This is a genomic window from Pseudomonas parafulva NBRC 16636 = DSM 17004 (genome assembly GCF_000730645.1).
Taxonomy (GTDB): domain Bacteria; phylum Pseudomonadota; class Gammaproteobacteria; order Pseudomonadales; family Pseudomonadaceae; genus Aquipseudomonas; species Aquipseudomonas parafulva.
Genome location: NZ_BBIU01000043.1, coordinates 1 through 49,483, shown reverse-complemented (window position 1 = coordinate 49,483; position 49,483 = coordinate 1). Strand labels below are relative to the sequence as shown.

Genomic DNA, 49,483 nt, shown 5'->3' with positions numbered 1-49,483 from the left:
TAATTTTGAGATTTTTGAGATTGTTGTGGAAGACAGTTGCTCCCACAAGGTGGACTGCGCCAGCGTTCAGGTTTTGTGAAAACAGTTGCTCCCACAATGATTGCGACAGCTGTCAGATTTGTGCAGACCAGTGGCTCCCAGGTTATCCATGGGCTGGGCCGTTTCTCAGGCTTCCCTATCACAGGCAATCAACTGCCTGACCAGCCCCTGCGCCAACGGCGATAACCCATACCCCACCCGGCTCACTACCCCATAACGGGTATGGCAGGCCTCACGCTGCTCTTGCGTCAGGTCGGCCAGTTCCAGCTTCACCAGGCTCTCTTCATGTTGATAGGGCAGCAAATTGGCATTGCAGGCGATGCCGATGGTGTCCGAGTGCATCACCACGTTCAGCAATGCGTACCCATGCTCGCACTCCACCGACGGCAGAAAGTCTTGCCGGCCGCTGAGATCGCTGAGGATCTTGCGGATATTCGGCGGGCGAAAGGTGGTGGCCATCGGGTAATCGAACAGGTCCCGCGCCTGCACACGCTGTTGCCTGGCCAGCGGGTGCCCGGCGCGGCAGCAGAAATGCCAGCGCTGGGGTGCCAGCCTGTGCACCTGGTAATCCGGGTCTGATTCGAACTGGCGGGTGTCGGCCACGAAGAACTCGATTTCCTCGGCGACCAGCTTGCGGTTCAGTGCCTGCCAGTTATCCACCTGAAAGCACGTGCGCGCGGCAGGGTAATCGGCCACGAACCGTGCCACCGCCCGCGGCACCAGGCCCCCTGCCGGCGCAGGCCCCGAGCCGAAGCGCACCACGCCGGTCGTGGCGCCGTTGAACTGTTGAATTTCATTGACCAGGTTGTGCGCGCCATGCACCAGCCGGCGCGAGTGTTCCAGCACCAGCAGCCCCTGGCGCGTAGGGGGCAAGTCCTTGCTGGCGCGGTCCACAAGGCGGCAACCCACATTGTGCTCCAGCGTCTGGATGCTGCGGCTGAAGGCTGACTGCGACAGGTTCACTGCCGCAGCCGCCGCCACGAAACTGCGGTGTTCAACCAAGGCGATGAAGTGGCGTAGCTGACGCAGATCGATATGCATTTTCTACATTGAAACCTTCGGCCGAATGCAATTGATGACAAGGGTCTGTCCCCTTATAAAGGGACTCTCTTATTCCACATAATATGTTTTAACAATATTTATATCTCTTAAAAGAATATAAGCCCCCATTCCCGCGATTCGGTTCCGCCAACGGAAATGCTCGCCCAGGGCCAAGCCTCAAGGAGCATCTGCATGTCCGGACACACCCGAAAGCCATCGCGCGCCTCACGTTTCACCCTGCAGCCGCTTGCGGCCGGTGTTCTGCTGGCGGCCTCCGTGCCCAGCTTCGCCGAAGAAGTAGGGCCTGTTGCCCCTGCTGTGGAGCAGGAAGCCAAGCTGGGCACCGTCACGGTCAACGCCCGGCGGCGTGAAGAAACCGCGCAGAGCGTGCCTACGCCCATCAGCGTGCTGGGCAGTGAAGCCCTGGAAACCCAACGTGTTTATCGCGTGCAGGATCTGCAACAACTGGTACCCAGTACCAACGTGGCGTACGTGCATGCCCGCCAGTCGAGCATTTCCATACGCGGGCTTGGCAACAACCCCGCCAGCGACGGCCTGGAGGGCAGCGTTGGCATCTACCTGGACAACGTCTACCTGGGCCGCCCGGGCATGGCGGTGTTCGACCTGCTGGACGTGGAGCAACTTGAGGTGCTGCGGGGCCCGCAAGGCACGCTTTTCGGCAAGAACACCACCGCCGGTGTGCTCAACGTGACCACCCGCAAACCTACCTTCCACCGTGAAGGCAGTATCCAGCAGTCCATTGGTGAAGACGGATATCGGCAGACCCAGGGCAGTTTCTCGGGCCCGCTCAGTGACACCCTGGCCGGGCGCATCAGTGCTTATCGCACCGAAGACGACGGCTACGTGAAAAACGTGCACAACGGCGACACGCTCAATGGCGGCAAACGCCAGGGCTTTCGCACGCAGCTGTTGTTCAAGCCCAGTGATAATTTCAACCTGCGCTGGATCGGGGAGTACAACGAAGAGGATTCCGACAACGGCATCCTGAGCCTCTACAGCACCGGGCCGACCATCAACGGCATCAACCGCTACCAGAGCCTGGCTGCCCAGGCTGGCGCGACGTTGGTATCGGGCAAGGACCGCAAGGTCAACTTCGATGCCGACCAACAAGTCACCGTGTTCCAGGGAGGGACCTCGGTGGAAGCCAACTGGACCCTGCCCAACGACTTCACCCTGACCTCCATCACCGCCTACCGCTGGTGGGATTTTACCCCGCGCAACGATGACGGCCTGAATGTGCCGGTGTTCTACAGTGCCGGTGTAGCGGTGCGCGACAAGCAGTACTCGCAGGAAATCCGCCTGGCATCCCCGACCGGCGGCGCTTTCGATTATGTACTGGGCGCTTACTACTTCAAGCAGGACTTGGACAACAAGTCGTTCACCTATTACGGCCCACAGGCTGATATCTGGAACCAGACCCCAACAGGTGCGCTGGCCAACGTCGACACCCTGGGTAACGGCCACATCGATACCGACAGCTACGCGCTGTTCGCCCAAGGCACCTGGCATGTCACCGACCGCCTGGACTTCACCGCCGGCGTACGCGGCACCTATGAAGAAAAGAGTGCCTGGGTTACCCGCAATGCGCCCAGTGGCGGCGCTGTGGTCAGCGGCGCTGCCGCAGCTGCGCGTCAGGGCCGCGCAGGTGCGTACGATTCGGGCGACCTCAACCAGTACAGCTTCAGCCCCTCTGGCCTCCTAGGCCTCAGCTATCGCTTCAACGAGCAGTTGCTGGGTTACGCCACCCTTACCCACGGCGAGAAGTCGGGCGGGGTCAACCTCACCGTCGGCGCGGCCCCCCGCTTGGGTACTGGCTCGCTGCTGGTGGGCACCGAGCGGGTCAACAATGCCGAGTTGGGCCTGAAAAGCAGCTTGTTCGACAACCGCCTGCAGCTCAATACCAACCTGTTCTGGGCCGAAGTGCATGGCTACCAGGCCAACGTCTACGACCAGGTCAACCGCGTGCAGTACCTGGCCAATGCCGGGCGCGTGCGCTCGCGCGGGCTCGAATTCGAGGCCACGGCGTTGCCGGTGCGGGGGCTAACGGTCAACTTCAACGGTTCGTGGAACGACGTGCGCTACACCGAGTACAAGGACGCACCGTGCCCGCCGGAGGTCAGCCTGGCCAGTGCCAATGCCACCTGCGACCTGTCTGGCCATCAGGTGGTCGGCGCCTCCAAGTACATCGCCAACCTCAATGCCCAATACAAATGGCAGGCCACCGAACGGGTCGAGCCTTACGTCACCGCCAGCTACGCCTTCCGCTCGAAGGCCGTGGGCACCATCGACGACTCTGATTTTGGCCAGATCCCCAGCTATGCACTGGTCAACCTGTCTGCCGGCGTGCGCTTGGACCAGGGCGATGGCGTGGTCGACCTGTCGCTTTGGGTAAAGAACGCTGGCGACAAGACCTACTTCACCAGCCTCTGGAACTCCGCCAACGGCGGTTATGCCGGTGCGCTCGGTACCCCGCGTACCTTCGGCGCCACTGCCCGTTACGACTTCTGAGCACAAGGAGCTTTGCCATGAACGCCAAGACAGAAACACCCGTATTGCCTGAAGGCGCGTGCCTGACCGCGAAAGTGCCACAGCCCGACGAAGCGTTGCTGGGCGATGTGGTGGTCAACCCTTACCGGCTGGCGCCGCTCACCGCGATCATCCGTGACGGCGGCCGCAGCCTCGGTGCTGCCCATGTACGTGTGCTGGGCCGGGGTGAGCGCGGGGTGGACATCGCCTATGAGGTGTCCGACCGTTCGTTGTGGACCTACGGGGGGATTCCGGTTTTCGGGTTGTACCCCGACCATGTCAACCAGGTGGAAGTGACCTACAAGCTCGATGGCCAGCGCATGCGTGAGCAGTACCAGATCTACGCGCCGGCTGTGCGCCTGCCGGTGGTTGCCAGGCAGACGGCCGCCTTGCCGGAGGTGGAACCGGTGCAGGTGGCGCCCGGGTTTGAGAAACGCCTGTACCTGTTCAACCACTTGCTCGGGGACATCCCGGGCGGGCGTGCTTTCAAGTGGAATGGCCTGGGCGGCGCCGCCGAATGGGACCAGGTGGGCAACAACTGGATCGCCGATACCAACGGCGACGTGCGCTGGTACCTGGACATCGAGCAGATTCACGACTCCAACCGTCGCGATGGCCTGGGGGGCACCATGGGCTTCCAGCAAACCCGCGATGGCAAGCTGATTTGGGGGCAGGGGCAAACCTACTCCAAGTACGACTTGCTGGGGCGGCGGATCTGGCAGCGCAGCCTGCCCGACAAGTTCGCAGACTTCTCCCATGAAATCCGCGAGACCAGCAACGGGACCTACCTGCTGCGCGTAGGCACCAGCGACTACCGTCGCCCGGACGGCAAGCGTGTACGCTCCATTCGCGACCACATCATCGAAGTGAACGAGGCCGGCGATGTGCTGGAGTTCTGGGACCTCAACCAGATCCTCGACCCGTACCGTGGCGACCTGCTGGAAACACTGGGCAAAGCGGCCATCCAGTTGCCCCCGGGCGTCAGCCGGCAGGGCGACCGGCTGGCGAACGAGCTGGCGGAAGGGGATCTGCCGTTTGGCGATACCCCGGGGGTGGGCACCGGGCGTAACTGGGCGCACGTCAATGCCATCGATTACGATGCCGATGACGACAGCATCATCGTTTCAGCCCGTCACCAGGGGGTGGTGAAGATTGGCCGTGACAAGCAGGTGAAGTGGATCCTCGCCTCGCCACAGGGCTGGCCCGAGCGCCTGCGGCACAAGGTGCTCACGCCGGTGCACAGCGACAGCTTCGACTGGTCATGGACCCAGCACACAGCCTGGCTGACCGGCAAAGGCACGCTGACCGTGTTCGACAACGGCTGGGGCCGGGGCTTTGCACCCACTCGGTTGACCGGGAACTACAGCCGCGCGGTGGAATACCGCATCGACGAGGCCAAAGGCCTGGTGGAGCAAGTGTGGGAGTACGGCAAGGCGCGCGGCGACGAGTGGTACAGCCCGGTGACCTCCGTGGTGGCTTATAGAGCGGACACCGACACCCAGTTCATCTATTCGGCGTCGGTGAACTTCCTGACACCGCAAAAGCTGACCACAACCGTGCTCAACGAGGTCCGGCGGGGCACCCAGGAGGTGCTGGTTGAGCTGAAGGTGCACAGCAGGCAGCCCGGCAGCGTTGGCTACCGGGCGCTGGTGATCGACCTCGACAAGGCATTCTGATTTTCTGCCTGTACCGGCCCTGTGAGGGCCGGCTTGCCTGCCGCAGGGCCATCTGCCCCAGCCCACATTCATGAAACATCCACTCGGGTGTTCAACCACTCGTTCTTTTTTTCGAACAGCCTATTGTCCAACACCCCAGCAGACGCTTAGCATTCGTTTGAGATTTCAAACGCTCGATGCCCTGCGTTGGGCGCTTTCAACAATCAACAATTCGGGAAGCCGACATGCAGCTCAAAGACGCTCAGTTGTTCCGCCAGCAAGCCTTCATCAACGGTGAGTGGCTGGATGCGGACAGCGGCCAGACCATCAATGTGACCAACCCGGCCACAGGTGAAGTCATCGGTACCGTGCCGAAGATGGGCACTGCGGAAACCCGCCGCGCCATCGAAGCCGCCGACAAGGCCCTGCCGGCCTGGCGTGCACTGACCGCCAAGGAGCGCTCGGCCAAGCTGCGTCGCTGGTTCGAACTGATGATCGAGAACCAGGACGACCTGGCTCGCCTGATGACCACCGAGCAAGGCAAACCCCTGGCCGAAGCCAAGGGCGAAATTGCCTACGCCGCATCGTTCATCGAATGGTTCGCCGAAGAAGCCAAGCGCGTCTATGGCGACACCATCCCGGGCCACCAGCCAGACAAGCGCCTGATCGTCATCAAGCAGCCAATCGGCGTTACCGCCGCCATCACCCCGTGGAACTTCCCGGCTGCCATGATCACCCGTAAAGCCGGCCCGGCCCTGGCTGCTGGCTGCACCATGGTGCTCAAGCCTGCCTCGCAGACCCCTTACTCGGCACTGGCCCTGGTCGAGCTGGCCAACCGTGCCGGCATCCCGGCTGGCGTGCTCAGCGTCGTTACCGGCAGCGCCGGTGAAGTGGGCGGCGAGCTGACCGGCAACTCCCTGGTGCGCAAGCTCTCCTTCACCGGCTCGACCGAAATCGGTCGCCAGTTGATGGAAGAGTGCGCCAAGGACATCAAGAAGGTTTCCCTGGAGCTGGGTGGCAACGCCCCGTTCATCGTGTTCGACGACGCCGACCTGGACAAGGCGGTCGAGGGCGCGATCATCTCCAAGTACCGCAACAACGGCCAGACCTGCGTCTGCGCCAACCGCATCTATGTGCAAGAAGGCGTGTACGACGCGTTCGCCCAGAAGCTGGCCGCAGCAGTTGCCAAGCTGAAGATCGGTAACGGCCTGGAAGAAGGCACCACCACCGGCCCGCTGATCGATGGCAAGGCCGTGGCCAAGGTTCAGGAACACATCGAAGACGCCGTAGGCAAAGGCGCCAAGGTGTTGTCCGGTGGCAAGCTGATCGAAGGCAACTTCTTCGAGCCGACCATCCTGGTGGATGTGCCGAAAAATGCGGCCGTGGCCAAGGAAGAAACCTTCGGCCCGCTGGCCCCGCTGTTCCGCTTCAAGGACGAGGCCGAAGTCATCGCCATGTCCAACGACACCGAGTTCGGCCTGGCGTCGTACTTCTATGCCCGTGACATGAGCCGTGTGTTCCGTGTCGCCGAAGCGCTGGAGTACGGCATGGTGGGTATCAACACCGGCCTGATCTCCAACGAAGTGGCGCCATTCGGCGGCATCAAGGCTTCGGGCCTGGGCCGCGAAGGCTCCAAGTACGGTATCGAGGACTACCTCGAAATCAAGTACCTGTGCATCAGCATCTGATCGCACGCTAAAGGCTTTACCTCTGCCAGCGGGGCGCGAGAGCGACGTCTCGCTGGCCTTTTTTACAGCGCAGTACCTGGTGGCCAGGGCGTTCGCGGCGGTCGATCAACGAATACTGACCGTGGGCACTCCCAGCCACCCCCGAATAAAAGCGCCATTCCAGACCGGCGCAATGAGGGCATTATGAGCAAGACCAACGAATCCTTGATGCAACGTCGTGTCGCCGCTGTTCCACGTGGTGTCGGCCAGATTCACCCGATCTTCGTTGAATCGGCAAAGAACTCCACCGTTATCGACGTTGAAGGCCGCGAACTGATCGACTTCGCTGGCGGCATCGCCGTACTGAACACCGGCCACCTGCACCCCAAAGTGGTTGCGGCCGTGCAAGAGCAGCTGACCAAGGTCAGCCACACCTGCTTCCAGGTGCTGGCGTACGAACCCTACGTGGAGTTGTGCGAGAAGATCAACAAGCTGGTACCGGGTGACTTCGACAAGAAGACCCTGCTGGTTTCCACCGGCTCCGAGGCCGTTGAAAACGCCGTCAAGATCGCCCGTGCAGCCACCGGCCGTGCTGGCGTCATCGCCTTCACCGGCGGCTACCACGGCCGTACCATGATGACCCTGGGCCTGACCGGCAAGGTCGTACCGTACTCCGCAGGCATGGGCCTGATGCCAGGCGGCGTGTTCCGTGCGCTGTTCCCGAGCGAACTGCACGGTGTCAGCGTTGACGACGCCATTGCTTCGGTCGAGCGCATCTTCAAGAACGATGCCGAGCCACGCGATATCGCGGCCATCATCCTTGAGCCAGTACAAGGTGAAGGCGGCTTCCTGCCAGCGCCTAAAGAGCTGATGAAGCGTCTGCGTGCCCTGTGCGACCAGCACGGCATTCTGCTGATCGCTGACGAAGTGCAGACTGGCGCCGGCCGTACCGGTACCTTCTTCGCCATGGAGCAAATGGGCGTTGCGCCTGACCTGACCACCTTCGCCAAATCCATCGCTGGCGGCTTCCCGCTGGCAGGTGTGTGCGGCAAGGCCGAGTACATGGATGCAATTGCCCCCGGTGGCCTGGGTGGCACCTACGCCGGCTCGCCGATCGCCTGTGCCGCTGCACTGGCCGTTATCGACGTGTTCGAAGAAGAAAAACTGCTGGACCGCAGCAAAGCCGTTGGCGAGCGCCTCACTGCCGGCCTGCGTGAAATCCAGCAGAAGCACCCGATCATCGGTGACGTACGTGGCCTGGGTTCGATGATTGCTGTGGAAGTGTTCGAGAAGGGTACCCACACCCCGAACGCCGCTGCCGTTGCCCAGGTTGTGGCCAAGGCCCGTGACAAGGGCCTGATCCTGCTGTCGTGCGGCACCTACGGCAACGTCCTGCGTATCCTGGTTCCGCTGACCGCCGAAGACGCACTGCTGGACAAAGGCCTGGCCATCATCGAAGAGTGCTTCGCCGAACTGGCGTGATCTTACGCTGATAGTGGGGCCGCTCTGCGGCCCATCGGCGGCGAGCCGCTCCTGTGGAACTGCATATAACCTGTTGAGTTAGCAGTCACCTGTGGGAGCGGCTTCAGCCGCGAACACCGGCGAAGCCGGTGCCCTGCACCGCGCTGTCTGCTTCGCGGGTAAACCCGCTCCCACAGTGATTGGGCCAACTCTCAGATTTTGTGCGTGACAGTCCCCTCCACAGGGACGGCTCGGCGGCCCCTGCTATTCACGCGACGCTTACCCGTGGACGATCTGGTTCTTGCCCTGGCGCTTGGCCTGGTACATCGCGGCATCTGCCCGTGCGTACAGGCTGTCGAGGGTGTCGTCTTCGGCAGTCAAACCGGTCAGGCCCTGGCTGATGGTTACGCCGTACGGGCGCTCTGACTGGCCGAAATTCAGCCGCTGTATCTCCCGCTGAAGCCGTTCGGCAATCTGCTCCGCCACCTTGGCCGTACAGCCAGGGAACACCGCCGCAAATTCCTCGCCACCAATCCGCCCGAACAGGTCGCCCCTGCGCAGCACCGCCTTGCCGCTGTCGGCGATGCGTTGCAGCACCTGGTCTCCCTCCTGGTGGCCGTAGCTGTCGTTGATCGCCTTGAAGTCGTCGATATCCAGCAACAGGAAGGTCAGCGGCGCCTCGTCCTCACGGGCCTTGTCGAAGGCCTGTTTGGCGCACTCGAAGAAGTGCCGGCGGTTGCTGCTTTGGGTGAGTACGTCGGTGGTGGCCAGGCGCTGCAGTTCGCCTTCCAGGCGCTTCTTTTCGGTGATGTCCTCGGCGATACCCACGATGATCACCCGGTCACTGTCGCGCTGCTGATTGACGTAGCACTTGTCGCTAAGCCAGCGCACCTCACCTTCGGCGTTCAGAATGCGGTACTCCCGGTCTTCCACCGAGCCTTTGAGCAACACCTGGGCAAGGCTGCGTTCGGCGAACTCCAGGTCGTCAGGGTAGATGCTGTCCCGCCATTCATTGAAGTCGGCCATTACCAGGCTAACCGGGCGGCCAAAGATGCGCTCGTAGGCAGGGCTGACGTACAGCACCTGGCGGGTCTCCCAGTCGAATGCCCACAACACTGCGTTCACGCTGTTGAGCAGCGTACTGAACAGCTGCTCGCGCTCGCTCAGGCGCGCGACTTCGCCTTGGGCGTGGAGCAGAGCCAGCAATGTCTTGGCGGCGTCAGGGGGAGGGGTACCGGGCAGAATCGTGGGTATGTTCTTGGCCATGGGCACGGAGCGCGTCTCGACGGGTAAAGGTGCGGCCACCTTCCGGCCGATGTGGGCAGTTCGAGTCGAAACAGGCGGGCTAAGTTCCTGAACGGCACGCCCCAAAAAGGGGCGCGCCGATCAACGGAACATCAGGCGGCAGTAGGCCGCAGGGAGTAGGTCTTCAGTTGCGCGGCGAACTCGCGCAGGGCATGGATGCCGCTGGTTTCCGCTTCGTGCACCCAGTCTTTCATGGCTGCCAGCATGTCATGGCCATTGGCGCTGGTGCGGGCCCATATCTGCTGAAGCGCCAGGCGCTTTTCATAGATGGTCTTGAGCGCCTGACTGTGGGCCAGCATGGACTCGATGCGCACGTGATGGCGGTCTTCCAGCAAGCTGGTTTCCCGCGACAGCAGGCGTTTGGCACGGCGGAAGTGGTGGCTGACGGACGCATCCACGCGCGCCAGTTCCTGCTTCACCAGGGGGCCGATGACCAGCTTGCGATACTGGGCCATGATCTGGAAGCGGTTGTTGAGGATGGCCATGGCAGTGTCCATGTCCAGGCTGGCTTTGCCCGCCACCCGGTGGGCGATGGGTGCCACCCGCTGGACCTTGGCCAGGCGCAGCAGGCAGAACAGGCGAATCCATGCCCAGCCCATGTCGAACTCCCAGCGCCGCACCGACAGCTTGGCCGAGTTGGGGTAGGTGTGGTGGTTGTTGTGCAGCTCTTCGCCGCCGATCACGATGCCCCAGGGCACCAGGTTGGTGGCGGCGTCGCGGCATTCGAAATTGCGATAGCCCACTGCATGGCCAAGGCCGTTGACCACGCCGGCGGCCCAGAAGGGGATCCACATCATCTGCACCGCCCAGATGGTGATACCCGCCGTGCCGAACAGCAGCAGGTCGATCACCGCCATCAGCGCGATGCCACCGAGTTTGTAGCGCGAATAGACGTTGCGCTCCAGCCAGTCATCCGGGCAGTTCTTGCCGTAGATGCGCAAGGTGTCGGGGTTGCGCGCCTCTTCACGGTAAAGCTCGGCGCCCTTGCGCAGTACCGTCCCCAAACCCTTGTACACCGGGCTGTGCGGGTCGTCCGGGGTTTCGCACTTGGCGTGGTGCTTGCGGTGGACGGCGGTCCATTCGCGGGTGTTCTGCGCCGTGGTCAGCCACAGCCAGAAACGGAAGAAATGCTTGAGCCCGGCGTTGAGCTCCAGTGCCCGGTGCGCCGAGTAGCGATGCAGGTAGACCGTGACGCTGACAATGGTCACATGGGTCATCAACAAAGTGATGCCGACCAGTTGCCAGGCCGACAAGTCGAGCAGGCCGTTGTACCACATAAATGCAAATACCCTCGAAATGCAGGGGGAAGGGCCGATTATCCCTTGGCGGGGAAATAAAACCAGTCGCAGCTGACCACGTGATGTTTCAGGCGATCTTTGCGCGGCGCGCCGTGCAGCGGTCGCACAGCGCAGCAGAACCTTTATAATCCCCCATCCTTTTGCATGGGCAATTCCACCCGACATGTCTGTTTCCGTTCGCGACGCCTTGCGCATGGCTGCGCTGTATGTGGTGCTCTCGATCCTCTGGCTGGTACTGGCCGAGGTGATGCTGCACGGCATGACTGACGACCCCCTGGCCCGTACCGTAGGGCGGCAGATCAACCTGGTGGTCTGGGTACTGCTCAGTGCGTTGCTGATCTATGTGTCACGCGTAAGGTTGCTGAACTTCATCGGCGTCGGTGCGCGCTTGCGCGGCGAGGACCGGGAACGCCTGCGCATGGCCGCCGCCGTGTTCGACAGCACGCTCGAAGGGGTATTGGTCACCGACCGCAAAGGCCTGATCGTGCACGTCAACCGCGCCTTCATGCGTATCACCGGTTACCGGCAGGACGAGGTGATCGGCCAGCGCCCGAGCAAGTTCAAGTCGGGGCGCCATGGCCCGGACTTCTACAAGCACATCTATGCCACCCTCTCCGAGAAGGGCGAGTGGAGCGGCGAGATCTGGAACCGGCGCAAGAGCGGCGAAATCTACCCGCAGTGGCAGACCATCTGCGCGATCCGCGACGACGACGGCGAGCTCAGCCATTACGTCGCGGTGTTCAGCGACATCAGCGCGATCAAGCATTCCGAGCAGGAGCTGGCCTACCTGGCCCACCACGACCCGCTCACCGACCTGCCCAACCGCCTGCTGTTCACCGACCGCGTGCAGCAGGCGCTGGTGGCGGCGCAAGCAAAAAAGCGCGGCTGTGCACTGTTGCTGCTGGACCTCGACCACTTCCAGAGCATCAATGATGGCCTGGGCCATACCATCGGCGATCAGTTGCTGAAGCTGGTGGGTGATCGCCTGGGCGAGGTGGTGGTGAGCGGCGTGACCCTGGCGCGCCTGGGCGGTGACGAATTCGGCGTGCTGGCCGAGCATTGCCAGGACCTGGGCCAGGCCGGCAAGCTGGCCCAGGGCATCATCGACCGCATGCGTGAGCCATTCGTGTTCGAGGGCCACCGGCTGTTCATCAGCGTCAGTGCCGGCATCAGCCTGTTCCCCAGTGACGCCCTGAGTGCCGAGCAGTTGCTGCGCAACGCCGACTCGGCCCTGTACAAGGCCAAGAGCAATGGCCGAGCCTGTTATGCGCTGTACACCGAGGAACTGACCGCCCACGCCCAGCAGCGGGTGGAAACGGCAGGGGAGCTGCGGCGGGCGCTGGAGCACGATGAACTGCGGGTGTACTACCAGCCCGTGCACGACCTGGCGACCGGTAGCCAGGTGGGTGTAGAAGCCCTGGTGCGTTGGGAGCACCCGCAACGGGGGCTGGTACCACCGGTAGAATTCATCCCCATCGCCGAACGCACCGGGCTGATTGCCGAGATAGATGCCTGGGTACTGCGCAATGCCTGCCGGCAGATGGTGCGCTGGCAGCAGGAAGGCCGCCCGCTGGCCTTCGTGGCAGTGAATATCTCAAGCCGCCTGTTTGGCCAGCGTGAGCTGTACCGGCAGGTAGCCGACGTGTTGCACGACACGGGCCTTTCGCCTGCACTGCTGGAGCTGGAAGTCACCGAAAGCGCCGTGATGGAAGACCCCGAAGTGGCGCTGGAGCAATTGCATCGCCTGCGTGAGCTGGGGGTGGCACTGGCCATCGATGACTTCGGCACCGGCTACTCGTCGCTGCTGCGGCTCAAGCGGATGCCGGTACAGAAACTCAAGATCGACCAGGGCTTTGTCGCAGGCTTGCCGTTCGACGAGGACGATGTGGCCATCGTGCGGGTGATCATTGCCCTGGCGCGCAGCATGGGCATGCAGGTGCATGCCGAAGGCATCGAGCAGCCGGAGCAGGCCAGCCTGCTGCTGCAGGAGCAATGTCAGTTAGGCCAGGGTTACTGGTTCGGGCGGCCAGTCGCGGCGCAGGATTTGCGCTGGGGCTGAGTGTGCCGGGTTGGCCCGGCACCTTTTCAACGCTTGTTCAGCCCGCGCGCCAGCCGGTCCCCGCCCAGCTGGATCAACGCCACCAGCGCCACCAGCATGGCGATCACGGTCAGCATGATCTGGCTGTCGAAGCGCTGGTAGCCATACCGGTAGGCGATGTCCCCCAGCCCTCCGGCGCCGATGGCACCCGCCATGGCCGATGAGTTGATCAGGGTAACCAGGGTGATGGTGAAGCCCCCCACGATGCCCGGCAGCGCTTCGGGCAACAGTACGTGCCAGACGATGTGCCAACGTCGGCAACCCATGGCCTGCGCCGCTTCTACTAGGCCGTGGTCCACTTCCCGCAGGCTCACCTCGGCAATGCGTGCAAAAAACGGCGTGGCGGCGATGGTCAGTGGCACTACTGCGGCCCATACGCCATAGGTGGTACCAACCACCATACGGGTGAAGGGAATAAGCGCGACCATCAGGATCAGGAACGGGATGGACCGGAACAGGTTGACGAACGCCCCCAGCACGCGGTTCAGCGTGGGGGCCGCGAAGATGCCGCCTTTGTCGCTGGTGACCAGCAATACTGCCATCGGCACACCGGCCAGCAGGGCGATCAGCGATGACACACCCACCATCAACAAGGTATCGAGCAAGCCCTGCAGCAAGCGATCAAACCACATAACCCAGCACCTCCACATCTTCGGCCCAGCGACGGGCGCGTTCCAGTAACGGGCCAGTCGCGTGCGGCGAATGCTGCACCGACACGATCAACTGCCCCAGGGCATGCTCACCGATGGCTTGTACCCCGCCTTGCAGCAACCGCACGCTGCCGCCCAACGTGTTGAACAATGCAGTCAGGTCCGGTTCGCCCGGCACCGTCAGCTTCAGCACCACGGCGCTGTCCCGGCTCGCCGGGCTGGCTTGCAGGCGGCCCGTCAACGCGTCTGGCAACCTGGGTTGCAACGGTGCCAGCAACGTACGCGTCACGGCATGGCGTGCCGCACCGAACACCCGCCAGACTTCGCCCTGTTCCACCACCTGGCCGCGGTCCAGCACCACGACCTGGTGGCAGATGTCGCGGATCACCGCCATTTCATGGGTGATCAGGACGATGGTCAGGCCCAGGCGCCGGTTGATGTCGCGCAGCAGCTCAAGAATGGATGCGGTGGTTTCCGGGTCCAGTGCGGAAGTGGCTTCATCGCACAGCAATATGCGTGGGTCGTGCACCAGTGCCCGGGCGATACCTACCCGTTGCTTCTGGCCCCCCGACAGCTGCGCCGGGTACACCTGGTGCTTTTCCTCAAGGCCTACCAGTTGCAACAGGGCGCGCACCTTGCGCTGGCGCTCGGCCTTGGCCACGCCGGCCACCTTCAGCGGCAACTCCACGTTCTGCCACACCGTCTTGGCCGACATCAGGTTGAAGTGTTGGAAGATCATGCCAATGCTGCGGCGCAGGTTCACCAGTTGGTCCTCGTCGAACCCGCCAATGTCCACCTGGTCCACCAGCACCCGGCCATGGCTGGGCTGCTCAAGGCGGTTGATGGTGCGCAGCAGCGAGGACTTGCCGGCACCGCTGCGGCCAATGATGCCGAAGATTTCACCACGGCGGATGTTCAGGTCGATGCCTTGCAGGGCGGGCTGCGCCTGGCCCGGGTAGGTCTTGCCCAGGCCTATGAAGCGCACGTGGGCGTCATTCACGTTCGGGCGGAGGGTCAGCGGCTCGGCCTGCAGCGGCAGGGGCGCCGCACCTGGCACCTTCAGTGCGCTGGTCTGGCTCATGTCACCCCTCCCAACCTGCCTGGTACAGCGTGCCGTGGGCCTTGTCCAACGCTGCCCGCACCACCGGCGAATGCTGGTAGATGTCGACGAACTTGGCCAGGCGCGGGTCGCCCTTGCTCTGTGGGCGGATCACGAACTGGATCACGTATTCCTTGTTTTCCAGGCCATCGAACAGCAATGCAGACCCGGCATCGAACGTCTTGGCCAGGCGGATGTAGGCGGGGTAGCCCTGCACCAGGTCGGCGTCGTCATAGGCGCGCACCAGCTGCACGGCCTCCACCTGGAGGATTTTCAGGTTCTTCGGGTTGGCGACGATGTCGTCTTCGGTGGCTTTGTAGCCGACCCCGGGTTTCAGGGTGATCAGCCCCGCCTTGGCCAGCAGTTGCAGGCCCCTGCCGCTGTTGATGGGGTCGTTGGCGATGGCCACGCTGGCGCCATCCGGTAGTTCGGCAAAGCTTTTGTACTTTTTCGAGTACAGGCCTACGTTGTTGATGATGCCGGGGGCGTACGGCACCAGGTTGAAACCGGCGGCCGCCTTGGCGTTTTCCAGGAAGGGGATGTGCTGGAAGTAATTGACGTCGATGTCCCCACTGTTGAGGCTGACGTTGGGGGCAATCCAGTCGCTGAACTCCACCAGCTTCACCTCCAGGCCTTGCTTGTGTGCTTCTTCCACCGCAGCCTCCAGCGGGATGGCGAAAGCCGAGGTGGTGCCGATTTTCAGCGGCTCGGCCGCATTGGCGCCGGCTGCAAGGCCCAGGGCAACAGCGATGGCCGCGACGGGCCGGAACAGTTTCTCAAGCATGGTGCAGGGCTCCAGTCGGGGCAGGGTAGGGGGTAAAGCGGTAGGCCGAACCTGGGTGGTCGGCTGGCAGGTGTGGGTGGCTGGCGTCGAACAGTTTTTCCCGCAGGGTGCCGGCGGCATAGGCGGTTTTGTAGCGGCCGCGCTTTTGCAATTGGGGGACGACCAGCTCGATGAAGTCCTCGAAGCTTTCGGGGGTGACGGTGCGGGTGAGGTTGAAGCCGTCCAGGCCGGTGTCGTCGGCCCAGGCGATCAGTTGCTCGGCCACCTGCTGCGGGTCGCCGACCAGGGTTACGTAGCGGCCACCCAGGGCGTGCTGTTGCAGCAGGCGCCTGCGGGTCCAGGCGTCGCTCTGCAACTGACGGGTGGCCGACTGGATGGCGTTGCCCTGGCGGAAGGCGATGGGTTCATCGAGGCCGTACGCGGCAAAATCGATGCCGGTGGACGCGGCAAAGTGCGCCACCCCGGCTTCAGCGCTGGCATGGCGCAGGTACTCGGCATGCCGGGCCTGGGCCTGCTGCTCGGTGGGCGCAACGATCACCGTGATGCCCATGAACACCTTTACGGCGTTTGCTGTACGCCCTGCCGCCACTGCTGCGGCACGCACCTTGTCGACCTGGGTGCGGGTGGCGGCCTTGTCCTGGCCGCTGATGAATACGCATTCTGCATGGTTGCCGGCGAAGGCCAGGCCGCGCGGCGAACTGCCCGCCTGGAACAGCACAGGCGTGCGCTGGGGCGACGGCTCGCACAGGTGGTAGCCGTCCACGTCGTAGAACGCCCCATGGTGTTGAACCTTGCGCACCTTGTCGGGTTGCGCGTACACGCGCTGCTGGCGGTCGGCAACCACGGCATCGTCCGCCCAGCTGCCTTCCAGCAGCTTGTACAGCACCTGCAGGTATTCATCGGCCTGGTCGTAGCGCCGGTCGTGTTCGGGCTGCTGTGAAAGGCCCATGGCGCGGGCCGCGCTGTCCAGGTAGCCGGTCACGATGTTCCAGCCAACCCGGCCATTGCTCAGGTGGTCCAGGGTGGAAAGGCGCCGTGCAAACAAGTAGGGCGACTCGTAGGTCAGGTTGGCAGTCAGGCCGAAACCCAGGTGGCGGGTGACTGCGGCCATGGCGGACACCAGCAGCAGTGGGTCATTGACCGGCAGTTGAATGGATTCCTTCAGCGGCACGTCCAGCGACTGGCCATACACGTCATAGGTGCCGACGATGTCGGCGATGAACAGCCCGTCGAACAGCCCCCGCTCCAGCAGGCGCGCCAGGTCGGTCCAGTACTCGAGGGTCTTGTACTGGGTGGAAGTGTCGCGCGGGTGGGTCCACAGGCCATGGTTGATATGCCCCACGCAGTTCATATTGAAGGCGTTGAGCAGAATGTGCCTGGCCATCAGATGGTCCCCCTGCGTGGCGGGTTGGCATCGTTGAGGTAGTAGTTGCCGATGGCGTGGTACTTCCAGCGCACCGGGTCGTGCAGGGTATGCACACGGGCGTTGCGCCAGTGGCGGTCCAGGTTGTGTTCGGCCAGGGTGGCCTGGCTGCCGCCCAGCTCGAACAGGGTGGTGCCGGCTGCCAGTGCAATTTCGGTGCTGATGGCCCGCGCTTCAGCCACGGCGATGGACGCAGCGGCGACGCTGTCGGCAGTGCTGTGCGCTCGGGCCAGGTCCAGGTATTCGCCGGCACGCTCCAGCAAGGCCTCGGCGGCATGCAGGCGTATGGCCAAGTGGCCGAAGCTCTTGAGGGTCAGCGGGTCGTCGCTGGCACGTTCCACACCGGAGTCCACCCAGGGCCGGCTGTGGGTACGCACGAAGTGCAGGGCGTCTTCATAGGCGGCGCGGGCGATGCCGGTATCGATGGCCGCATGAAGAATCTGCGCCAGCGGCCCCACCGGTGTCGGGCGCTCGAACACGCTCTGGAACGGCACCACGTCATCGGCGTTGACCCAGACGTTGTCGAACACCACAGAGCCACTGCCAGTGGTGCGCTGGCCAAACCCGCTCCAGTCGTCTATCACTTGCAGCCCCTGGCTGTCGGCGGGCACGAAGGCCAGGTGCTGCACGCCTTGTTCGTCAACCACCGAGGTTGGAATGCGCTGGGCATAGATGGCGCCAGTCGCATAGAACTTGCGGCCATTGATACGCCAGCCCGCGCCGTCGCGGCTCAGCAGGGTGGTGCGATCATTGGCGGTCTTGGTGCCCAGCTCGGCCAGGGCGTTACCGAAGCGGCGGCCACCCAGCACTTCTGCATAAAGGCGCTGTTGCTGCGCGGGTGTGCCGTTTACCCGCAGCACTTCCAGCGCGTAGAAGTGGTTCTGCGGTATCTGCCCGAGTGAACCGTCGGCCTGGGCAATGCGGGCGATCACCTTGGCCAGGGTGACATTGGATACGCCCGCCCCACCGTACGCCTTGGGCACGCTGATGCCCCACAGCCCCGAGCGGGTGAACAGTTCGAGTTCTGCGTGTGGCAAACGCCGTTCACGGTCGCGCAGTGCGCTGTCGCGGCGCAACTGCTGGGCTAGGTGTTCTGCAACGCCGAGGGCTTCGGCGTCGTTGCTGATGATGCTTGTAGTCATGGTGTTTCTCCGCGGCGTGGGGGCACCCAGTGGCCCCACGCACGCTGCAGATCAGATCCAGGAATGCCGCGCGGGCCGTGTGCCGTTGAGGTGGTAGGCGCCCACCGCGTGGTACTTCCAGCGCACCGGGTCGTGCAGGGTGTGCACGCGTGCATTGCGCCAGTGGCGGTCGAGGTTGAACTCGGCGAGGGTGGCGCGGCTGCCGGCCAGCTCGAACAGTTTTTCGCTGGCCTGCAGGGCAATTTCGGTGGTGAGCACCTTGGCTTCGGCTACCGCAATCGAGGCCCGCGCCGCCGACTCGGCATCCACGGGTTTGGCATTGACCTCGTCAAGCACTCGCGCAGCTTTGCGCAGCAAAGCCTCGGCGGCGTGCAGGTCGAGCTTGAGGCGGCCGACGTCGGCGATTACGTAAGGATCGTCGCTGGCACGGTCGACGTTGGCCTCGATCCACGGGCGTGATTTTTCACGCACGAAGGTGATGGCGTCGTCGATTGCGGCTTCTGCGATGCCGGCGTCTATCGCTGCCTGAATGAGCTGCGAGGCGGCGCCCTGGATATTGGGCACGTCGCGCTGGCGCCAGTTGTCGATGACCAGCTCGGCCTCCACCGGCACCTCGTCCAGCAGCACCGTGCCACTGGCGGTGGTGCGCTGGCCGAACCCGGACCAGTCATCGACGATGCGCAGGCCCGGGGTGCCGCGGCGTACGAATGCCAGGCGCTGTCGGCCTTGTTCGTCCAGCGCCTTTACTGCCACCCAGTGGGCGAACAGGGCACCGGTGGAATAGAACTTCTCGCCGCTGATGCGAAAGCCATCGCCTGAGCGGGTAATCCGGGCCTTGAGGGTGAGGGTGTCCTTGGTGCCACGCTCGGGGCCTGCATTACCGATGCGCCAGCCGTCCAGCACGCTGCGAAACAGCGTTGCCTGTTGCGCCTCGGTTGCCGTAAGGCGCAGCAGTTGCAGCATGCCGAACTGGTTCTGCGGGACCTGCCCCAGCGCGGGGTCGGCAGCACTGATCAGGCGGAACACCTCGGCCACGGTCTCGAACGACACGTCTGGGCCACCATGGGCTTTGGGCACGCTGATGCTGCCCAGGCCACTGCGGGTGAACAGTTCGATTTCGGCCCAGGGCAGTTTGCGTTGCTGGTCACGGCGTGCAGCGTGTTCACGGGCTACTGCGGCAACGTCGCGTGCTGCCTGCAAGGCCTCGGCATCGTTGCGCAGTATCTTGGCCGGCAGCAGCGGTGGCGCGCTGTCCAGGTCGCTGCTGGAAGGGATTTGGGCATGTGTGGACATCAGTGCCGCTCCTTGGCTGCACTCAATGCCCTGGCGTTACGCACTGGGGTGATTGTGATCCTGACCATTCCTGACCTCACAAATAAGTAATGCCGCTACAGCTGATTGCGGCAGATGTGTGCTGGTCCGGTGGTCCGGTATATATACCGTAAGGCTTTATAAAAAGTTTATGAACTAACGCTTTGGAATATACATAGAAGAGGTCTGCCCGCCCTCGGCAGGGCGGGCGCGGGGCGTTACTCTGAGGCGGCCGTGCCCAGGAACTTGCGCAAGAACTGCCGGGTGCGCTCTTGCTGCGGGGCCGCGAACAATGCCTTGGCCTCGCCCTGCTCCACGATCACGCCCTTGTCGAAAAACACCACCCGGTTCGCCACGTCTCGGGCAAAGCTCATTTCGTGAGTGACGATGATCATGGTGCGTTTTTCTTCGGCCAGGCTGCGGATGGTTGCCAGCACCTCACCCACCAGCTCCGGGTCCAGTGCCGAGGTAGGTTCGTCGAACAGGATCACCTGCGGCTCCATGGCCAAGGCACGCGCGATGGCGACACGCTGTTGCTGGCCGCCGGACAACCGCCTGGGGTAGGCGTCTTCCTTGCCGGCCAGGCCAACCTTGGCCAAGAGCTGTCGGCCCAGGGCCTCGGCCTGCTCGCGGGGTGTCTTCTTGACGATCACCGGCCCTTCGATGACGTTTTCCAGCGCTGTGCGGTGCGGGAACAGGTTGAAGTTCTGGAACACGAACCCGGCCTGCTGGCGCAGCCGGCGGATCGCCCCCTGCTGCGAACCCAGCGGGCGGTTGGCGTCGATGCCGATGTCGCCAATGTGGATCTGCCCGGCGTCGGGCGTTTCCAGCAGGTTGAGGCAACGCAGGAAGGTGGTCTTGCCCGAGCCGCTGGGGCCGATGATGGCCACCACTTCGCCGGCCTGCACGGTCAGGTCGATGCCGTCGAGCACGGTCTGGCCCTTGAAGCGCTTGGTAAGGCCTTTGACTTCAATCATGCTCAATGCTCCTGGTCATGCTGGTTGACCCGCGCTTCCATGCGGTTCTGGAAGTGCGCCAGGATGCTGCACAGCACCCAGTAGATCACCGCCACTGCCACGTACATGGTGAACACCTCGAAGGTGCGCGCGGTAATCAGCTGAGCCTGACGGAACAGCTCCGGCACCTGGATGGTGGCCGCCAGCGCGGTGTCCTTGACCAGCGAAATGAAGCTGTTGCCCAGCGGCGGCAGCGCTGTGCGCAGCGCCTGGGGCAAAATGGCCCGGCGCATGGCCTGCACGCGGGTCATGCCGATACTGGCCGCCGCTTCCCATTGGCCGCGGTCGATGGAGGAAATCGCGGCGCGCAGGATTTCGCATACATAGGCTGCCATGTTCAGTGACAGGCCAATCAGCGAGGCAGGGATGGGGTCCAGTTCGATCCCGATCTGCGGCATGCCGAAATAGATCACGAACAGTTGCACCAGCAGCGGTGTGCCGCGGAAGAACGACACATAGACCCGCGCCAGCCAGTTCACCGGCAGCACCTTGGACAGCCGCATCAATGCCAGGGCAAAGCCCAGCAGCAGGCCAAAGAACATCCCCCCGACGCTGAGCAGGACCGTATAACCCGCGCCCTTCAGCAAGAAGGGCGCGGAGTCGACAACCAGTTGCAGGCTTTCAGCGATCATTGGGTGACATCAGCACCAAAGTATTTTTCGGAGAGCTTGGCCAGGGTGCCATCTGCCTTGAGCTTGTCGATGGCCTTGTTGATGGCAGCCAGTAGCTCCGGTTCCCCCTTGCGCAGCGCCACGCCGCTTTCCAGGCGCGAGAACGCCTCACCGGCAAGTTCGGTGTCCTTGGCCTTTTGCGCATATTCCAGCGCGGCCAGGCGGTCGATCAGAATGGCGTCGATGCGGCCGTTGCGCAGGTCGGCGAACTTGCTCGGGTCGTCCTCGTAGGTAAGCACTTCAGCCTGGGGCACATCCTGCTTCACCCACTGCTCGTAGTTGGTGCCGAGCCCTACACCCACTTTCTTGCCAGCCAGGTCCTGGGCACGCTTGATGTTCAGCTGGTCGGCCTTCTTCTTCAGGATCAGCGCCTGGATACCAGAGACGGTGTACGGCTCGGAGAAGTCGTACTTCTTTTTACGCTCGTCAGAAATGGTCACCTGGTTGACCACCACGTCCAGGCGCTTGGACTCCAGTGCCGCCAGAATGCCGTCCCATTTGGTGGGCTGAATCTTGGCCTTTACCCCGAGCTCTTTGGCCAACAGCTCGGACAGCTCCACTTCGAAGCCGGTCAGCTTGCCGTTTTCGTCCTGGAAGCTGAACGGTGGGTAGGTGCCTTCCAGGCCGACGTTGATCACGCCCTTTTCCTGGATAGTCTTGAGTTCCTCCCCGGCAAAGGCGTGGCCGAGCAGGCCGGTACCCAGCACCACAGCCAGGCTTGCGTTGAGTAATGGTTTGACGAATTTCGACATGTCTGAGCCCCGCGCTTGTTGTGGAAGTAGTGGGTGGCGACTATAGGGTTGGCGTGTTAGGCCAGGAAATACTAAAAAATTATCTTGTTATTCCGTTTTTTATAACTCGCTTCCCTTATGCCCAGCCTGGCGCAGCATGGAATAAAGCAGTGTTATTTCCAAGTGACTGTTTTGCCGTAGAGTGGTTCGCACACAGGCCGGCCCGGGCCGTTTGCGGGCCTGGCGATAAAACTGGATGGCCGATACGGCAGGAGACAACCGTGAGCGAACAACCTTCATCTGGGCACTGGCAGTTGCACAGTATCGTGGCCGGGTTGCGTGGCGCCCGTGAGCAATGGCGCAGCCGCAACGGCCGCAGCAGCGGTGAGCAGGGTGGCCGCGAGCTGCCCTCGCGCGAGGCGATGCGGCACGTGCTGGAGCAACTGTGCGGCGCGTTGTTCCCCATGCGCCTCGGGCCTGTGGACTTGCGTGAAGAGAGTGAAGACTTCTACGTGGGCCACACCCTGGATGCCGCCCTGAATGCGTTGCTGGCCCAGGCGCGCCTGGAACTGCGCTATGCCGCCCGGCAAAGCCAGGACGACATGGCCGGCGCGGATGCGCAGGCACTCAGGTTGATCCAGGGTTTCGCCGCAGCGCTGCCGGGCCTGCGCGTGATGCTCGACACCGACGTGCTGGCGGCCTATCACGGTGACCCCGCCGCACGCAGCGTCGATGAGGTGTTGCTGTGCTACCCAGGCATCCTGGCCATCATTCACCACCGCCTCGCTCACCACCTTTACCGTGCTGGCCTGCCCCTGCTGGCGCGGATCAGTTCGGAGCTGGCGCATTCGGCCACGGGCATCGACATCCACCCCGGTGCGCAAATCGGCCCGAGCTTCTTCATCGACCACGGTACCGGTGTGGTAATCGGCGAAACCGCGATCATCGGCGAGCGCGTACGCATCTATCAGGCCGTGACCCTGGGCGCCAAGCGCTTCCCCAGCGATGAGTCCGGCACCTTGCACAAGGGCCTGGCGCGGCACCCGATCGTGGAAGACGACGTGGTCATCTACGCCGGCGCTACCGTGCTGGGGCGCATTACCATCGGCAAGGGGTCGACCATCGGCGGTAACGTGTGGCTGACCCGCAGTGTGCCGGCCGAAAGCAACATCACCCAGGCAAACCTGCAACTGGATTGCCAGGACAAGCAATAACCCCTTCTGCTGCCCCTTGCGAAGCGCCGCCCTGCGGCGCTCACAACCCCGAACCCAGCTGGGAACCAAACCCACCGGTCAGCGGCCTTATTCGCATCCAACGCCCAATCCATGATTAACTTGAACGCTTGTTCAATTTAAAAACGCTGGTCCCCCGCCGGTGTTCAACAGGAGGATTCCTTTGCTGAACCCGTTCATTTCGAGCCTTCCGTCCTACGACGAGGTGCATGCCCCATGAGTGCGCCGACCCCTTCACTTGCCAACAGCAAGGTCCGCATGAACCCCCCGGTGTTCTATTTTGCGGCAAGCTTCATCCTCATTTTTGGCCTGGTGGTCATCTCCAACCCGCAAACCGCAGGCGACTGGTTGCTGGCGGCGCAGAACTGGGCTGCCAACACCGTCGGCTGGTACTACATGCTGGCGATGACGCTGTATCTGGTCTTCGTGGTGGTCACCGCCTTGTCTGGCTACGGCAAGATCAAGCTCGGTGCCGACCACGACGAGCCCGAATTCAGTTACCTGTCATGGGCCGGCATGCTCTTCGCCGCCGGCATCAGCATCACGCTGTTCTTCTTCTGCGTGTCCGAACCCCTTACCCACATGCTGCAGCCGCCACAGGGCGAGGCTGGCACGGCCGAAGCCGGGCGCCAGGCCATGCAGATTCTGTTCTTGCACTGGGGCCTGCATGGCTGGGGTGTGTTCGCCTTTGTCGGCATGGCGCTGGCGTATTTCGCCTACCGCCACAACCTGCCGCTGGCGTTGCGGTCGGCGCTGTACCCGCTGATTGGCAAGCGTATCAACGGGCCTATCGGCTACGCCGTTGACGGCTTCGGCATCATCGCCACGGTTTTCGGCCTGGGCGCCGACATGGGCTTTGGGGTGCTGCACCTCAATGCCGGCCTGGACTACCTGTTCGGCATCAGCCACAGCCAGTGGGTACAAGTGGTGCTGATCACCCTGATGATGGGCGCTGCCGTTGCAGTGGCAGTTGCAGGGGTGGAGAAGGGCGTGCGGGTGATGAGCGACATCAACCTGTTCCTGGCCTGCGCGCTGTTGCTGTTCGTGCTGTTCGCCGGGCCCACCCAGCACCTGTTCAACACCTTGATCCAGAACCTCGGTGACTACCTGGGCGCCTTGCCACGCAAAAGCTTCGACGTGTATGCCTACGGCGAGAACCGCGACTGGCTCGGTGGCTGGACGGTGTTCTACTGGGCATGGTGGATTGCCTGGGCACCCTTCGTGGGCCTGTTCATTGCCCGTATTTCCCGTGGGCGCACCATCCGCGAGTTCGTGTTCGGCGTGCTGCTGATTCCGCTCGGCTTCACCCTGGCGTGGATGTCGATCTTCGGCAACAGCGCACTGGACCAGGTGATCAACCATGGCATGACGGCACTGGGCCAGGCAGCGTTGGACAACCCGTCCATGAGCCTGTACCTGCTGCTGGAAACCTACCCCTGGAGCAAAGCGGTGATCGCCATGACGGTGTTCATCAGCTTCGTGTTCTTCGTCACTTCGGCCGACTCCGGCACCGTGGTGCTGTCCACCCTGTCTGCCACGGGCGGCAGTACCGACGAAGACGGCCCCAACTGGCTGCGCATCTTCTGGGGCGCCATGACGGCGCTGGTCACCAGCGCCTTGCTGTTCGCCGGCAGCATCGATTCGCTGAAGTCGGCGGTGGTGCTGACGTCGTTGCCGTTCTCGCTGATTCTGCTGTGCATGATGTGGGGGCTGCACAAGGCGTTCTACATGGAGTCGCAGCGGCGGATCGCACAGCTGCACTCCCTGGCACCCTTTGCCCAGTCCCGGCGTGGCCGTGGCGGCTGGCGGCAGCGCCTGAACCAGGCGGTGCACTTCCCGTCACGCGATGAGGTGTACCGCTTCATGGATGACGTGGTGCGCCCGGCCATTGCCGATGTACGTGAAGTGTTCGAGCAGAAGGGCCTTGTGCTGATTACCCAGGACGACCCCAGCCACGACAACGTCAGCCTTAAGGTGGGCCATGGCGAAGAGCAGCCGTTCATCTACCAGGTGCAGATGCGTGGCTACTTCACGCCATCGTTCGCCCTGGGTGGGCTGGGCGCGCAGGACTTGAAGAACCGCCGCTACTACCGGGCGGAAGTGCACCTGAGCGAAGGCAGCCAGGACTACGACCTGGTGGGCTACAGCAAGGAGCAGATCATCAACGACATCCTCGACCAGTACGAACGGCACATGCAGTTCCTGCATCTGGTGCGCTAGAGGCTGCCCTGCAGGCATCACCGCGGCCCGTCGCCACGACAGGCCGCGGCGATGCCCCGATCAGAAGGGTGCATCCCCCAAAATGGTGGCCCGATGCATCACCCGCCGGCTTGGCCGGTAATCGTCCACGGCAAAGTGCTGGGTCACGCGGTTGTCCCAGAACGCCACGTCGTTCTCCTGCCAGCGCCAGCGAATGCTGAATTCCGGCCGCGTGGCATGGGCGAACAACAGCCGCAACAGGGCATCGCTTTCCAGTTCGCTCAGCTCATTGATACGCGTGGTAAACCCCTCGTTGACGAACAACGCCTTGCGCCCGCTTACCGGGTGGGTACGCACTACCGGGTGCGACAGCGGCGGGTTGTTGCGCCGCGTGGCCTCCCAGCGCGCCAGGTCTTCTGGCGTGGTCCCAAAACGCGCCAGCGGGAACGACTTGGTGAAGTCGTGGGTGGCCGTAAGCCCCTCCAGCATCGCCCGCAGCGGCGCCGACAAACCCCCCAGCGCCGCAATGCCGCTGGCCCACAAGGTGTCGCCACCGTAGGCCGGCAGCTGCTTGGCGCTGAGCACGGCGCCAAGTGCCGGGGTAGGCAAAAAGGTCACGTCGGTGTGCCACACCGCATTGTCCCGCACATCGGTCACGGCCGTATCCAGCACCAGCACCTGCGGTGTCTGCGGCACATTGGGGTAGATCGGGTGAATGTGCAGGTCGCCGAACAGCGCGGCAAAGCGTGCCTGCTGCTGCGGGTTGATGGGCTGGTCGCGCAGGAACAACACCTGGTGCCGGAGCAGCGCCTGCTCAATGGCATCGCGCTCTTGGGCGGTGATGTCGCGGCTGATGTCCACGCCACTGATCTGTGCGCCCAGTGCCGGGCTGAGGGGGGTGATGGTCAGGCTCATGTCGGTCTCTCAATCAGGCGCCAGTGTGCCGGCGTGGTCAGTGGGCTTGCCCGTGCCAGGGCACCAGCTTGCGTTGCAGGGCGCGCAGGCTCATTTCCAGCGCGAAGGCGATCAGCGCGATCAGCAGGATGCCCAGTACCACCACATCCGTGACCAGAAACTGCGCGGCAGACTGCACTATGAAGCCCAGGCCGCTGGTGGCTGCGATCAGCTCGGCGGCCACCAGGGTGGACCAGCCCACGCCCAGGCCGATGCGTATGCCGGTGAGGATGTCGGGCAGCGCGCTGGGCAGGATTACGTGACGAACCAGCTGGGCCTTGCTGGCACCCAACGACTGCGCGGCACGTAACCTGGCCGGGTCGACGGTGCGTACGCCGGTGGCGGTGGCGATGGCGATCGGGGCAAAAATGGCCAGGTAGATCAGCAGTACTTTCGAGGCTTCACCGATGCCGCACCAGATCACGATCAGTGGCAGGTAGGCCAGCGGCGGGATAGGCCGGTAGAACTCGATGAGTGGGTCGAGGATGCCGCGCGCCACGCGGTTGTAGCCGATGGCGATACCCACCGGGATGGCTGTCAGGGTGGCAGCCAGCAGCGCGAAGCCGATACGCCCGAGGCTGGCGGCCAGGTGCTGCCACAGGCTGGCGTCCATGTAGCCCTGGGTCAGCAGGCTCCAGGCCCGGTTCAGAATATCCGCCGGCGAGGGCAGAAACAGCGGCTCTACCCAACCAGCAGCGGTTACCAGCCACCAGGCCAGCAGCAGGCTGCCCAGTGTCAGGGCGCTGATCCAGCGGGTGGGCAGGGGGCGGCGTGCACGCAGGGCGGGCTGCGCCGACGCGTCGTGTTCGCCGTCTGCCAGCAGGTCCAGGATGTTCATGCGTGCTCCTTCAGGGCCTGGCGCTGGGAAAACACCCGCGCCAGCACGTGTTCGCGGGTTTCGATGAAGGCCGGGTCAGACTTGATGGCACGGGCGGGTTCGCCGGCTGCATAGCGCTGGCCAAAGTCCAGTTGCAGGCGCTCGACCACCCGCCCCGGGTTGGGCGCCAGCAGTATCAGGTCGCTGGCCAGGAATACGGCTTCTTCGATGTCGTGGGTAATCAGGAACACGGGTTTGGCAGTGCGTTGCCACACTTGCAGCAACAGCTCCTGCATCTGCTCGCGGGTGAAGGCATCCAGGGCGCCGAACGGCTCGTCCATCAGCAGCACCCGTGGGTCGGCTGCCAGTGCCCTGGCCAGGCCAACCCGCTGTTTCTGGCCGCCGGAGAGCTGCCATATGCTGCGCTCGGCAAAGCCGTGCAGGTCCACCAGCGCCAGCATCTCCCTTGCCTTGGCTTGCCGCTGCGCACGTGGCACACCGGCCAGCTCCAGGCCGAAGGCAACATTGGCCAGCACGTTCTGCCAGGGCAGCAGGGCGTCGTCCTGGAACACCACGCCGCGTTCCGCTCCGGGCCCTGCGACCGGCACACCGTCGAGGGTGATGCGGCCGCTACTGGGGCTGACGAAGCCGGCGATCAGGTTCAGCAGCGACGTCTTGCCGCTGCCGGAGGGCCCAAGGGCCACCAGCAGTTGGCGCGGCCCCAGGCTGAGGTTGATGTCGGCCAGTACAGGGGCGGTGGCGCCGGGGTACTGTGCACTGATGTGCTCCAGTTCGAGCAAGGCCATGGCAGGCTCCGTGGTTATCTACGGGTTCAGTTGGGCAGGTACTGGGCGCTGACGTAGGGCGCGTAGTCCGGCAGTACGGCGTCGACCTTGCCCTGCTGCTTGAGGAAGGTGGCCGTGTCGGTCAGCGCCTGGATGGTCGGGGCGCCCAGCGCCTTGGCCTGGTCAGCGGCCAGGGGGTAGACGTTGCCTTGCAGCAGTACCGGGATGTCGCTGGGCTTGGCACCCGACAGCTTGGCCAGCTTGGCCACGTTGTCAGGGTTGGCCAGCCAGGTTTTGGGGTCGTGGCGGTAGGCGGCGTAGGCATCCAGCGTGACCTTGGCGAAGGCCTTGACCACTTCAGGGTGTTTGGTGGCGTAGTCCTTGCGCACAATCCAGGCGTCGAAGGTCGGGGCGCCGTGCTTGGCCAGTTCGCCAGAGGTGATCAGCACCTTGCCGGTTTCCTTGGCCACACCCAGGGCGGGGTCCCACACATAGGTGGCATCGATATCGCCACGCTTCCAGGCGGCAATGATGGCCGGTGGTGCCAGGTTGAGGATCTGCACCTTGGCAGGGTCGATGTTCCAGCCTTTCAGCGCTGCCAGCAGGCTGTAATGCCCCGTGGAAACAAACGGCACCGCCACCTTCTTGCCTATCAGGTCTTGCGGGGTCTTGATGTTGTCGCGGGCGACCAGGGCTTCACCGGCGCCGATCTGCGTGGCGATCAGGAATGTCTCGATGGGCAGCTTGCGCGTGGCGGCAGCTGCCAGCGGGCTTGAGCCCAGGTAGCCGATCTGTACGTCGCCGCTGGCCACCGCAGTGATCACATCGGCCCCGTTATCGAATTTGCGCCAGTCAATGCTGGCCTTGCTGGCTTTTTCGTAGTCGCCGTCAACCTGGGCCACTTTGGCGGGGTCGACCGTGGTCTGGTAGGCGATGGTCAGGTCGGCGGCCTGTGCCAGCCAGCTGGCGCCGGCGAGGGTGAGGGCGGTAAGCAGGCGCAGTGGAGTATGCGGATTCATTGGGCGTTCTCGTCGGCAGGGAGGCTGTGACGAGAAGGCTAAATGATCTAAGAAAGGCGAAATAAATAACTTTTAAGCATTAACTTAGGCGGTTGGTGCAGCCGGGTGATCTTTTTCAGCAAATGCGCGCCAACTGCCTGGAAATAACCTATGGTTATTCCCCTGATGTGACCTACAACAAAACGCAGTAAAGGTTCACACCATATTCCGTAAAAATCTTAAGGTTTCACAAAACAGTCATTTTGGATTTATAGGATTGTCATTATCCTGTAGCCCAGGTGGCGCCTTAGACCAAAGTCGCGAAATGTTTAGAAACGATTGACTAAATGGTCACGCTTTGGGACTAAATCGCCAATCCACGGTGAGCAGGGCACAGACCCCGCCGCCAGCGATACACAAAAATTAGAACGTAGAGGAGCAAAACATGTACAAGTCCAGCCTGGCCATCGCCGTGGCACTGGGGGTTATCGCCCAACAAGCAGGCGCTGCCGGTTTCGTAGACGACAGCAAACTGTCGCTCAGCTCGCGCACCATGTACTTCAACAACGACAACCGTGACGGTGGCGCAGACAACCGTGAGTCGGGTCAGGGCTTCAAGCTCGACTACCTGTCCGGTTTCACCGAGGGTACCGTTGGCTTCGGTGTTGACGTACAGGCCCTGTGGGGTATCCACCTGGACGGTGGCCGCGGCAAGCACCCGGATAACAGCAGCTTCTTCCCTAGCGACTCCGACGGCTCTTCTGCCAGCCAGTGGGCGCGCGTAGGCGGTAACGCCAAGGCACGCTTCTCCAAGACCGAGGTTCACTACGGTAGCGCCCTGGCGCCAAACCTGCCGATCCTGGTGTCCAACGATGGCCGTCTGCTGCCGCAGACCTTCGAGGGTGGCACCATCCAGTCGAAGGAAATCGACAACCTGACCATCAACGCAGGCCAGCTGACCCACGCCATGGGCCGTGCTTCGAGCAACCGTACCGGCCTGTCGGTCAACGGCGCCTTCCGTGACAGCAACAAGTTCCGCTACGGCGGCCTGGACTACAAGCTCACGCCAGACCTGACCCTGCAGTACTACTACTCGAACCTGGAAGACTTCTACAAGCAGCACTTCCTGGGTGCTACCCACGTCTTCAAGATCGCTGACGACCAGTCCTTCAAGACCGACCTGCGCTATTTCAACAGCAGCAGCGACGGCCGCAACGGCGATTCGGGCTACACCTTCAACAACAACGGCGGCTTTGCCAGAACGCCGGGCGAAGTCGACAACAAGACCTGGTCCGCGATGTTCACCTATACCCTGGGTGGCCACTCGCTCATGGTCGGTCACCAGCGCGTCAACGACGACGGTGGCTTCGTATGGCTGAACCAGGGCAGCGTCCGCAAGGACGGCTCGCGCTCCTCGCTGGAAGGCGCCGGCGGTGCAAGCTTCTACCTGTTCACCGACAGCATGATCAACCAGTTCGCCAAGGCGGGTGAAAACACCACCTTCGGTCAGTACTCGTATGACTTCGCGCGCCTGGGCGTACCGGGCCTGAAGGCGTCGGTCTCCTACCTCAAAGGCGAAGACGGCAAGAACGCCAACGGCAACGGCACCTTCAGCGAATGGGAGCGTGACGCTCGCGTCGACTACGTGATCCAGGAAGGCACCTTCAAGGGCCTGGGCGCCAGCCTGCGTCACGGCGTATACCGTGGCACCGGCACCAGCTCGCTGGCTGACCAGGACCAGACCCGTCTGATCTTCAACTACACTTACAACTTCCTGTAAGCCGTAGCGCCAGTAGAAAGCCTCGCCGTGTGCGAGGCTTTTTTGTACCTGCAATTCAATAGGCTAAAAAATTATAAATAAATCGTTATTTATTCTTTTTGTTTTTATTCGAATGCAGGCACATTGAACCCATACCCACGGCGCCAGCACAGGAGTTGCAGCCCATGAGCCTCAAACTCGGCGATATCGCCCCCGATTTCGAACAGGATTCCAGCGAAGGCAAAATCCAATTTCACCAGTGGCTGGGCAACAGCTGGGGTGTGCTGTTCTCCCACCCCGCCGACTTCACCCCGGTGTGCACTACCGAGCTGGGGCTGACCGCCAAGCTGAAGGACGAATTCGCCAAGCGTGGGGTCAAGGCCATTGCCCTGTCGGTAGACCCGGTGGACTCGCACCACCGCTGGATCGACGACATCAACGAAACCCAGAACACCGTGGTCAATTTCCCGATCATCGCTGACGCCGACCGCAAGGTGTCCGACCTGTACGACCTGATCCACCCGAACGCCAGCGATACCCTCACGGTGCGTTCGCTGTTCGTGATCGACCCGAACAAAAAGGTGCGCCTGACCATTACCTACCCGGCCAGTACCGGGCGCAACTTCAACGAGATTCTGCGGGTGATCGACTCGCTGCAACTCACCGACACCCACAAGGTGGCCACGCCAGGGAACTGGCAGGACGGCGATGATGTGGTGATCGTGCCCTCGCTCAAGGACGAGGAAGAAATCAAGCAGCGCTTCCCCAAAGGGTACCGCGCCGTGAAACCGTACCTGCGGTTGACCCCCCAGCCAAATCGTTAGTGGATTCGTTGTTGCATCGCGCTTAGCCAAGCAGGGTTTCAGGCCGTCTCGACGGCCTTTTTTTATGCCTGAAGGAATTTGCCTGCCCGCAGAGGAGCCGCCTGCATTGATAAGATTAAAAAGGAATAAACAAATAAATAAATATGATTTATAGATATATAAAGAAGCTGTTACTGTCGTTTCAAAAGAACACAAGGAAGCCTTCCAATGCTGGTCGTCTCAATCGGTGGTAGCCCCAGTACCCGTTCACGCTCCGGCGTGCTGCTCGAGCGCTCGCGCCAGTGGCTGCAGGGCCAGGGCGTGGAAGTGGTGAGCTTCCAGGTACGTGACTTCCCCGCAGAAGACCTGCTGCATGCGCGCTTTGACAGCCCGCAGGTGCAGCACTTCCAACAGCTGGTGGCCCAGGCCGATGGCCTGATCGTGGCTACCCCGGTGTACAAGGCATCGTTTGCCGGGGCCCTCAAGACACTGCTCGACCTGCTGCCTGAGCGTGCGCTGGAACACAAGATCGTGTTGCCCATCGCCACGGGCGGCAGCATCGCCCACATGCTGGCCGTGGACTACGCATTGAAACCGGTGCTGTCAGCACTCAAGGCGCAAGAGACCCTGCACGGGATCTTCGCCGACGACAGCCAGATAGCCTACGGCGAAGGCAACAAGCCCGCCGTGCTGGCCCCGGCACTGGAAGGCCGCCTGCTGGACTCGCTGGAAACCTTCCATGTGGCGCTGGCCCGCCGGCCGCGCCCCGTGGCGCCCGGCGTACTCAATGAACGCCTGATCAGCGCTCGCTGGAGCATCTGACCGGCTACACCGCTTTACCACCTTACTCGCCCGTCAACGAGGCAAGCAGGTGCAACCCGAACCCATCGCACAGGAGAGCGCCATGCGCACAGTCTTCTTGCGTCGCGGTCTGGTCGCCCTGTTTGCGGCGGCTGTGTCCTTCGGCGCCATTACCCAAGCCCAGGCCGAAAGCCTGCGCATCGGCTATCAGAAATACGGCACCCTGGTGCTGCTCAAGGCCAAAGGCACGCTGGAAAAGCGCCTGGCTGATCAGGGCATTCAGGTGCAGTGGACAGAATTCCCCGGCGGCCCCCAGCTGCTTGAAGGGCTGAACGTCGGTTCGGTCGACTTTGGGGTTACCGGCGAAACCCCGCCTGTGTTTGCCCAGGCAGCAGGCGCCGACTTGCTGTACGTGGCCTACGAGCCCCCTGCGCCGCACAGCGAAGCCATTCTGGTGCCCAAGGGCTCGTCGATTCAGTCCGTAAAAGAACTCAAGGGCAAGAAGGTCGCGCTCAACAAAGGCTCCAACGTGCATTACCTGCTGGTTCGCGCCCTGGAAGATGCCGGCCTCAAGTACACCGACATTCAGCCTGTGTACCTGCCGCCCGCTGATGCCCGTGCCGCGTTCGAGCGCGGCAGTGTCGACGCCTGGGTGATCTGGGACCCGTACCAGGCTGCCGCCGAGCAGCAACTGCAAGCCCGTACGCTGCGTGACGGCAAGGGGTTGGTCGACAACCACCAGTTCTACCTGGCCTCCCGCAAGTACGCCACCGCGCACCCAGCAGTGATCAACGCCCTGATCGAAGAGGTGCGTGCTGTTGGTGAATGGGCCGAGGCCAACCCGCAGCAGGTCACCGACCAGGTTGCCCCGCTGCTCGGCCTGCCCGCCGACATTACGCTGACCTCCATGAAGCGGCAGGGCTTTGGTGCAGAGCCGCTGACGCCCGACGTTGTGAACGCTCAGCAAAAGATCGCTGACACCTTCCAGGGGCTCAAGCTGATACCCAAGCCGCTGAGCATCAAGGACGTGATCTGGACGCCCCCGGCCAAGGTCGCCACCGCGCCTTGATTCTTTCGCCTGCGCCGGGGCACCGCCTCGGCTGAGTCACCTTTCAGGAGACAACTCCAATGAGCCTCAATATTTTCTGGTTTTTGCCCACCCACGGTGACGGCAAGTACCTGGGTACCTCCGATGGTGCCCGTGCGGTCGACCACGGTTACCTGCAACAGATTGCCCAGGCGGCAGACCGCCTTGGTTTTGGCGGTGTACTGATCCCTACCGGGCGGTCCTGCGAGGACTCCTGGCTGGTGGCGGCATCGTTGATTCCGGTCACCCAGCGTCTGAAGTTTCTGGTGGCCCTGCGCCCCGGCATCATCTCGCCCACCGTGGCAGCCCGCCAGGCTGCCACCCTCGACCGGCTGTCCAACGGCCGCGCCCTTTTCAACCTGGTGACCGGCGGCGACCCGGACGAACTGGCCGGTGATGGCCTGCATCTCAACCATCAGGAGCGCTACGAGGCGTCGGTGGAGTTCACCCGCATCTGGCGCAAGGTGCTGGAAGGCGAGGTGGTGGACTACGACGGCAAGCACATCCAGGTAAAGGGCGCCAAGCTGCTCTACCCCCCTATCCAGCAGCCGCGCCCACCGCTGTACTTCGGCGGCTCGTCCGAAGCTGCCCAGGACCTGGCGGCGGAGCAGGTGGAGCTGTACCTGACCTGGGGTGAGCCACCCAGCGCCGTTGCCGAAAAGATCGCCCAGGTGCGCGCCAAGGCGGCCGAGCAGGGCCGCGAGGTGCGCTTTGGCATCCGCCTGCACGTGATCGTGCGGGAAACCAACGCAGAAGCCTGGGCCGCAGCCGAAAAGCTTATTTCCCACCTGGATGACGACACCATCGCCCGCGCCCAGGCCTCGCTGGCCCGCTTCGACTCCGTGGGGCAGCAGCGCATGGCCGCACTGCACAACGGCAGCCGCGACAAGCTGGAGGTCAGCCCCAACCTGTGGGCGGGCGTTGGCCTGGTACGCGGCGGGGCCGGCACAGCGCTGGTGGGCGACGGCCCGACGGTGGCGGCGCGGGTCAAGGAATATGCAGCCTTGGGCATCGACACCTTCATCTTCTCTGGCTACCCGCACCTGGAAGAGTCTTACCGTGTTGCCGAACTGCTGTTCCCGCACCTGGACGTGCAACGCCCGGAACAGGCCACGGCAGGCGGTTACGTCAGCCCCTTCGGCGAGATGGTGGCCAACGACATCCTGCCTAAATCCGTCGCGCAGAGCTGAGGGGCCGTCATGAGCCGTGCAACTTCCAACACCCTGACCCAGCGCCTGGCACCATGGGCGCTGCCGGTGCTGCTGCTGGCCGCCTGGCAGCTGGCCGTCAGTGCAGGCTGGCTGTCTACCCGCATATTGCCTGCGCCCAGTGCCGTGCTCAGTGCCGGCGTAGAGCTGGTGCGCAGCGGGGAAATCTGGACCCACCTGGCAATCAGCGGCTGGCGCGCCGGGCTGGGCTTCGTCATCGGTGGCAGCATCGGGCTGGTGCTGGGCTTCATCACCGGCCTGTCGAACTGGGGCGAACGCCTGCTCGACAGCTCGGTGCAGATGATCCGCAACGTGCCGCACCTGGCGCTGATCCCGCTGGTCATCCTGTGGTTCGGTATCGATGAATCGGCCAAGATTTTTCTGGTAGCGCTGGGCACGCTGTTCCCTATCTACCTGAACACCTACCACGGCATCCGCAACGTCGACCCGGCGCTGGTCGAAATGGCCCGCAGCTATGGTTTGTCTGGTTTCGGCCTGTTCCGCCAGGTGATTCTGCCGGGCGCACTGCCTTCGATTCTGGTGGGCGTGCGCTTTGCCCTGGGCTTCATGTGGCTGACCCTGATCGTTGCCGAAACCATTTCGGCCAATGCAGGCATCGGCTACCTGGCCATGAACGCCCGTGAGTTCCTGCAAACCGATGTGGTGGTGCTGGCCATCGTCCTCTACGCCGTGCTCGGCAAGCTCGCCGACCTGGCCGCCCGTGGCCTGGAGCGTGTGTGGCTGCGCTGGCACCCGGCTTACCAGGTGGCAAGGAAGGAGGCCGCATGACCATTTTGAACGACTCGCCACAACGCCTGCTGCGCGGTATCCCGCTGGCCTCCAGCGGCCTGCGCAAGGCGTTTGGCCCGCGCGAAGTATTGAAGGGCATCGACCTGCACATCCCGGCCGGCCAGTTTGTCGCCATCGTCGGGCGCAGCGGCTGCGGTAAAAGCACGCTGCTGCGTTTGCTGGCCGGGCTCGACCAGCCCACTGCCGGGCAGCTGCTGGCCGGTGCCGCACCGCTGGAAGAGGCCCGCGAAGAAACCCGCTTGATGTTCCAGGACGCCCGCCTGTTGCCGTGGAAAAAGGTCATCGACAACGTTGGCCTGGGCCTGAAGGGCGACTGGCAGCCCCGCGCCCTGCAGGCACTGGAGGCGGTGGGCCTGGCCGACCGCGCCCATGAATGGCCTGCGGCGCTGTCCGGTGGGCAGAAGCAGCGCGTGGCCCTGGCCCGTGCGCTTATCCACCAGCCGCGCCTGCTGTTGCTCGATGAGCCGCTCGGCGCGCTGGATGCCCTGACCCGCATCGAGATGCAGCAACTGATCGAGCGCCTGTGGCGCCAGCATGGCTTCACGGTGCTGCTGGTGACGCATGACGTGAGCGAGGCAGTCGCCGTGGCCGACCGGGTGATTCTGATCGAAGAAGGCGAGGTAGGCCTGGACCTCACCGTCGACCTGCCACGGCCCCGTGCACGTGGCTCCCATCGCCTGGCCGCGCTGGAAAGCGAGGTCTTGCAACGTGTTCTGTCGGCGCCGGGCACAGCCCCCGAACCTGACCCTGTAGCCCCTTTGCCCACGCAACTGCGCTGGGCGCTCTGAACCCACTGAAGCCCATAGAAGGAATTACCCCATGACCATCAAAGCCATCAACGTTCGTAACCAGTTCAAAGGCACTGTGAAAGAAATCCTGGAAGGCCCGGTACTGTCGGAAATCGATGTGCAGACTGCCTCGGGTATCGTCACCTCGGTGATTACTACCCGCTCGGTGCGTGAGTTGGAACTGCAGGTTGGCAGCGAAGTGATCGCCTTCGTGAAATCCACCGAAGTGTCCATCGCCAAGCTGTAAGCCAAACGGCACCCGGGCTGTCAGGCAGCCCGGGTGATGCGGCATTTGTCAGCCAGCCGGGCGCAGGCTGCCGAACAGTTTGTTGGCCTGGGCCTCAGTCATGGCCGCGCGCCAGGCCCCTTCCCCCAGGTCCCGTTCGCTGGCCAGTTTCAGGTGGCCTGCTTCCAGGCGGGTGAAGCCGCTTGCCGGTTTGTGCCGGAAGTGGAAGTGCGCATACCACAGCGGCTGCCCGCTGGTGCGGTCCACTATGCGGTATTCCTCCAGGTATTCCACCGGGTTGCCTTTGCGGTCCCGTTTCGGGTTCAGCGTGCGCGACCAGCCAAGCTCCACCTCCTGCTGCTCCACCAGGTATTCCAGGTAAGCCACTGTCGGCTTGCTGCTTGCCTTGCTCTGGGCTATGCGCAGTTGCCGACCCAGTGCATGCATCTCTGCTGCAGCGGTTTCCAGCTGCTGGGTTAACCCCAGGTGGCTGGCGGTGAACGCAGTACCCGCCTTGCGCCGGATGCTCTCGCCCAGAAATCGCAACTGCTGGGCGTGGCCTTCGGCGATGTCTTCCAGGTCTACCGGGAGGGTTTGCGGTTTCTGGTACTGGTGCAGCCTGGCCCGTTGCTGATCGATGGCATTCAGGCGGGCGCTCGCGGTTTCCAGCAGCGAGGCGAGGGGTTGCGTGGGCATCCAGGGCTCGTCTGCTATTTGTTGCCATTGGCCTGTTTCACTTTTGACGTAAACGGTGTGCGCCTGCTCGGAATTGGGCTGGTTGATGCGCATGCGCGTCTGGCCGCGCTCGACGAACGCGTTACCGATAAACGGGCCCTCAACCGTCTCGAACAGGCGCGGGCGGCTCGCGCCTCGCGGGGGCTGGCCGGTAGAAGGGCGGGGCAAGCTGGCCCTGGCGAGGTTGGCGTCGATCTCGTCGATCATTGCCCGCATGAGGTGGCGAAACGACGAGGTTTCTGCCGGCGCCAGCAAGTCCGTGAAGTTGTCCTCCCAGGCAGTCAGGTGGTTCAGGTAGCGCCCGTAGCGGCTTCTGGCGTGGCTGAGGAACGTGCGTTCCTGGGCCCGGCTGAGGCGCGCTTGCGGCAGCTGTACCTGGCTGTACAGGGTGCTGCGCAGGGCAACCCCCTGTTCATGGAAATGGGTCATGAAGGCACCCATGCGCGGGTGCTCCACCGCGCTCGCCTTGAACAGAATCATCGACAGGATCGACGCCCTGACCAGGCGGGTGTTGGTCAGGTCCAGTACCAGGCCGGTCTGCTGCACGCGGGCCATGTAGCTGCTCAGGGTATTGCCTTGCAAGGTGTTAAGCCGTACTTGGTGGCTGGCGGCCAGGCGCTCCGCCTCCACCAGCGTCTGTACCATCTCCTTGCTTGCCGCCAGGGAATTCTGGGTCAGGCGCTTGGCGACCGAGGTGTGTGTGGTAGACCCAGGCAGTGCCTGAATGGCGCTGAATGCCAGCTTGACCTGCTGGGTGGCGAGGGTGAAGCGGTCTGACACCAGGTGCATGTCCAGCACCGCCATCTCAAGAATGTTTTCTTCGCACAGGGCCTTGAAGCGTACGTAGTCTGCCCGAGCCAGCGTGGCACGTTGCTCCCGCAGGCGCGCCACGGCCTGCTCGTTGAACGCCATGTTGCCCTGAAGCTCTTCGGCCAGTTGCGTACGTGCATTGACGTAGGCAGCCCGTTGCCCCTCGGTGGGCTGCCTGCCTTCGCCCACAGCCTCCACCGCTGCGCGGTAGGCCGCCTGCTTCTGCGCCAGGCGGGGCCGGCTGCGGATGAGCTCGTCATTGATGTCGTGGGCCAGTTCCAGGCCGGTAAGGCGCCTGGGTTGGGCGCGCATCGCCATGCGCCAGTAGGCGACGCCACGGTTGTACAGCGAGGTAAGTGCACCGCCGCCCCCGCGCAGGCCGCTGTCCACCAATAGGCCACTGAGGCGGCCAGGCGTTTCCCAGACCCCTCGCTCGCTGAGCCGCACAGGCTGACGATAGCTGCGTATGCCCTGGGGTTTGAGCCGCCAGGTCAGGTGAGCGGCATCCCATTCGACCGCGTACCAGGCCGTGTTGCGGGTGATGTAGGTTTGCTGGGTAGCCGTGTGCTCGAATACCCCGGCGCCCTGGGGAAGGCTGCAGCGCACCATCGGGCCGCTGGGCAGGTCGGTTTCGTAGCCGCTGAAGGCGCCGAGGGGCGGGAGGGGTGTTCCGCTCACCGGGCGCAGGGGGTGCAGGCGCTGGCGTTGCTGGGTCAGTAGCCGCGCCGTCATGGCAGGCTTGCCAGTGGCTACAACCAGCGGCGCCATGGTCAGCACTGCGTCGCTGATTGACTGCAGCAGGCTGACGAGGTGCGTCAGGCCGTCTTCCAGGTTGCCTTGTTCGAAAGCGGTGGCCGCAGCAGTAGCCGCCTGCCAGCCGTCGTAGAGCGCAAGGCCGGTACCCGCGCCGGGCAATATACCGAGTACCAGCCGCAGCCCCATGAAGAAGTAACGGTCAAATACCTGCGGCGCAGCGAGGGCCAGGTCGGCCTGGCTGCGAGAGGTGGCGCGATGATGGCGTATAAGCGCACCCATGCCCTGGCGGGACTCGTAGGTTGGCAGGCTCGGCGCAAGCGCGATGCCCACGCCGATGAAACCGTTGAAGCCTGCCTGCAGCGCGGCATCGATGTACTGCTCATGCTCATCCGGGTTGCCGGTCAAGGTTTGCTCGGCCAGGTAGCGAGCCATGGCGCTGTCCAAGGCCATGGTCTGCAGCGCTTCGCATGCCGCACTGCTGTCTGGGTACTGGCTGATGGCCTTGCCGTTGGGAGCCTCCGGCATGTAGAGCAGCACCGGGCCTGCCGTGCCTTGCACCAGCGCAATGCCGGCCAGCGCGACACTGCTGCTCGAACCGTCGGCCGCCACACCTGGCTTCAACTCCAGCGAGTGGTAGGCGAGGGTTCTGTCTGTGCCTGTAGTCACCTGTTCGCGGTAGAGCGTTTCCAGCATTTGCTGGCCGCTGGCATCCAAGCCGGTGGGGCGACTTAGCGACAGCAGCTTCAGGCGGTGCTCGTAAGGCGCACGCAGGGTTTCCTGGCGCCAGGCCACCTGCCAGGGCGTTTCATATTCGAAGCCCAGGTAGGCTTGGGCGATGTGTGTTTCGAAGCGCCCAGCGGCATCCAGTTCGGCAATCAGCATGGCAATGCGCGCTGGCGTAAGCCGCTCTGCCAGATAAGGGTTCGCAGGTTCGAACTTTACCGTGGCATTGCCCAGGCGCAGGCGGCGCTGTTCATCCAGTGCCACCATGATGAAGGCCTCGAGTGGCACATCACTGCGCGCCGTGCTGAACACGGGTACGTCCCGCGCCCCCGCACCACCGGCGGCCGATTGGCCGGTGACCTCTTTGTTCAGGGTGACACTGTCAGCGATGTCGAGGGTGATCTGCCCGGCATCCTGCACACCGAATGCAGTGCGCAAATGGTCCCTCAGCAGTTGCCGGGTAAATTGATCGCGTGGTGGCAGGCTCGACGTGAGCAGGCCAGTAGAAGTGCGCAGTGACGCTTGCAGTGTTTCGATCTGGGCAGCCACTGCGGCGATCTGCTGGGCATCGAGATGGCTCAATCGGGGCAGGTTGTGCTGAAAGTGGCTGCTGCGGTTTTTCTCGGCGAACCGTGCAAAGGCGGTCGACCTAGCGCGATGTTCACTGATGCACAGCCGCTGACGCGCCTGTTCGCGTGAAGTGTCAGCGGGCAGGGAGGCAGCGATGGCGTCAACGCATTGCAGCATGAAGTGCCCATCGACGGGCGGATGCTCGAATACGAAGGTGGGCGCGTTGCTCAGCATAAGGTGCAGCGGCACGCCATCGCTGGCGTGGGCGGCCTCCAGCAGCGCATCGGGCCATGCGCCGTCCAGGGTAGCCAGCAGGCTGCGTTCAAGTGCCGGTTCGTCAGCGAACGCCAGCAGCCCGCCACGTTGGCCTGGGCGGTACAGCAGCAGCGTAGGGTCCTGCTTCTGGGCGGGCTCAGCGGGCAGTTCACGTACTGTGACGTAACCGCTCAATACCCAGCGGTGGCCGGCGCTGATCACTGCCAGCGCACGCACCTGTACCGGCCTTTGCAGGCTTGGCTCCGGCCTGTTGACAAGGTGCTCCACCCAGCCAAGGTGGGCACCCGTCAGCTCGCCCAGCGTGTGCTGCAGCCGCGCTTCGGCCAGCAACGCCTGGCATAGCCCCTCTGCAATCTGCGTGCGCCTGGTCTTGTCGCCGGCCTGCTGGTGCAGCACGGCGCTGCTCACGGGCTCTGGCAGGGCGAGCAGGTAGGTATCCAGCGTGGTTTTCACCAGGTCCTGCGCCGCCTGTTGTTCGCGCAGCTGTGTCACTTTGGCCGAGGTCGGCGCGGTGTCGCCTGCCAGGTATCCCTCCAGCAGCGCCTCCTGCTGTTCGACACGCTGCTGGCGCCAACTGATGGGCAGGTGTTCCTCAAGGCAGGCGAAATGCACCTCTTGCGTGGCCATGGCGGCGTCGTCGGCGCATACCTGGGCGATCCGTGCCGCCAGGTCCTGGGGCAAAGCCTCTGCCACGATGGCGTTTCGCTGGTTCTCCCAGGCTTGCAGGGCTGTCCAGTCCAGTGGATCCGTGGCACTGGTCTGGCACGCCTGCAGCAGGTGGTGGTCGGAAAGGCGCTGGTGCTGCGCCAGGGTTTCTGCCATCAGTGCGCTGAAACCGTCGCCGTGCAGCGGCGTGATGAGCACATCGTCGCTGCTGCCCAGGGTGATGGGCCATCGCGGGTCCGGCCAGAAGGTGTGGCGGTTCTCGAATACCCAGGTACGCAGGCGCTGCAGATCATTGAACAGCACAGTGCAGGTTGTGAGCCCGGGAATGTACAGCAGCCAGCCGGTTGTTTCGGGTTCAGGCTCTACAACCATCGCCGCAACACTGCTCAGCGTTGCCGCGCCAGCGGGTTGCCATTGCAGTTGAGCGAAGCGTGGGGTGGCTTGCCTTGCAGTGAGCCAGGCACTGGTTGCCAGGTTTCCCAGCCCGTAGGCAATGTCCAGGCTGTGCTCGAAATGCTCGCGCAGCAGGGTGCTTGCATGGCTTTGCCGTGAAACGGCAGTACCCGGCATGCGGGCAGCCCAGTAACTGCGGGTGGCCCGCAGCCTGGCGGTGCTTGCCAGCGGCCCCAGGTAACGTACCCAGTCAGCGGCGGTCATCTGGGCGTGATCACTGCCTTCTGCAAAGCCCCACGTTGTCCAGCTGGCGAACGGGCTGGCGAACGCCGGGTTCGCCAGCAGGCGGGCTGCGAATGAAAGCAAAGTGGTCTGGTTGGCGCTATCACACAGCCCGCAGTGGGTTGGGTCTATCCCCAATTGAGCCTGCAGTGTGTCGAGCAAGGTCTGGCGCAGGCTGGGCGCCTGAGCGAACAGGTCTCGCAGCTGTTTGGTGCAGTCGGCCAGGGCCGGCTGTGCAGCGGTGAGCACGTTGCTTTTGCCGGCCAGGTGTTCGGGTACGGCGTTCAGGGCCGAGGCGGGGAGCGTCTTGATGAGGCCCGGCTGGGCGGAGGAGGTGGGCATGGGCGATGGTCCCTATGGGGTGGCATGTGGTGCACCCATTGAAAGCATCGCGACGGTTCAGCCGGTGGTAGATGTATGTGCTCAGCTCGCCTTGCGCGGTGGCAGGAACGGCGGCAGGTAGAGGGACATGTAGGCTTCGAACACACGCATGCCTTCTTCGGCCATGCGTGGGGTGATCTGGTCGTACAACTGCATCGACCGGGCATACACCCGGTCGCTCAGCTCCATGGCCAGGGCGAACACCTCTACATCGTCTGGCAGGCTCGGCAACTGGAAGTGCCGGTCGAACAGGCGGTGCATCAGTTCGCCCAGCTCCATGTCGTGCTGGCGGTCGGCCTGCACGACTTCACTGAGCCCATGCTGGGCCAGAATCAACTGACGGGCCGCGGCATCCTGGTGGTAGATGCCCAGCATGCGCTGTTCGATCAGCCGCGACAGCTGGTGCCAGGTGGTGAATGCGCTGCTGTCGATAGGCGCACTCAGGGCTTCGCGAAATGCCCGGTGCACATCGGCGGTAAGCGCTTCGAGCAATGCCGGCACGCTGGCGAAGAAGTGATACACCGACGAAGGCGGAATGTGCGCACGTTCCGCCACGCTGTAGATCGAGAGTGCAGCAACCCCTTCGCCTGCCAGTAGCTCGCGCGCCGCAGCCAGGATCGCTTCGATCCGGGCCTGGCTGCTGGCGCGGGGCCTGCGTGGGGTGCTGCTGCGGCTCATCAGTTGCTGATCGCCAGGATGCTCGCCTGGTAGGCACCCACGAACAGGTCGAAGTCACCCACCTCTTGCTGCTCGAGGCGGGATTGCTCTGCCAGCGAGTCGCGGGCCAGGGTTTCGAAGGCCTGCTGGCGCTCGGCCGGTAGCGGCTGCTCGCGCAGGGTTTCGGCGTGGATGCGGCTTTGCCGCAAGGAAAACGCCACGAAGCTTTCGTCATGCTCGGTCATGCGCGCAAGCACCTGGGCAGACGGGGTGAGGGCCGGGTCTTCGACCTTGGCTTGCTGGGCGTCAAGGGCCTTGGCATGGTCGTCGCCACCGTGCGCCTGGTCCAGCAGGTCGGCCAGTGGGCGAATCTGCTCGATCAGTTCGCTGGCCCAGGTAGCCAGGCTGACCGGCTGGCCATTGTGCTGCAGTTCCAGCCCTGGGCGACGGCCTTCCTTGACCACTTTCAGGAAGTTGCTGGTGCACTGGGTGCATTCGCTGTTGCCCAGCTGCGGGCTGTCATCCAGCGCGCAGAACAGCAGGAAGGCGTCGAGGAAGCGTGCTTCGCTGATGTCGATGCCCACCGGCAGGAACGGGTTGATGTCCAGGCAGCGTACTTCTACGTACTGCACGCCACGCGAGGCGAGCGCCTGGATCGGGCGCTCGCCGGTATAGGTGACGCGTTTTGGGCGAATGTTCGAGTAGTACTCGTTCTCGATCTGCAGAATGTTGGTGTTCAACTGCACCCACTCGCCGTCCACGTGGGTACCGACTTCCACATACGGCGGGTAGGGGGTGCCCACTGCCTTGCGCAGGCTGTCGGTGTAGCTGGCCAGGTTGTTGTAGCAAGGCGTGAGGCCCGCCTGGGCATTGCTCTGGTAACCCAGGTCGCTCATGCGCAGGCTGGTGGCGTAGGGCAGGTACAGGGTATCGGCATCCAGTTCTTCGAGCTGGTGCGGGCGGCCGCGCAAGAAGCCTTTGTCCAGGGCCGGGGAGGCGCCGAACAGGTACATCAGCAGCCAGCTGTAACGGCGGAAATTGCGAATCAGCGCGATGTAGGCCGACGACTGATAGTCGCGCTCGCTTTCACCGCTGCCTTCGGCATCGCGCAACAGCGGCCACAGCGCCTCGGGCAGCGAGAAGTTGTAGTGGATACCGGCAATGCACTGCATGGTGCGCCCGTAGCGCAGGGCCAGGCCCTTGCGGTACACGTGCTTGAGCCTGCCGATGTTGGAGGTGCCGTATTCGGCGATCGGGATGTCTTCCTCGGCCGGCAGCGAGCACGGCATCGACGGGCTCCACAAGTACTCTTCGCCCAGTTTGCTGTAGACGAAGCGGTGGGTTTGCTCGAGGTTTTCCAGGACTTCGGCGGGGTCGGGCAGTGCCGGGGTGATGAACTCCAGCAACGACTCGGAATAATCGGTGGTGATCCGCTCGTTGGTGAGGGCCGAGCCCAGCGCCTCCGGGTGCGGGGTCTGGGCCAGGCGACCTTGGTCGGTCACGCGCAGGCATTCGCGCTCAATACCGTGCAGGCACTGCTTGAGCAGGGGAAGATTTGCGCCGAGCAGGCTCAGGCGGCGGTTGAGGAGTTCGCTCAAGATGTATTCCTTCACGCGTCAGTCGCCCCAATATGGGGGTAGAGATAACGGTCTACAAGGGTAGGAAGAAAGGAACTGGCGTTGTCGCCTGGTTTACACGGCCCCAGCAGTGCCAGCGCACTGCTGGAAAATACCGCAGATACTGCTTTGTGAGCTAGATGACGACGAAGGTTCCTTGCGCCTTCGCCACCCGCTTGTCGCCCTGGACTACGTCGGCGTCGACCACCAGGGTGCGCCGCCCGGCATGCAGCACACGGGCGATGCAGAGCACCTCGCCCTCGCTGACGGCCCGCAGGTAGTTGATCTTGCATTCCAGGGTGACGCTCTGCTGGTCAAAGCCATGGCTGGCCGAGCAGGCCAGGCCCATGGCGATGTCCACCAGGCTGAAAATCGCCCCGCCGTGCAGCTTCTGGCCACGGTTGCGCAAGTGTGGCTCCAGCGCCAGGGCCACTTCGGCAACACCCGCTTCCAGGTGTCGCAGGCGGCAGCCCAGCAGCTGGCTGAAGGCGCTTTCGACATACTCGCGCGGGACGTCCATCACTTCTTCTTCAACTGCTTGGCGTTGGCGAACAGCGCCGCCATGGCGTTGTTGGCCGGGGCAGCGGTTGCCGTTTCGCGCTGGCGCGGGGCCTGCTGCTGGCGGTTGCCGCCATTGCCACGGTTGCCGCCGTTGCCTCGGCCACCTTCAACCTTTTCGCCCGGGGTGTCGCCCATGCGCATGGACAGGCCGACGCGTTTGCGCGGGATATCCACCTCCATGACCTTGACCTTGACCACGTCGCCCGCCTTGACCGCTTCGCGAGGGTCTTTGACGAACTTTTCCGACAGTGCCGAAATATGTACCAAGCCGTCCTGGTGCACGCCGATGTCGACGAACGCGCCGAAGTTGGTGACGTTGGTCACCACGCCTTCCAGGATCATGCCCGGCTCCAGGTCCTTGAGGTCTTCGACGCCATCCTGGAAGGTGGCGGTCTTGAACTCGGGGCGCGGGTCGCGGCCGGGTTTGTCGAGCTCTTGCAGAATGTCGGTGACGGTCGGCAGGCCGAAGGTTTCGTCGGTGAATTTCTTCGGGTCCAGGCGCTTGAGGAAGCTGCTGTCACCGATCAGCGAGCGGATGTCACGGTCGGTGCCGGCGGCGATACGTTGCACCAGCGGGTAGGCCTCCGGGTGCACGGCAGAGGCGTCCAGCGGGTTGTCGCCGTTCATTACGCGCAGGAAGCCTGCGGCCTGTTCGAAGGTTTTCTCACCCAGGCGGCTGACCTTTTTAAGCGCCGCGCGGGTCGCGAACGGGCCGTTGGCATCACGGTGGGCAACGATGTTTTGCGCCAGTGTGGCGTTCAGGCCGGAAATGCGCGTCAGCAGGGCCACCGAAGCGGTATTCACATCCACGCCCACGGCGTTCACGCAGTCCTCGACCACGGCGTCCAGGCCACGGGCCAGCTTGAGTTGGGACACATCATGCTGGTACTGGCCGACACCGATGGATTTAGGGTCGATTTTGACCAGTTCGGCCAACGGGTCCTGCAGGCGGCGGGCGATGGAGACAGCGCCACGGATCGACACGTCCAGGTCCGGGAATTCCCGCGCGGCCAGTTCCGACGCCGAGTACACCGAAGCACCGGCCTCGGACACCATCACCTTGGTGATCTTCAGTGCCGGGTACTGCTTGACCAGGTCGGCCACCAGCTTGTCGCTCTCGCGGCTGGCGGTGCCGTTGCCGATGGCGACCAGCTCGACCGAGTGCTTGGCGCACAGGGCGGCCATGACAGACAGGGTGCGGTCCCAGTCGTTCTTCGGCGCGTGCGGGTAGACGGTGGCGTAGTCCAGCAGCTTGCCGGTGGCATCCACCACGGCCAGCTTGCAGCCGGTGCGCAGGCCCGGGTCGAAGCCCAGGGTGGCGCGTGGGCCGGCCGGTGCGGCCAGCAGCAGGTCGTGCAGGTTGTGGGCGAAGACATTGATGGCCTCGCCTTCGGCGTTATCGCGCAGCTCGCCGAACAGGTCGGTTTCCAGGTGGGTGTACAGCTTGACCTTCCAGGTCCAGCGCACCACCTCGCCCAGCCACTTGTCTGCCGGGCGGCTGCGGTTCTCGATACCCACGTGTTCGCCAATCATCAGCTCGCACGGGTGCAGGGTGCCTGGCAGTTCTTCGCCAACCTTGAGCGAGGCGCTGAGCACGCCTTCGTTGCGGCCGCGGAAAATGGCCAGGGCACGGTGCGAGGGGGCGTTGCGCAGCAGTTCGTCATGGGCGAAGTAGTCGCGGAACTTGGCGCCTTCCTCTTCCTTGCCGGGTACTACGCGGGCCGTGAGTACGGCCTCGTGCTTGAGGAAGCTGCGCAGCTTGTCGAGCAGCGCGGCGTCTTCGGCAAAACGCTCCATGAGGATGTACTTGGCGCCTTCCAGCGCGGCCTTGGTGTCGGCCACACCCTTGTCGGCACTGACAAAACGGGCGGCCTGGTCTTCCGGCACCAGCGTCGGGTCGTTGAACAGGCTGTCGGCCAGCTCGCCCAGGCCGGCTTCCAGGGCGATCTGGCCCTTGGTGCGGCGCTTCTGCTTGTACGGCAGGTACAGGTCTTCAAGGCGGGTCTTGGTGTCGGCCAGCTTGATCTCGCGGGCCAGCTCCGGGGTCAGCTTGCCCTGCTCCTCGATGCTGCCAAGAATGCTGGCACGGCGCTCGTCGAGTTCGCGCAGGTAGCGCAGGCGCTCTTCCAGGTGGCGCAGCTGGGTGTCGTCCAGGCTGCCGGTCACCTCTTTACGGTAACGGGCGATGAAGGGCACGGTAGAGCCTTCGTCCAACAGGCCCACGGCCGCCTCGACCTGCTGGGGGCGCACGCCCAGTTCCTCGGCGATACGGCTGTTGATGCTGTCCATGTAAACCACCTGACATTCTTGAATACGGGTCGCCGGTGAGCTTTTCGCCCGGCGGCGCTGGATGAAAGCGGCGCATTATACCCATCGCAAACGGCTTGCGGTGATGGCCCGCCGCCAGCGGGAACTGGCGCCCGGGGAAAAATCTGCTAACAATGCTCACGGCACGCGCTACAACGGCTACGCCATAATGCGCGGCGATACCAGAGGAGTTATTCATGACCGGCACGCCAAACACCGCTGAAGGTGAAAAGATTCTTATCGTCGATGACGATCCGGGGCTCAGCAGCCTGCTGGAACGTTTCTTCACCAGCAAGGGCTACCGCGCCCGTGCGGTGCCGAACACCGAACAGATGGACCGCCTGCTGCAACGCGAGGTGTTCAACCTGGTGGTGCTCGACCTCATGCTGCCTGGCGAGGATGGCTTGTCCGCCTGCCGGCGCCTGCGCCAGCAGAATAACCAGATCCCCATCATCATGCTCACCGCCAAGGGTGACGAACTCAGCCGCATCAAGGGGCTGGAGCTGGGGGCAGACGATTACCTGGGCAAGCCGTTCAACCCCGACGAGCTGATGGCGCGGGTCAAGGCCGTGCTGCGCCGCCAGGCGCCTACCGTGCCGGGTGCGCCGGGTAGCGAAGACGAGTCGGTCACCTTCGGTGACTACGAGCTGTCGCTGGCCACCCGCGAGCTCAAGCGCGGCAACGAAGTGCACATGCTCACCACCGGCGAATTCGCCGTGCTCAAGGCGCTGGTGATGCACGCCCGCGAGCCGCTGACCCGCGACAAGCTGATGAACCTGGCCCGTGGCCGCGAGTGGGATGCGCTTGAACGTTCCATCGACGTGCAGATCTCGCGCCTGCGCCGCATGATCGAGCCCGACCCGTCCAAGCCCCGTTACATCCAGACGGTCTGGGGCGTGGGCTATGTATTCGTACCGGATGGCAATGCCGGCAAATGATGTCAGCCACTGAATGAAAACCCCTCTGTGGTTTCCGCAAAGCTTCTTCGCCCGCACGCTGTGGCTGGTCCTGATCGTCGTCCTGTTTTCCAAGGCACTCACCTTGGTCTACCTGTTGATGAACGAGGATGTGCTGGTCGACCGGCAGTACAGCCACGGCGTGGCATTGACCCTGCGCGCCTACTGGGCGGCGGATGAAGAAAACCGCGACCAGATCGCCGAAGCGGCAGGCCTTATCCGGGTGACCGGCTCGGGCGTGCCCGAAGGCGAGCAGCACTGGCCGTACAGCGAAATCTACCAGCGGCAGATGCAGGCCGAGCTGGGCGAAGACACCGAGGTGCGTTTGCGCATTCATGCGCCACCGGCGCTGTGGGTCAACGCCCCCAGCCTGGGGCCTGGCTGGTTGAAGGTACCGCTGTACCCACACCCGCTGCGCGGCCAGAAAATCTGGAACGTATTGGGCTGGTTCCTGGCCATCGGCCTGTTGTCCACGGCGTCGGCCTGGATTTTCGTGCGCCAGCTCAACCAGCCGCTCAAGCGCCTGGTGTTCGCCGCCCGCCAGCTGGGGCAGGGGCGCAGTGTGCGTTTGCCCATCAGCGACACCCCCAGCGAAATGGCCGAGGTGTACAAGGCGTTCAACCAGATGGCAGAGGACGTGGAGCAGGCCGGGCGCGAGCGTGAGTTGATGCTGGCCGGGGTTTCCCACGACCTGCGCACGCCGCTGACACGCTTGCGTTTGTCGCTGTCATTGCTCGACAGCGACAACGACCTGAGTGACGACATGGTCCGCGACATCGAAGACATGGACGCCATTCTCGATCAGTTCCTGGCGTTCATCCGCGACGGCCGCGATGAGCCCCTGGAAGAAATCGACCTGGGCGCGCTGGTGCGTGAGGTGGTGGCGCCGTACAACCAGCCGCAGGAGCGGGTGCGTCTGTGCCTGGAGCCCATTCCGCCGTTCCCGGTACGCCGGGTTTCGCTCAAGCGCATGCTGGGCAACTTGATCGGCAACGCCCTGCACCATGCGGGCAAGGGGGTCGAGGTGGCCGCCTATGTGTCGGGTGACGAGAGCGCACCCTATGTGGTGCTGAGCGTATTGGACCGCGGGGCGGGGATCGACGAATCGGAGCTGGAGACCATCTTCAACCCGTTCATTCGGGGTGACCGGGCGCGCGGTGGCAAAGGCACCGGGCTGGGGCTGGCGATCGTCAAGCGGATCGCGGCGCAGCATGGTGGGAATGTGGAGCTGCGCAATCGGTCCGGTGGTGGGATCGAGGCGCGGGTAAGGCTGCCGCTGGGGTTGCTGTTACCGCGTAATGCTGTGTGAGGCCTTCCGGCCTCTTCGCGGCTAAAGCCGCTCCCACAGGTACTGCACAAAGCTGCAGGCTGCGGTAATCCTGTAGGAGC

The 49,483-nt window shown here is 63.5% G+C and carries 38 protein-coding genes; 17 read left to right on the top strand and 21 right to left on the bottom strand.

Annotated elements, in window-relative coordinates:
• Positions 1-165: 165 nt before the first annotated feature.
• Positions 166-1,080, bottom strand: a complete 915-nt coding sequence (locus tag PPA02S_RS21600) for a LysR family transcriptional regulator (RefSeq protein ID WP_028635388.1) — start codon at positions 1,078-1,080, stop codon at positions 166-168.
• Positions 1,081-1,272: 192 nt separating this feature from the next.
• Here PPA02S_RS21600 and PPA02S_RS21595 point away from each other — a divergent pair, with 192 nt between their 5' ends.
• From PPA02S_RS21595 to gabT, 4 genes are all read left to right on the top strand, one after another.
• Positions 1,273-3,609 (top strand): TonB-dependent receptor, encoded by a 2,337-nt coding sequence (locus PPA02S_RS21595; RefSeq protein WP_028635387.1) that lies wholly within the window; start codon positions 1,273-1,275, stop codon positions 3,607-3,609.
• Positions 3,610-3,626: 17 nt separating this feature from the next.
• Positions 3,627-5,303 (top strand): aryl-sulfate sulfotransferase, encoded by a 1,677-nt coding sequence (locus PPA02S_RS21590; protein ID WP_028635386.1) that lies wholly within the window; start codon positions 3,627-3,629, stop codon positions 5,301-5,303.
• Between the two features lie 224 nt (positions 5,304-5,527).
• Positions 5,528-6,970, top strand: a complete 1,443-nt coding sequence (gabD, locus tag PPA02S_RS21585) for an NADP-dependent succinate-semialdehyde dehydrogenase (protein WP_028635385.1) — start codon at positions 5,528-5,530, stop codon at positions 6,968-6,970.
• Between the two features lie 183 nt (positions 6,971-7,153).
• On the top strand, positions 7,154-8,431 hold the full coding sequence (gabT, locus tag PPA02S_RS21580; RefSeq protein WP_028635384.1) for a 4-aminobutyrate--2-oxoglutarate transaminase: 1,278 nt from the start codon (positions 7,154-7,156) through the stop codon (positions 8,429-8,431).
• A gap of 258 nt (positions 8,432-8,689) precedes the next feature.
• On the opposite strand, the gene PPA02S_RS21575 is transcribed toward gabT, so the two are convergent.
• Positions 8,690-9,676, bottom strand: coding sequence for a GGDEF domain-containing protein (locus PPA02S_RS21575; RefSeq protein ID WP_042141864.1), 987 nt, complete (start codon positions 9,674-9,676; stop codon positions 8,690-8,692).
• 131 nt (positions 9,677-9,807) lie between these two features.
• Positions 9,808-10,992, bottom strand: a complete 1,185-nt coding sequence (gene desA, locus PPA02S_RS21570; protein ID WP_028635382.1) for a delta-9 fatty acid desaturase DesA — start codon at positions 10,990-10,992, stop codon at positions 9,808-9,810.
• Between the two features lie 184 nt (positions 10,993-11,176).
• On the opposite strand from desA, the gene dibA reads away from it, so the two are divergent.
• The gene (dibA, locus tag PPA02S_RS21565) at positions 11,177-13,072 is read left to right on the top strand and encodes a phosphodiesterase DibA (RefSeq protein WP_028635381.1); all 1,896 of its coding nucleotides are present in this window, start codon (positions 11,177-11,179) and stop codon (positions 13,070-13,072) included.
• Positions 13,073-13,098: 26 nt separating this feature from the next.
• Here the strand turns inward: dibA and PPA02S_RS21560 are convergent, their stop codons facing one another.
• The 9 genes from PPA02S_RS21560 to tcyJ form a co-directional block, all read right to left on the bottom strand.
• Positions 13,099-13,743 (bottom strand): methionine ABC transporter permease, encoded by a 645-nt coding sequence (locus PPA02S_RS21560; protein WP_028635380.1) that lies wholly within the window; start codon positions 13,741-13,743, stop codon positions 13,099-13,101.
• Positions 13,733-14,842: a methionine ABC transporter ATP-binding protein gene (locus PPA02S_RS21555; RefSeq protein ID WP_028635379.1), complete on the bottom strand. Its 1,110-nt coding sequence runs from the start codon at positions 14,840-14,842 to the stop codon at positions 13,733-13,735. Before PPA02S_RS21555 ends, PPA02S_RS21560 begins: the two co-directional genes overlap by 11 nt.
• Position 14,843: 1 nt before the next feature.
• Complete coding sequence (locus tag PPA02S_RS21550) at positions 14,844-15,644, bottom strand: MetQ/NlpA family ABC transporter substrate-binding protein (RefSeq protein WP_028635378.1); 801 nt, start codon at positions 15,642-15,644, stop codon at positions 14,844-14,846.
• The gene (locus PPA02S_RS21545) at positions 15,637-17,028 is read right to left on the bottom strand and encodes an LLM class flavin-dependent oxidoreductase (RefSeq protein WP_028635377.1); all 1,392 of its coding nucleotides are present in this window, start codon (positions 17,026-17,028) and stop codon (positions 15,637-15,639) included. The genes PPA02S_RS21550 and PPA02S_RS21545 overlap by 8 nt, the downstream gene beginning before the upstream one ends.
• Entirely contained in the window at positions 17,028-18,209 is a 1,182-nt protein-coding gene (locus PPA02S_RS21540; protein WP_028635376.1) for an SfnB family sulfur acquisition oxidoreductase, read from the bottom strand. The genes PPA02S_RS21545 and PPA02S_RS21540 overlap by 1 nt, the downstream gene beginning before the upstream one ends.
• Positions 18,210-18,260: 51 nt before the next feature.
• Positions 18,261-19,502 (bottom strand): SfnB family sulfur acquisition oxidoreductase, encoded by a 1,242-nt coding sequence (locus PPA02S_RS21535; protein ID WP_028635375.1) that lies wholly within the window; start codon positions 19,500-19,502, stop codon positions 18,261-18,263.
• 236 nt (positions 19,503-19,738) lie between these two features.
• Positions 19,739-20,497 carry an L-cystine ABC transporter ATP-binding protein TcyN gene (gene tcyN / locus PPA02S_RS21530; RefSeq protein ID WP_028635374.1) on the bottom strand — a complete coding sequence of 253 codons (759 nt, stop codon included), beginning with the start codon at positions 20,495-20,497 and terminating at the stop codon, positions 19,739-19,741.
• 2 nt (positions 20,498-20,499) lie between these two features.
• The gene (gene tcyL, locus PPA02S_RS21525; protein WP_028635373.1) at positions 20,500-21,168 is read right to left on the bottom strand and encodes a cystine ABC transporter permease; all 669 of its coding nucleotides are present in this window, start codon (positions 21,166-21,168) and stop codon (positions 20,500-20,502) included.
• Positions 21,165-21,959 carry a cystine ABC transporter substrate-binding protein gene (tcyJ, locus tag PPA02S_RS21520; protein ID WP_028635372.1) on the bottom strand — a complete coding sequence of 265 codons (795 nt, stop codon included), beginning with the start codon at positions 21,957-21,959 and terminating at the stop codon, positions 21,165-21,167. The genes tcyL and tcyJ overlap by 4 nt, the downstream gene beginning before the upstream one ends.
• A gap of 260 nt (positions 21,960-22,219) precedes the next feature.
• Between tcyJ and epsC the strand changes: the two genes are divergently transcribed.
• A complete protein-coding gene (gene epsC, locus PPA02S_RS21515; protein WP_028635371.1) occupies positions 22,220-23,152 on the top strand; it encodes a serine O-acetyltransferase EpsC in 933 nt (310 codons plus the stop codon).
• Between the two features lie 234 nt (positions 23,153-23,386).
• Positions 23,387-25,390 (top strand): choline transporter BetT, encoded by a 2,004-nt coding sequence (gene betT / locus PPA02S_RS21510; protein WP_028635370.1) that lies wholly within the window; start codon positions 23,387-23,389, stop codon positions 25,388-25,390.
• 60 nt (positions 25,391-25,450) lie between these two features.
• Here betT and tauD read toward each other — a convergent pair whose 3' ends face one another.
• From tauD to tauA, 4 genes are read right to left on the bottom strand one after another with little or no spacing between them, the layout of a single operon-like run.
• The gene (gene tauD / locus PPA02S_RS21505) at positions 25,451-26,284 is read right to left on the bottom strand and encodes a taurine dioxygenase (RefSeq protein WP_028635369.1); all 834 of its coding nucleotides are present in this window, start codon (positions 26,282-26,284) and stop codon (positions 25,451-25,453) included.
• A gap of 37 nt (positions 26,285-26,321) precedes the next feature.
• Positions 26,322-27,161, bottom strand: a complete 840-nt coding sequence (gene tauC / locus PPA02S_RS21500; RefSeq protein ID WP_028635368.1) for a taurine ABC transporter permease TauC — start codon at positions 27,159-27,161, stop codon at positions 26,322-26,324.
• Positions 27,158-27,946 carry a taurine ABC transporter ATP-binding subunit gene (gene tauB / locus PPA02S_RS21495; protein WP_028635367.1) on the bottom strand — a complete coding sequence of 263 codons (789 nt, stop codon included), beginning with the start codon at positions 27,944-27,946 and terminating at the stop codon, positions 27,158-27,160. Before tauB ends, tauC begins: the two co-directional genes overlap by 4 nt.
• A gap of 26 nt (positions 27,947-27,972) precedes the next feature.
• A complete protein-coding gene (gene tauA / locus PPA02S_RS21490) occupies positions 27,973-28,944 on the bottom strand; it encodes a taurine ABC transporter substrate-binding protein (RefSeq protein WP_028635366.1) in 972 nt (323 codons plus the stop codon).
• Positions 28,945-29,368: 424 nt separating this feature from the next.
• Here tauA and PPA02S_RS21485 point away from each other — a divergent pair, with 424 nt between their 5' ends.
• The 8 genes from PPA02S_RS21485 (at position 29,369) to PPA02S_RS21450 (ending at position 36,426) form a co-directional block, all read left to right on the top strand.
• Entirely contained in the window at positions 29,369-30,703 is a 1,335-nt protein-coding gene (locus PPA02S_RS21485) for an OprD family porin (RefSeq protein WP_028635365.1), read from the top strand.
• Positions 30,704-30,867: 164 nt separating this feature from the next.
• Positions 30,868-31,506, top strand: a complete 639-nt coding sequence (locus PPA02S_RS21480) for a peroxiredoxin (RefSeq protein WP_028635364.1) — start codon at positions 30,868-30,870, stop codon at positions 31,504-31,506.
• Positions 31,507-31,713: 207 nt separating this feature from the next.
• Entirely contained in the window at positions 31,714-32,307 is a 594-nt protein-coding gene (gene ssuE, locus PPA02S_RS21475) for an NADPH-dependent FMN reductase (RefSeq protein WP_028635363.1), read from the top strand.
• Positions 32,308-32,389: 82 nt separating this feature from the next.
• Entirely contained in the window at positions 32,390-33,355 is a 966-nt protein-coding gene (locus PPA02S_RS21470) for a sulfonate ABC transporter substrate-binding protein (RefSeq protein WP_028635362.1), read from the top strand.
• Between the two features lie 59 nt (positions 33,356-33,414).
• Positions 33,415-34,563 carry an FMNH2-dependent alkanesulfonate monooxygenase gene (ssuD, locus tag PPA02S_RS21465; RefSeq protein ID WP_028635361.1) on the top strand — a complete coding sequence of 383 codons (1,149 nt, stop codon included), beginning with the start codon at positions 33,415-33,417 and terminating at the stop codon, positions 34,561-34,563.
• A 9-nt stretch (positions 34,564-34,572) separates the two neighbouring features.
• On the top strand, positions 34,573-35,370 hold the full coding sequence (ssuC, locus tag PPA02S_RS21460; protein WP_028635360.1) for an aliphatic sulfonate ABC transporter permease SsuC: 798 nt from the start codon (positions 34,573-34,575) through the stop codon (positions 35,368-35,370).
• On the top strand, positions 35,367-36,179 hold the full coding sequence (ssuB, locus tag PPA02S_RS21455; protein WP_028635359.1) for an aliphatic sulfonates ABC transporter ATP-binding protein: 813 nt from the start codon (positions 35,367-35,369) through the stop codon (positions 36,177-36,179). The genes ssuC and ssuB overlap by 4 nt, the downstream gene beginning before the upstream one ends.
• Before the next feature lie 31 nt (positions 36,180-36,210).
• Positions 36,211-36,426, top strand: coding sequence for a TOBE domain-containing protein (locus PPA02S_RS21450; protein ID WP_003255829.1), 216 nt, complete (start codon positions 36,211-36,213; stop codon positions 36,424-36,426).
• A gap of 48 nt (positions 36,427-36,474) precedes the next feature.
• Here the strand turns inward: PPA02S_RS21450 and PPA02S_RS21445 are convergent, their stop codons facing one another.
• The 5 genes from PPA02S_RS21445 to PPA02S_RS21425 all read right to left on the bottom strand — a co-directional run bounded on the left by PPA02S_RS21445 (position 36,475) and on the right by PPA02S_RS21425 (position 47,120).
• Complete coding sequence (locus PPA02S_RS21445) at positions 36,475-41,958, bottom strand: hypothetical protein (protein WP_028635358.1); 5,484 nt, start codon at positions 41,956-41,958, stop codon at positions 36,475-36,477.
• 81 nt (positions 41,959-42,039) lie between these two features.
• Entirely contained in the window at positions 42,040-42,675 is a 636-nt protein-coding gene (locus tag PPA02S_RS21440) for a TetR/AcrR family transcriptional regulator (RefSeq protein WP_028635357.1), read from the bottom strand.
• The gene (gene gshA / locus PPA02S_RS21435) at positions 42,675-44,252 is read right to left on the bottom strand and encodes a glutamate--cysteine ligase (RefSeq protein ID WP_161629599.1); all 1,578 of its coding nucleotides are present in this window, start codon (positions 44,250-44,252) and stop codon (positions 42,675-42,677) included. Before gshA ends, PPA02S_RS21440 begins: the two co-directional genes overlap by 1 nt.
• Positions 44,253-44,406: 154 nt before the next feature.
• Entirely contained in the window at positions 44,407-44,790 is a 384-nt protein-coding gene (locus tag PPA02S_RS21430) for a PaaI family thioesterase (protein WP_050577109.1), read from the bottom strand.
• Positions 44,790-47,120 (bottom strand): Tex family protein, encoded by a 2,331-nt coding sequence (locus tag PPA02S_RS21425; RefSeq protein ID WP_028635355.1) that lies wholly within the window; start codon positions 47,118-47,120, stop codon positions 44,790-44,792. Before PPA02S_RS21425 ends, PPA02S_RS21430 begins: the two co-directional genes overlap by 1 nt.
• 215 nt (positions 47,121-47,335) lie before the next feature.
• Here PPA02S_RS21425 and ompR point away from each other — a divergent pair, with 215 nt between their 5' ends.
• Positions 47,336-48,076: an osmolarity response regulator transcription factor OmpR gene (ompR, locus tag PPA02S_RS21420; RefSeq protein WP_028635354.1), complete on the top strand. Its 741-nt coding sequence runs from the start codon at positions 47,336-47,338 to the stop codon at positions 48,074-48,076.
• A gap of 13 nt (positions 48,077-48,089) precedes the next feature.
• The gene (locus PPA02S_RS21415; protein WP_028635353.1) at positions 48,090-49,403 is read left to right on the top strand and encodes an ATP-binding protein; all 1,314 of its coding nucleotides are present in this window, start codon (positions 48,090-48,092) and stop codon (positions 49,401-49,403) included.
• Positions 49,404-49,483: the final 80 nt, after the last annotated feature.

What these genes read in the sequence shown, in the direction of transcription:
- PPA02S_RS21485 (WP_028635365.1), top strand. Translation starts at nt 29,369, where the DNA reads ATGTACAAGTCCAGCCTGGCCATCGCCGTGGCACTGGGGGTTATCGCC.
- dibA (WP_028635381.1), top strand. Translation starts at nt 11,177, where the DNA reads ATGTCTGTTTCCGTTCGCGACGCCTTGCGCATGGCTGCGCTGTATGTG.
- PPA02S_RS21535 (WP_028635375.1), bottom strand. Translation starts at nt 19,502, where the DNA reads ATGTCCACACATGCCCAAATCCCTTCCAGCAGCGACCTGGACAGCGCG.
- ssuE (WP_028635363.1), top strand. Translation starts at nt 31,714, where the DNA reads ATGCTGGTCGTCTCAATCGGTGGTAGCCCCAGTACCCGTTCACGCTCC.
- tauA (WP_028635366.1), bottom strand. Translation starts at nt 28,944, where the DNA reads ATGAATCCGCATACTCCACTGCGCCTGCTTACCGCCCTCACCCTCGCC.
- tcyJ (WP_028635372.1), bottom strand. Translation starts at nt 21,959, where the DNA reads ATGTCGAAATTCGTCAAACCATTACTCAACGCAAGCCTGGCTGTGGTG.
- PPA02S_RS21545 (WP_028635377.1), bottom strand. Translation starts at nt 17,028, where the DNA reads ATGGCCAGGCACATTCTGCTCAACGCCTTCAATATGAACTGCGTGGGG.
- PPA02S_RS21595 (WP_028635387.1), top strand. Translation starts at nt 1,273, where the DNA reads ATGTCCGGACACACCCGAAAGCCATCGCGCGCCTCACGTTTCACCCTG.
- PPA02S_RS21560 (WP_028635380.1), bottom strand. Translation starts at nt 13,743, where the DNA reads ATGTGGTTTGATCGCTTGCTGCAGGGCTTGCTCGATACCTTGTTGATG.
- tauD (WP_028635369.1), bottom strand. Translation starts at nt 26,284, where the DNA reads ATGAGCCTGACCATCACCCCCCTCAGCCCGGCACTGGGCGCACAGATC.
- tcyL (WP_028635373.1), bottom strand. Translation starts at nt 21,168, where the DNA reads ATGATCGCTGAAAGCCTGCAACTGGTTGTCGACTCCGCGCCCTTCTTG.
- PPA02S_RS21415 (WP_028635353.1), top strand. Translation starts at nt 48,090, where the DNA reads ATGAAAACCCCTCTGTGGTTTCCGCAAAGCTTCTTCGCCCGCACGCTG.
- tauB (WP_028635367.1), bottom strand. Translation starts at nt 27,946, where the DNA reads ATGGCCTTGCTCGAACTGGAGCACATCAGTGCACAGTACCCCGGCGCC.
- ssuB (WP_028635359.1), top strand. Translation starts at nt 35,367, where the DNA reads ATGACCATTTTGAACGACTCGCCACAACGCCTGCTGCGCGGTATCCCG.
- PPA02S_RS21555 (WP_028635379.1), bottom strand. Translation starts at nt 14,842, where the DNA reads ATGAGCCAGACCAGCGCACTGAAGGTGCCAGGTGCGGCGCCCCTGCCG.
- PPA02S_RS21575 (WP_042141864.1), bottom strand. Translation starts at nt 9,676, where the DNA reads ATGGCCAAGAACATACCCACGATTCTGCCCGGTACCCCTCCCCCTGAC.
- ssuD (WP_028635361.1), top strand. Translation starts at nt 33,415, where the DNA reads ATGAGCCTCAATATTTTCTGGTTTTTGCCCACCCACGGTGACGGCAAG.
- PPA02S_RS21450 (WP_003255829.1), top strand. Translation starts at nt 36,211, where the DNA reads ATGACCATCAAAGCCATCAACGTTCGTAACCAGTTCAAAGGCACTGTG.
- PPA02S_RS21600 (WP_028635388.1), bottom strand. Translation starts at nt 1,080, where the DNA reads ATGCATATCGATCTGCGTCAGCTACGCCACTTCATCGCCTTGGTTGAA.
- betT (WP_028635370.1), top strand. Translation starts at nt 23,387, where the DNA reads ATGAGTGCGCCGACCCCTTCACTTGCCAACAGCAAGGTCCGCATGAAC.
- PPA02S_RS21540 (WP_028635376.1), bottom strand. Translation starts at nt 18,209, where the DNA reads ATGACTACAAGCATCATCAGCAACGACGCCGAAGCCCTCGGCGTTGCA.
- desA (WP_028635382.1), bottom strand. Translation starts at nt 10,992, where the DNA reads ATGTGGTACAACGGCCTGCTCGACTTGTCGGCCTGGCAACTGGTCGGC.
- PPA02S_RS21470 (WP_028635362.1), top strand. Translation starts at nt 32,390, where the DNA reads ATGCGCACAGTCTTCTTGCGTCGCGGTCTGGTCGCCCTGTTTGCGGCG.
- PPA02S_RS21425 (WP_028635355.1), bottom strand. Translation starts at nt 47,120, where the DNA reads ATGGACAGCATCAACAGCCGTATCGCCGAGGAACTGGGCGTGCGCCCC.
- tcyN (WP_028635374.1), bottom strand. Translation starts at nt 20,497, where the DNA reads ATGATTGAAGTCAAAGGCCTTACCAAGCGCTTCAAGGGCCAGACCGTG.
- PPA02S_RS21440 (WP_028635357.1), bottom strand. Translation starts at nt 42,675, where the DNA reads ATGAGCCGCAGCAGCACCCCACGCAGGCCCCGCGCCAGCAGCCAGGCC.
- PPA02S_RS21445 (WP_028635358.1), bottom strand. Translation starts at nt 41,958, where the DNA reads ATGCCCACCTCCTCCGCCCAGCCGGGCCTCATCAAGACGCTCCCCGCC.
- PPA02S_RS21590 (WP_028635386.1), top strand. Translation starts at nt 3,627, where the DNA reads ATGAACGCCAAGACAGAAACACCCGTATTGCCTGAAGGCGCGTGCCTG.
- PPA02S_RS21480 (WP_028635364.1), top strand. Translation starts at nt 30,868, where the DNA reads ATGAGCCTCAAACTCGGCGATATCGCCCCCGATTTCGAACAGGATTCC.
- ssuC (WP_028635360.1), top strand. Translation starts at nt 34,573, where the DNA reads ATGAGCCGTGCAACTTCCAACACCCTGACCCAGCGCCTGGCACCATGG.
- PPA02S_RS21550 (WP_028635378.1), bottom strand. Translation starts at nt 15,644, where the DNA reads ATGCTTGAGAAACTGTTCCGGCCCGTCGCGGCCATCGCTGTTGCCCTG.
- gabD (WP_028635385.1), top strand. Translation starts at nt 5,528, where the DNA reads ATGCAGCTCAAAGACGCTCAGTTGTTCCGCCAGCAAGCCTTCATCAAC.
- gabT (WP_028635384.1), top strand. Translation starts at nt 7,154, where the DNA reads ATGAGCAAGACCAACGAATCCTTGATGCAACGTCGTGTCGCCGCTGTT.
- ompR (WP_028635354.1), top strand. Translation starts at nt 47,336, where the DNA reads ATGACCGGCACGCCAAACACCGCTGAAGGTGAAAAGATTCTTATCGTC.
- tauC (WP_028635368.1), bottom strand. Translation starts at nt 27,161, where the DNA reads ATGAACATCCTGGACCTGCTGGCAGACGGCGAACACGACGCGTCGGCG.
- PPA02S_RS21430 (WP_050577109.1), bottom strand. Translation starts at nt 44,790, where the DNA reads ATGGACGTCCCGCGCGAGTATGTCGAAAGCGCCTTCAGCCAGCTGCTG.